52 protein-coding genes and 1 pseudogene (2 of these 53 running past the window's edge) are annotated in these 57,671 nt (G+C 62.1%); 27 read left to right on the top strand and 26 right to left on the bottom strand.

Annotated elements, in window-relative coordinates; genetic code table 11:
* The 3 genes from addB to trxA all read left to right on the top strand — a co-directional run.
* Positions 1-1,846, top strand: partial view of a double-strand break repair protein AddB gene (gene addB, locus FHS64_RS04325; protein ID WP_167176071.1) — the 3' portion only. Its footprint begins 1,238 nt before the window's first position; only the last 1,846 of its 3,084 coding nucleotides appear in the window; the start codon falls outside the window, past its left edge; its stop codon occupies positions 1,844-1,846.
* Between the two features lie 3 nt (positions 1,847-1,849).
* Entirely contained in the window at positions 1,850-5,350 is a 3,501-nt protein-coding gene (addA, locus tag FHS64_RS04320; protein WP_167176070.1) for a double-strand break repair helicase AddA, read from the top strand.
* A 100-nt stretch (positions 5,351-5,450) separates the two neighbouring features.
* A complete protein-coding gene (trxA, locus tag FHS64_RS04315; RefSeq protein WP_167176068.1) occupies positions 5,451-5,777 on the top strand; it encodes a thioredoxin in 327 nt (108 codons plus the stop codon).
* Positions 5,778-5,827: 50 nt separating this feature from the next.
* Here the strand turns inward: trxA and FHS64_RS04310 are convergent, their stop codons facing one another.
* From FHS64_RS04310 to FHS64_RS04270, 9 genes are all read right to left on the bottom strand, one after another.
* Positions 5,828-7,114, bottom strand: coding sequence for a bifunctional folylpolyglutamate synthase/dihydrofolate synthase (locus tag FHS64_RS04310; RefSeq protein ID WP_167176065.1), 1,287 nt, complete (start codon positions 7,112-7,114; stop codon positions 5,828-5,830).
* Positions 7,115-7,136: 22 nt separating this feature from the next.
* On the bottom strand, positions 7,137-8,027 hold the full coding sequence (locus FHS64_RS04305; protein ID WP_167176063.1) for an acetyl-CoA carboxylase carboxyltransferase subunit beta: 891 nt from the start codon (positions 8,025-8,027) through the stop codon (positions 7,137-7,139).
* Positions 8,028-8,061: 34 nt separating this feature from the next.
* The gene (gene trpA / locus FHS64_RS04300; RefSeq protein WP_167176061.1) at positions 8,062-8,880 is read right to left on the bottom strand and encodes a tryptophan synthase subunit alpha; all 819 of its coding nucleotides are present in this window, start codon (positions 8,878-8,880) and stop codon (positions 8,062-8,064) included.
* On the bottom strand, positions 8,877-9,314 hold the full coding sequence (locus FHS64_RS04295) for a hypothetical protein (protein WP_167176292.1): 438 nt from the start codon (positions 9,312-9,314) through the stop codon (positions 8,877-8,879). Before FHS64_RS04295 ends, trpA begins: the two co-directional genes overlap by 4 nt.
* 3 nt (positions 9,315-9,317) lie before the next feature.
* Entirely contained in the window at positions 9,318-10,535 is a 1,218-nt protein-coding gene (gene trpB, locus FHS64_RS04290; RefSeq protein WP_167176059.1) for a tryptophan synthase subunit beta, read from the bottom strand.
* Positions 10,536-10,576: 41 nt separating this feature from the next.
* Positions 10,577-11,221, bottom strand: coding sequence for a phosphoribosylanthranilate isomerase (locus tag FHS64_RS04285; protein WP_167176057.1), 645 nt, complete (start codon positions 11,219-11,221; stop codon positions 10,577-10,579).
* 66 nt (positions 11,222-11,287) lie between these two features.
* Positions 11,288-11,719, bottom strand: coding sequence for a hypothetical protein (locus FHS64_RS04280; protein WP_167176055.1), 432 nt, complete (start codon positions 11,717-11,719; stop codon positions 11,288-11,290).
* Positions 11,720-11,788: 69 nt separating this feature from the next.
* Positions 11,789-12,529: a pseudouridine synthase gene (locus FHS64_RS04275; protein WP_167176053.1), complete on the bottom strand. Its 741-nt coding sequence runs from the start codon at positions 12,527-12,529 to the stop codon at positions 11,789-11,791.
* A gap of 96 nt (positions 12,530-12,625) precedes the next feature.
* A complete protein-coding gene (locus FHS64_RS04270) occupies positions 12,626-13,525 on the bottom strand; it encodes a class I SAM-dependent methyltransferase (protein WP_167176051.1) in 900 nt (299 codons plus the stop codon).
* Positions 13,526-13,636: 111 nt separating this feature from the next.
* On the opposite strand from FHS64_RS04270, the gene recQ reads away from it, so the two are divergent.
* Complete coding sequence (gene recQ / locus FHS64_RS04265) at positions 13,637-15,514, top strand: DNA helicase RecQ (protein ID WP_167176049.1); 1,878 nt, start codon at positions 13,637-13,639, stop codon at positions 15,512-15,514.
* Here recQ and FHS64_RS04260 read toward each other — a convergent pair whose 3' ends face one another.
* Positions 15,515-16,459, bottom strand: a complete 945-nt coding sequence (locus FHS64_RS04260; protein ID WP_167176047.1) for an alpha/beta fold hydrolase — start codon at positions 16,457-16,459, stop codon at positions 15,515-15,517.
* 111 nt (positions 16,460-16,570) lie between these two features.
* Here FHS64_RS04260 and FHS64_RS04255 point away from each other — a divergent pair, with 111 nt between their 5' ends.
* The gene (locus FHS64_RS04255; protein ID WP_243862718.1) at positions 16,571-17,050 is read left to right on the top strand and encodes a hypothetical protein; all 480 of its coding nucleotides are present in this window, start codon (positions 16,571-16,573) and stop codon (positions 17,048-17,050) included.
* 55 nt (positions 17,051-17,105) lie between these two features.
* On the opposite strand, the gene hisN is transcribed toward FHS64_RS04255, so the two are convergent.
* Together hisN and FHS64_RS04245 are read right to left on the bottom strand one after the other, a co-directional pair.
* Positions 17,106-17,885: a histidinol-phosphatase gene (hisN, locus tag FHS64_RS04250; protein WP_167176045.1), complete on the bottom strand. Its 780-nt coding sequence runs from the start codon at positions 17,883-17,885 to the stop codon at positions 17,106-17,108.
* Positions 17,886-18,000: 115 nt separating this feature from the next.
* Positions 18,001-18,219: pseudogene (locus FHS64_RS04245) on the bottom strand (helix-turn-helix domain-containing protein); the annotation flags it as partial.
* Between the two features lie 184 nt (positions 18,220-18,403).
* On the opposite strand from FHS64_RS04245, the gene FHS64_RS04240 reads away from it, so the two are divergent.
* The gene (locus FHS64_RS04240; RefSeq protein ID WP_167176041.1) at positions 18,404-18,658 is read left to right on the top strand and encodes a GlsB/YeaQ/YmgE family stress response membrane protein; all 255 of its coding nucleotides are present in this window, start codon (positions 18,404-18,406) and stop codon (positions 18,656-18,658) included.
* 86 nt (positions 18,659-18,744) lie between these two features.
* Here FHS64_RS04240 and FHS64_RS04235 read toward each other — a convergent pair whose 3' ends face one another.
* Positions 18,745-19,185 (bottom strand): superoxide dismutase, encoded by a 441-nt coding sequence (locus tag FHS64_RS04235; protein WP_167176039.1) that lies wholly within the window; start codon positions 19,183-19,185, stop codon positions 18,745-18,747.
* 166 nt (positions 19,186-19,351) lie between these two features.
* Between FHS64_RS04235 and FHS64_RS04230 the strand changes: the two genes are divergently transcribed.
* Complete coding sequence (locus FHS64_RS04230) at positions 19,352-21,013, top strand: phosphatidylglycerol lysyltransferase domain-containing protein (RefSeq protein ID WP_167176037.1); 1,662 nt, start codon at positions 19,352-19,354, stop codon at positions 21,011-21,013.
* 222 nt (positions 21,014-21,235) lie between these two features.
* On the opposite strand, the gene typA is transcribed toward FHS64_RS04230, so the two are convergent.
* On the bottom strand, positions 21,236-23,065 hold the full coding sequence (gene typA, locus FHS64_RS04225; RefSeq protein ID WP_167176035.1) for a translational GTPase TypA: 1,830 nt from the start codon (positions 23,063-23,065) through the stop codon (positions 21,236-21,238).
* A 158-nt stretch (positions 23,066-23,223) separates the two neighbouring features.
* A complete protein-coding gene (locus FHS64_RS04220; RefSeq protein WP_243862717.1) occupies positions 23,224-24,234 on the bottom strand; it encodes a YeiH family protein in 1,011 nt (336 codons plus the stop codon).
* 134 nt (positions 24,235-24,368) lie between these two features.
* Between FHS64_RS04220 and FHS64_RS04215 the strand changes: the two genes are divergently transcribed.
* A complete protein-coding gene (locus FHS64_RS04215; RefSeq protein WP_167176033.1) occupies positions 24,369-25,241 on the top strand; it encodes a LysR substrate-binding domain-containing protein in 873 nt (290 codons plus the stop codon).
* Between the two features lie 3 nt (positions 25,242-25,244).
* Here the strand turns inward: FHS64_RS04215 and FHS64_RS04210 are convergent, their stop codons facing one another.
* Positions 25,245-27,308 carry an OPT family oligopeptide transporter gene (locus FHS64_RS04210; RefSeq protein ID WP_167176031.1) on the bottom strand — a complete coding sequence of 688 codons (2,064 nt, stop codon included), beginning with the start codon at positions 27,306-27,308 and terminating at the stop codon, positions 25,245-25,247.
* 132 nt (positions 27,309-27,440) lie between these two features.
* Here FHS64_RS04210 and mutM point away from each other — a divergent pair, with 132 nt between their 5' ends.
* From mutM to gyrB, 11 genes are all read left to right on the top strand, one after another.
* The gene (gene mutM / locus FHS64_RS04205; protein WP_167176029.1) at positions 27,441-28,304 is read left to right on the top strand and encodes a bifunctional DNA-formamidopyrimidine glycosylase/DNA-(apurinic or apyrimidinic site) lyase; all 864 of its coding nucleotides are present in this window, start codon (positions 27,441-27,443) and stop codon (positions 28,302-28,304) included.
* A gap of 116 nt (positions 28,305-28,420) precedes the next feature.
* Positions 28,421-28,909, top strand: a complete 489-nt coding sequence (locus FHS64_RS04200) for a hypothetical protein (protein WP_167176027.1) — start codon at positions 28,421-28,423, stop codon at positions 28,907-28,909.
* Positions 28,909-29,127 carry a helix-turn-helix transcriptional regulator gene (locus FHS64_RS04195; RefSeq protein WP_167176025.1) on the top strand — a complete coding sequence of 73 codons (219 nt, stop codon included), beginning with the start codon at positions 28,909-28,911 and terminating at the stop codon, positions 29,125-29,127. Before FHS64_RS04200 ends, FHS64_RS04195 begins: the two co-directional genes overlap by 1 nt.
* A 47-nt stretch (positions 29,128-29,174) precedes the next feature.
* Positions 29,175-29,960, top strand: coding sequence for an enoyl-CoA hydratase (locus FHS64_RS04190; protein WP_167176023.1), 786 nt, complete (start codon positions 29,175-29,177; stop codon positions 29,958-29,960).
* A gap of 178 nt (positions 29,961-30,138) precedes the next feature.
* Positions 30,139-30,408, top strand: a complete 270-nt coding sequence (gene rpsT / locus FHS64_RS04185; protein WP_167176021.1) for a 30S ribosomal protein S20 — start codon at positions 30,139-30,141, stop codon at positions 30,406-30,408.
* A gap of 512 nt (positions 30,409-30,920) precedes the next feature.
* A complete protein-coding gene (dnaA, locus tag FHS64_RS04180; protein ID WP_243862716.1) occupies positions 30,921-32,345 on the top strand; it encodes a chromosomal replication initiator protein DnaA in 1,425 nt (474 codons plus the stop codon).
* Between the two features lie 246 nt (positions 32,346-32,591).
* Entirely contained in the window at positions 32,592-33,710 is a 1,119-nt protein-coding gene (gene dnaN / locus FHS64_RS04175; protein ID WP_167176017.1) for a DNA polymerase III subunit beta, read from the top strand.
* Positions 33,711-33,804: 94 nt separating this feature from the next.
* Positions 33,805-34,266, top strand: a complete 462-nt coding sequence (locus FHS64_RS04170; RefSeq protein ID WP_167176015.1) for a hypothetical protein — start codon at positions 33,805-33,807, stop codon at positions 34,264-34,266.
* A gap of 79 nt (positions 34,267-34,345) precedes the next feature.
* Positions 34,346-34,819, top strand: coding sequence for a hypothetical protein (locus FHS64_RS04165; RefSeq protein ID WP_167176013.1), 474 nt, complete (start codon positions 34,346-34,348; stop codon positions 34,817-34,819).
* Between the two features lie 90 nt (positions 34,820-34,909).
* Positions 34,910-36,037: a DNA replication/repair protein RecF gene (gene recF / locus FHS64_RS04160; protein ID WP_167176011.1), complete on the top strand. Its 1,128-nt coding sequence runs from the start codon at positions 34,910-34,912 to the stop codon at positions 36,035-36,037.
* Between the two features lie 171 nt (positions 36,038-36,208).
* A complete protein-coding gene (gyrB, locus tag FHS64_RS04155; protein ID WP_167176009.1) occupies positions 36,209-38,638 on the top strand; it encodes a DNA topoisomerase (ATP-hydrolyzing) subunit B in 2,430 nt (809 codons plus the stop codon).
* Between the two features lie 144 nt (positions 38,639-38,782).
* Here the strand turns inward: gyrB and FHS64_RS04150 are convergent, their stop codons facing one another.
* From FHS64_RS04150 to FHS64_RS04135, 4 genes are all read right to left on the bottom strand, one after another.
* Positions 38,783-38,992, bottom strand: coding sequence for a cold-shock protein (locus tag FHS64_RS04150; RefSeq protein WP_167176007.1), 210 nt, complete (start codon positions 38,990-38,992; stop codon positions 38,783-38,785).
* A gap of 178 nt (positions 38,993-39,170) precedes the next feature.
* Positions 39,171-40,118, bottom strand: coding sequence for an alpha/beta fold hydrolase (locus FHS64_RS04145; protein ID WP_167176005.1), 948 nt, complete (start codon positions 40,116-40,118; stop codon positions 39,171-39,173).
* A gap of 35 nt (positions 40,119-40,153) precedes the next feature.
* Positions 40,154-41,059 (bottom strand): class I SAM-dependent methyltransferase, encoded by a 906-nt coding sequence (locus FHS64_RS04140; RefSeq protein WP_167176003.1) that lies wholly within the window; start codon positions 41,057-41,059, stop codon positions 40,154-40,156.
* Positions 41,060-41,144: 85 nt separating this feature from the next.
* Entirely contained in the window at positions 41,145-41,951 is an 807-nt protein-coding gene (locus FHS64_RS04135) for a class I SAM-dependent methyltransferase (protein WP_167176002.1), read from the bottom strand.
* A gap of 253 nt (positions 41,952-42,204) precedes the next feature.
* Between FHS64_RS04135 and FHS64_RS04130 the strand changes: the two genes are divergently transcribed.
* A complete protein-coding gene (locus FHS64_RS04130) occupies positions 42,205-42,663 on the top strand; it encodes an Hsp20 family protein (RefSeq protein ID WP_167176000.1) in 459 nt (152 codons plus the stop codon).
* 72 nt (positions 42,664-42,735) lie between these two features.
* Here FHS64_RS04130 and FHS64_RS04125 read toward each other — a convergent pair whose 3' ends face one another.
* From FHS64_RS04125 to gpmA, 3 genes are read right to left on the bottom strand one after another with little or no spacing between them, the layout of a single operon-like run.
* The gene (locus FHS64_RS04125) at positions 42,736-44,016 is read right to left on the bottom strand and encodes a pentapeptide repeat-containing protein (protein WP_167175998.1); all 1,281 of its coding nucleotides are present in this window, start codon (positions 44,014-44,016) and stop codon (positions 42,736-42,738) included.
* A gap of 45 nt (positions 44,017-44,061) precedes the next feature.
* Positions 44,062-44,697 carry a bifunctional diaminohydroxyphosphoribosylaminopyrimidine deaminase/5-amino-6-(5-phosphoribosylamino)uracil reductase RibD gene (locus FHS64_RS04120; RefSeq protein ID WP_167175996.1) on the bottom strand — a complete coding sequence of 212 codons (636 nt, stop codon included), beginning with the start codon at positions 44,695-44,697 and terminating at the stop codon, positions 44,062-44,064.
* Between the two features lie 15 nt (positions 44,698-44,712).
* Entirely contained in the window at positions 44,713-45,426 is a 714-nt protein-coding gene (gpmA, locus tag FHS64_RS04115) for a 2,3-diphosphoglycerate-dependent phosphoglycerate mutase (protein ID WP_167175994.1), read from the bottom strand.
* Between the two features lie 195 nt (positions 45,427-45,621).
* Between gpmA and FHS64_RS04110 the strand changes: the two genes are divergently transcribed.
* A complete protein-coding gene (locus FHS64_RS04110; protein ID WP_167175992.1) occupies positions 45,622-47,121 on the top strand; it encodes a phosphomannomutase/phosphoglucomutase in 1,500 nt (499 codons plus the stop codon).
* Positions 47,122-47,133: 12 nt separating this feature from the next.
* Positions 47,134-48,441 (top strand): FAD/NAD(P)-binding protein, encoded by a 1,308-nt coding sequence (locus FHS64_RS04105; RefSeq protein WP_167175991.1) that lies wholly within the window; start codon positions 47,134-47,136, stop codon positions 48,439-48,441.
* 34 nt (positions 48,442-48,475) lie between these two features.
* On the opposite strand, the gene glmM is transcribed toward FHS64_RS04105, so the two are convergent.
* Positions 48,476-49,822: a phosphoglucosamine mutase gene (gene glmM, locus FHS64_RS04100; RefSeq protein ID WP_167175989.1), complete on the bottom strand. Its 1,347-nt coding sequence runs from the start codon at positions 49,820-49,822 to the stop codon at positions 48,476-48,478.
* 179 nt (positions 49,823-50,001) lie between these two features.
* Here glmM and glmS point away from each other — a divergent pair, with 179 nt between their 5' ends.
* The 5 genes from glmS (at position 50,002) to FHS64_RS04075 (ending at position 55,394) form a co-directional block, all read left to right on the top strand.
* Entirely contained in the window at positions 50,002-51,816 is a 1,815-nt protein-coding gene (gene glmS / locus FHS64_RS04095) for a glutamine--fructose-6-phosphate transaminase (isomerizing) (RefSeq protein ID WP_167175988.1), read from the top strand.
* An 82-nt stretch (positions 51,817-51,898) separates the two neighbouring features.
* Entirely contained in the window at positions 51,899-52,777 is an 879-nt protein-coding gene (gene galU / locus FHS64_RS04090; protein ID WP_167175986.1) for a UTP--glucose-1-phosphate uridylyltransferase GalU, read from the top strand.
* Positions 52,778-52,857: 80 nt separating this feature from the next.
* Positions 52,858-53,220 carry a GNAT family N-acetyltransferase gene (locus FHS64_RS04085; RefSeq protein WP_167175985.1) on the top strand — a complete coding sequence of 121 codons (363 nt, stop codon included), beginning with the start codon at positions 52,858-52,860 and terminating at the stop codon, positions 53,218-53,220.
* A gap of 64 nt (positions 53,221-53,284) precedes the next feature.
* Positions 53,285-54,520: an NAD-dependent epimerase/dehydratase family protein gene (locus tag FHS64_RS04080; RefSeq protein WP_167175983.1), complete on the top strand. Its 1,236-nt coding sequence runs from the start codon at positions 53,285-53,287 to the stop codon at positions 54,518-54,520.
* Positions 54,521-54,524: 4 nt separating this feature from the next.
* On the top strand, positions 54,525-55,394 hold the full coding sequence (locus FHS64_RS04075) for a Rossmann-fold NAD(P)-binding domain-containing protein (protein ID WP_167175981.1): 870 nt from the start codon (positions 54,525-54,527) through the stop codon (positions 55,392-55,394).
* A 52-nt stretch (positions 55,395-55,446) separates the two neighbouring features.
* On the opposite strand, the gene FHS64_RS04070 is transcribed toward FHS64_RS04075, so the two are convergent.
* Together FHS64_RS04070 and pheT are read right to left on the bottom strand one after the other, a co-directional pair.
* Positions 55,447-56,070: a DUF1134 domain-containing protein gene (locus FHS64_RS04070; RefSeq protein WP_167175979.1), complete on the bottom strand. Its 624-nt coding sequence runs from the start codon at positions 56,068-56,070 to the stop codon at positions 55,447-55,449.
* Between the two features lie 189 nt (positions 56,071-56,259).
* Positions 56,260-57,671, bottom strand: partial view of a phenylalanine--tRNA ligase subunit beta gene (gene pheT / locus FHS64_RS04065; RefSeq protein ID WP_167175977.1) — the 3' portion only. Its footprint extends 979 nt past the window's final position; only the last 1,412 of its 2,391 coding nucleotides appear in the window; its start codon lies off the right edge, out of view — the gene reads right to left on this strand; its stop codon occupies positions 56,260-56,262.

Below are 57,671 nucleotides of genomic sequence, written 5' to 3'. Positions count from 1 at the left end.
CGCGGGTACGCTGGTCGAACTGGCCGCCCGCTGGATCGAGAAACCCGCCCATCCGCAGACCCTGTTGGGCCTGCTGAAACACCCGCTGGTGATGCTGGAAGGCGAAGACAGCGAGGCGCTGGTTCGCGCGCTTGAACGCTATGGCCTGCGGACCTCCGAACACCCCGATCTGGAACGGCTGAAAGCCCATCTGGCCAAACGCAAACCGCGCAGCGATGCCAGCGAAAGCGACAAAGACCAACAGAACACCCGCACGCAAAAACTGGTCGAGTTTGTCGAACGGCTGGAGGCGCTCAATGCCATTGGCCGTGCGCCATTTGCCGCCTCGGATACCCTTGGGCTGGATCAGGCCGCCCGCGCCCTGACGGCTCTGGTCGAGGCTCTGGCCGGACAGAATGCATGGGCCGGTCCCGATGGCGAACAGGCCGCCAGCCTGTTGTCCAACCTCATTCAGGGCGGCGCGGCCCTTGGTGCCGTCAGTGCTACCGATCTGAAGGAAATGGTGCAGGGCCTGCTGGCCGATACCGTGGTGAGAACGGGCGGGGCCACCCATCCGTCCTTGCGCATTCTGGGGGCCATCGAGGCGCGTCTGGTGCGGGCCGATGTGATGATCCTTGCCGGGCTTGAAGAAGGTGTCTGGCCGCAGGGCGCGCCGGTTGATCCCTTCCTGTCGCGCCCGATGCGAAACGCGCTGGGCCTGCCGCCACCCGAACGTCGCATCGGCCAGAGCGCACAGGATTTTGTGCAGGCTGCCTGTGCGCCCAATGCCATCCTTGTCCACTGTGAACGCCGCAGGGGGCAGCCCGCCGTGCGCTCGCGCTGGCTGTGGCGTCTGGACATGCTGACCCGCGGTGCCGACAGCGACGCCACCCCCGTCAAGCTGGCCACGCCCGACCATATTGCCGACTGGACGCGGGCCATCGACGCGCCTCTGCGCGATACGCCCGCCTATGCCAAGCGCCCCGCGCCGACCCCGCCGATCGAGCGCCGCCCGCGCGAACTGCCCGTCACCAGTGTCGAGCGCTGGGTGCGTGATCCCTATGCCATCTATGCCCAGCGTATTCTGGGCCTGAAAAAACTGGACCGTCCGGGCGAACCTGCCGAAGCGATGAAGCGCGGCACCGCCATCCACGCCGCCATCGAAAAGGCGACCGCCCTTTACCCCTATGAACTGCCCGACGATTTCGAGCAGCAACTGGCCCTCTTCATTCAGGAGGCCCTGCGTGACGAAGGTTTCGAGGATGCCGCCATGGCCCGCGAAGTGCCGCTGAGCCGTATCAGCGCCCGCTGGCTGACGGCCTTCGAGCGCGAACGTCGTGCACGCGGTATCGAGATACTGGTCGAACAGAGCGGGGCACTGACCTTTGACGGTCCTGCCGGTCCGTTCAAGGTCACCGCCAAGGCCGACCGTATCGAACTGGATGCCGAGGGTGGTGCCATTATCGACTTCAAAACCGGTGCGCCTTCCAGCCAGACGCAAGTCCTTCAGGGCTTTGCGCCGCAGCTTCCGCTGACGGGGGCCATTCTGGCGACAGGCGGGTTTGGCAATCCGGTCGATCCGACCCAGTTGATCTATGTGCGGGTCATCGGGCGCGGCGAAGGCGGAAAGCTGTCCGATGTCTCCCAGCCCAGCAAGTCCAACAGCGCCAGCGCCGCCCAGATCAGCGCGGGCGAGTTCGAACGACTGCAAGACGCCGTCGCCCTCTATGACGATCCGGCCCGCGCCTATGTGTCGTGGGAAGCGCCCCAGTTCATGGGCAATTATGGTGGCAATTACGATCACCTTGCCCGTGTCTGGGAATGGATGGTCGTCGGCGGGGCCGAAAATAATGACGAGGGGGAATAAGCCATGACCGAGACCCGCACCCCGACATCCGATCTGTCTCCGGTCGAGGCCGCCCGTGCCAGCCAGTCGACGGCAGCCAATCCCGACCTGTCCATCTTCGTCACCGCCAATGCCGGTTCGGGCAAGACCACCACACTGGTCAACCGCGTGGCGCGTCTGCTGCTGAAGCGCGTCGCACCGGGCGAGATATTGTGCGTGACCTATACCAAGGCCGCGGCCTCGGAGATGCAGTCGCGCCTGTTTGAAAAGCTGGGCGAATGGGCCGTGGCCGACGACCAGACTCTGGCCCGATCTTTGGCGGCGCTGGACGGTCGGAATCCCGATGATCTGGACCAAAGCGACCTGTCCGATGCGCGTCGTCTGTTTGCCCGCGCTCTGGAAACCCCCGGCGGTTTGAAAATCCAGACCATCCACGCCTTCTGCGAAAAACTGCTGCGCCGCTTCCCTCTCGAAGCAGGCGTCACCCCCGCCTTCAAGGTGCTGGAAGATCAGGCCGCTGTGCAGTTGTCCAAAGAGGCGCGCGATGAGCTGGCCCGCTATGCGCTGGAACATGCCGACGGTCCTGTGGGGCGGGCCTATGCCCATTTTGCCGTCGCTCTCGACTTTGCCAGTTTCAACGACCTGTTGGGCATGATCGAAGCCAAGCGCGAGAGCCTTGGCGCTTATATGGACCAGATCACCTCGGGCGCAGCACCGTCGCCGCGCGAAGTGACCGGTGCAGGCGACCAGCCCGCCGAAGAAATTGCCGCCGAGTTCATGCGCTATCTCTCCGTAGAGGAATGGCGCGATGCCGCCGCCGTCATGGAAACCGGCGGGGCCAATGACGGCAAGGTTGCCGCCGCCATGCGGGCCGCGCTACCCGTCTGGACGTTCGAGGCTCTTGAACCGGTGTTCCTGACCGCCACGGGCACGCCTCGCGCCAAGATGGCGACGGCAAAAATCCCGCCTGCCACAGTTGATTTCCTGATCACGCTTCAGGACAAGTTCGTCGCCACCCGCAACCGTCTATTTGCCATCAAGGTGGCCGAGGAAACCGAGCACCTGCTGGCGCTGGCCCGCGTCCACCGCGCGCTTTACGAAAGCCACAAGGCCGAGGCGGCGGCGCTGGACTTTACCGATCTGGTCGGACGCACCGCCGAACTGCTGACCCAGCGCACCGATGCAGCATGGGTATTGTACAAGCTGGATGGCGGCATCGAACATGTGCTGATCGACGAGGCGCAGGACACCGCCCCCGAACAGTGGGAGATTATGCGCGCCCTGACCGAGAGTTTTTATGCCGGTGACGGCACGGAGCGCGAGCGCAATATCGAGCGCACGGTCTTTGTCGTCGGTGACGAAAAACAGTCGATCTATTCGTTCCAGGGAGCCCGCCCCGAGCGCCTGCGCCAAGAGGCCAAACAGTATGAAACCCGCGCCCTCAATGTCGGGCGCAGCTTCCTGCCTGTGGACCTGAACACCTCCTTCCGATCCACCCGCGACGTGCTGGAGTATGTGGATGCGGTATTCGACCACCCCGAGCGCACCCGCGCCCTTGTCGGGGTCGAGGCTGATATTCCGCCCCACCTTCCCGCGCGCGACGGACAGGCCGGATGTGTCGAGCTATGGCCGCTGTTTACCGATCCTGAAAAGGTCGAAAAACAGGCATGGTCCGCCCCTGTCGATCAGGAAAGCGAGGCCAGCGGACGCAAGAAACTGGCCCGCGCCCTTGCCCGTGAAATCCGCGATCAGGTGGCCAATGGCTCGGGCATCTGGGATTTCGACAAGGCGCGCGGGGCCTATTATCGCCCTGCCCGCTATGGCGATTATCTGGTGCTGGTGCGCCGCCGCGATGCGACGTTCGAAGAGATTATCCGTGCCCTGAAGATGGAGGGCGTGCCCGTTGCGGGGGCCGACCGTCTGAAGCTGGACGAGCATATTGTTTTTGATGACCTGCTGGCCTTGGCGCGCTTTGCCCTGTTCCCGACCGATGACCTGTCGCTGGCGGAAATCCTGCGTAGCCCGTTCTGCGACGTGCCGGACTTTGGCGAACCGCACGATCTCTATCATCTGGCCGAGACCGGTACGCGCGGCAGACAAAGCCTGTGGGGCACCCTGCAAGCCCGCAAGGACACGCACCCGCAATGGCGCGAGGCCCACGACCTGTTGCAGCGTCTGGTAGCCGCCAGCCAAGGCGATCCCTTCACCTTCTTCTCGACGGCGCTGAACCATGTGTTCGACGACGGTCGCTCGGGTCGTGGTCGGATCGTGGACCGGATGGGCCGCGAGGCCGAAGAGGCCATCGACGAAACCCTCGCCCAGATTTTGAGCGCCGAGGAACGCGGCGGGCATGATCTGGAAACCTGTCTGCGGATGCTGGAACAGAGCGCCGTCGAGGTCAAACGCGAGATGGAGGGTGCGCGCAACGAGGTGCGTGTGATGACCGTCCACGGCTCCAAGGGGCTTGAGGCCCCCGTTGTCATCCTTCCCGACACCACTTCCAAGGCCAAGCCGCAGGGGCCGCGCCTGATGCCAACCCCCGCCGGTGATGCGGGCGAGGTCTGGCTGATGTGTCCACGCAAGGACGAGGATTGCGACGCCTCCAAGGCTGCCCGCGAACTGCGCGAGGCCCGCACCGACGAGGAGTCCTTGCGTCTTCTGTATGTGGCCCTGACCCGCGCCCGCGACCGTCTGGTCATTATGGGCCGCGGCCTCAAGAGCAAGACCGGCTATCAGGAAGGCTCGTGGTGGGACATTCTTCAGCAGACCTTCCTGAAAGCCGCAGAGGCCGGACACGTCTCGAGCGACGGTGATGGCCGCGCACGTATAGGTGCCTTGCCGCCCTTGATGGCCCCCGAGCAGCGTTTGTCGGCCAAGCCTGTGGCCCTGCCCTCATGGCTGGCCGACCCGGCCCCCGCCGATGCGACAGCGCGTTTTTCGGCCCCGTCGCAGATGGAGGGCAAGAAGCGCATTCCAGCCCCGTCACCGCTGGCCATGGCTCCCAGTGGTGGTGCGGCTCTGGGCCGTTTTCGTCGCGGCGATCTGGTCCACCGTTTGTTGGAACGCCTGCCCGATATAGCGCCCGCCACGCGCCGCGAGGCGGCCCAGCGTCTGCTGTCCAAGGAAATCGATCTGGACGATGACCAAAGGGCCGAGATGATCGAGGCGGCCTTCAGCGTGCTGGACGATGCCCGTTTCGCCCCCGTATTCGGGGCCGGATCGCGCGCCGAAGTGGCCCTGACCGGCACCGCGCCCGAACTGCCCCAAGGGGTCAAGATCAACGGCCAGATCGACCGTCTGGTCATCACGCCCGAGCGGGTTCTGGTGGTGGACTACAAGACCAACCGCCCCGCGCCTGACAGGCTGGAGGATGTCGATCCGGCCTATCTGACCCAGTTGGCCGTCTATGCGGCGGTCTTGCGCCAGCTTTATCCGGATCGTCCGGTCGAGGCGGCGCTGGTCTGGACCGACGGGCCCAAGCTGATGCCGGTCACAAACGATGTCCTGATGGCCTCGCTGGGCTGAGCGCCATTGATTAACGGATAAAACTGCCCCACATCACAGGGGAAGCGGCGCGGCCAAGGTCCATATCTTGCCCGCGCCCACACAGAAGAAAGAGACGATTATGGCCACGCTCAAGGTCACTGACGACAGCTTTGAAACCGACGTCCTGAAGGCTGAAAAGCCGGTCCTGTTGGACTTTTGGGCCGAATGGTGCGGCCCGTGCAAGCAGATCGGTCCGGCTCTGGAACAGCTGTCGGACGAGATCGGCGAGAAGGTGACCATCGCCAAGATGAACATCGATGACAGCCCGATGACCCCGTCCAAGCTGGGCGTCAAAGGCATCCCGACCCTGATGTTGTTCAAGGACGGCCAGATGACCTCGATGAAGGTCGGCCCCATGCCCAAGGGCAAGATCGTCGAATGGCTGACCGAAGCCGGCGTCGAATAAATACAAAAAAGGGCGGCTCTCACGGGCCGCCCTTTTTTAAGGCCTGATGCCTAGACCGGCCAGGTTTCGGGAGACGCCCCCAGAACCTCGCCCGCCAGATAAAGACTGCCGCAGATCACGATACGGCCCGCGCCCAGTGCCACGGCACGGTCCATAGCCTCGGCCATGGTGTTTGCCGTCATCGCCTCGAAACCACAGCCCTGCGCCGCAGCGGCAAGGCTTTGAGGTTCGGCACAGGCTCCGTCGAACGGCACGGCAATGACCTTGGCCTCGATGCCTTTGAGCGCCTCGAAAAAGCCGCCCGCATCCTTGTTGGACAACATGCCGACAATCAGCACACTTGGACGCGGCGAACGGCTTTGGCGATCGCCCAGCACACGCCCCAATGCACGCGCCGCATGCGGATTATGCCCGCCATCCAGCCACAGCTCGGCATCGACCGTCTTGGCCTGTTCGGCATAGGGACCGGCCGTCAGGCGCTGCATCCGTGCGGGCCAGAACACAGATTTCAGACCGGCGGCTATGGCGTCTTCGGACAGGTCCAGTTCCAGTGCGACGGCAATGGCCAGCCCCGCATTGTCGAACTGGTGATTGCCCGAAAGCGCAGGGGCCGGAAGATCAAGGAAACGGATCTGGTCCTGATAGGCCAGACCGCCCCGCTCGGCGAAACTGTCGAAATCCACACCCGCAACCGTCAGCGGCGAGCCGACCTCTTGGGCGCGGCGCTCGATCTCGGCCATGGCCGGTTCGGACTGGCGGGCGATAATGCCCCGCGCACCGGCCTTGATAATGCCCGCCTTCTCGCGGGCCACACCGGCCAGATCGGTGCCCAGAAACTCGGCATGGTCGAGGTCCACCGGCGTAATCACGCTCAGCAGCGGGCGCTCGATAATATTGGTGGCGTCCAGAATACCGCCCAGACCGACCTCGATAATGGCAAGGTCCGCAGGGGTTTCGGACATGGCGACAAAACCGGCAGCCGTCGTGCTTTCAAACACGGTCGCCTGCCCGCCTGTTGCCTCCATGGCCGCTTCGACACGGTCGAGGATTTCGTTCAGTTGTTCGTCGGAAATCAGCTTTCCGGCCAGACGGATACGCTCGTTAAAACGCACCAGATGCGGCGAGGTATAGGTATGGACCTTGAGCCCTGCCGCCTCGGCAATGGCGCGGATCAACGAAACCGTCGATCCCTTGCCATTGGTGCCCGCCACATGGATGACGGGCGGCAGGCGGTTCTGGGGATTGCCCAGCGCCGCGCACAGGGCCTGCATCCGGCCCAGCGACAGGTCTATGCGCTGGGGGTGGCGGGCCTTGAGACGTTCAGAAATAGAGTCCAAGGCCACGCCTTTCGTATCGGCCTTAAGCGGCCTTGCGCTTACCATCCATCAGGATGGACAGGATACGGCCCAGCGTTTCCGGCAGGTCGTGACGGGTCACAACCTTGTCGACCATGCCTTTTTCCTTGAGGTATTCTGCGCGCTGGAAGCCCGGCGGCAGTTTCTCGCGGATGGTGGTTTCGATCACGCGCGGACCGGCAAAGCCGATCAGGGCACCCGGCTCGGCCAGGTGCACATCGCCCAGCATGGCATAGGATGCTGTCACACCGCCCGTGGTCGGGTCGGTCAGCACCACAGCATAGGGAAGCTGGTTGGCTTTCAGGTCCTGAATGGCCAGCGTCGTGCGGGCCATCTGCATCAGCGACAGCGCGCCTTCCTGCATACGCGCACCACCGGCTGCGGTGAAGCAAACCAGCGGCACACCGCGTTTCACAGCTTCCTGTGCGGCGGTAATGAAGGCCTCGCCCGCTGCCATGCCCAGCGAACCACCCATAAAGGTGAAGTCCTGAACGATGACAACAGCCGGGGTGCCGTCCAGCGTGCCATAGCCGATAGCCATGGTGTCGGGACGACCGGCCGCCTTACGCGCCGCCGCCAGACGTTCCTTGTACGGCTTGCCGTCCGAGAAGTTCAGCGGATCTTCGGGCACGTCAGGCGTGGCAATGGCTTCGTATTTGCCACCGTCAAACGTCGCCTTCAGGCGCGTCGGGGCATTGATACGCATGTGACGGCCAGACGGCGTCACCCACAGCGCAGCCTCGAGGTCCGAGCGATAGATCATCTCGCCCGTATCGGGGTCTTTCACCCACAGATTGTCAGGCGTGTCCGTGGTTTTGACCACTTTGCGGACACCGGGGGAAAGGCGCGAAAGCCAGCCACCGCGGGCTTTGTTTTCGGAATTCTTATCGACCATGGGCGCTGTTTAAACGGTTTCCGTCACGGAAGCACTAGTTACGTGCATTACGAACTGCATCAGAAAGGGTGCGTACCTTGGCCAGCACGCGCGGCACGGCGGGCTCACCGGCTTCAAGGGCTGCGGCGACCTCGTCCACAAGGGCCGAGCCGACCACCACCGCATCCGATACGCGGGCAATTTCGGCGGCACGTTCCGGTGTCTTGATGCCGAAACCGACGGCCACCGGAAGGCCCGTGGCCTTGCGAACACGCGCAACCGCAGGGGCCACCGAGGCGGCTTGCGCCTCTTTGACGCCCGTCACACCGGCCACGGAAACATAATAGATAAAGCCCGACGTGCCGCGTGCGATCACTTCGAGGCGCGCATCGTCCGAGGTCGGCGTGGCCAGACGGATCAACGACAACTGTTCGGCATCCATCGCCGCGGCAAGGTCTGCAGCCTCTTCGGGGGGGCAGTCCACCGAGATCAGGCCATCAATGCCAGCCTCGGCCGCTTCCTTGGCAAAGCGGGCATAGCCATAGGATTCGACGGGGTTCAGATAGCCCATCAGGATCACCGGCGTGTCCTGATCGGTCTTACGGAACTCGGCCACAAGATCCATGGTGCCACGCAGGGTCATACCGGCTTTCAGGCCGCGCTGGGCGGCACGTTGCACGGGCGGGCCCTCGGCCATCGGATCGGAAAAGGCCAGACCCACCTCGATGATGTCGGCCCCCGCTTCGGGCAGGCCCTTGAGGATTTCCAGCGCTTCTTCGCGGCTGGGATCGCCCGTCATCACGAACGGCACGAAACCGGCGCGATTCTCGGCCTTCAGCTTGGCAAAACGGGCATCAATACGCGACGTCGTCACTGTGCGGTGCCTCCGCTCGGTGCGGCGCAGACATCGCCCGGAATGGTGGCAAAGCCGAGGAAGGCCGGAGCCTCTGCGGCCTGCGGTTTTTCAGTGTCGTAGAAGGCGACCATTTGCAGGCCGTCACAGCCACCGGCCTCGCGGCGCTTGACCAGAATGACGCGGTTGTCGTCACCGTCAGCGGCCAGCCAGCCCTGTTGTTCCAGATGCGCCAGATAGGCCTCGGCCACACCACCGGTCTGGTCCATGCGGGCGGTGACGCAGAAGGCCGCAGCCTTCAGCAGGCCACCGCAATCGGGCGACACAACAGCCGGTGCCAGCACCGGAAGGTCCGACGGGATCGCCACCGAGGCGTCCGCCAACGGCGGTGCCGTCGTGACGGGTGCGTCTTGTGCGGCCAGCATCAGGCTCGCAGTCATCAGGGAAACCAGCATCACTTAAAGCTCCACACCAAGATGTTTGGCGACGGTGAAGATGTCCTTGTCGCCACGGCCCGACAGGACCACGACAATGTCGCCGCCCTTGCCGACTTCGCGGGCGATCTCGCCCGCACGCGCCAGTGCGTGCGAGGGCTCCAGCGCCGGAATAATGCCTTCCAGCTTGGAGATCATCTGGAAGGCGTCCAGTGCCTCGTCATCGGTCGTCGAGCGATACTCGCCGCGCCCCAGATCATTCAGCCACGCATGTTCGGGGCCGATACCCGGATAGTCGAGGCCCGCCGAAATCGAGTGGCCTTCGAGGATTTGGCCATCGGCGTCTTGCAGAAGATAGGTGCGGTTGCCGTGCAGAACGCCGGGGCGACCACCCTTCAGCGAGGCGGCGTGGCCATTATCCACGTCCAGACCATGACCTGCGGCTTCGACACCGATCAGGCGCACGCTCTCGTCATTTACGAACGGGTGCATGGCACCGATGGCGTTGGAGCCGCCACCGATACAGGCGACTACGGCATTGGGCAGGTGCCCCATCTGAGCCAGCGACTGGGCCTTGATCTCCTTGCCGATCACCGACTGGAAATCGCGCACCATTTCGGGATACGGGGCCGGGCCGGCGGCTGTGCCGATGATGTAATAGGTGTCCTCGACATTGGTCACCCAGTCACGCATGGCCTCGTTCATGGCGTCTTTCAGGGTCGCAGCGCCCGCCGTCACGGCGCTCACCTCGGCCCCCAAAAGCTTCATGCGGAACACGTTCGGCTGCTGACGCTCCACGTCCACAGCGCCCATATAGACGGTGCAGGGCAGACCAAAACGCGCACAGACCGTGGCCGAGGCCACGCCGTGCTGGCCCGCGCCGGTCTCGGCAATGATGCGGGTCTTGCCCATGCGGCGAGCCAGCAAAATCTGGCCCATGCAGTTATTGATCTTGTGCGCGCCTGTGTGGTTCAGGTCTTCGCGCTTGAGCCATACACGCGCGCCCCCGAAATGCTCGGTCAGGCGTTCGGCGTGATACAGCGGGCTTTCGCGGCCCACATAGTACTTCAGATAGCCGTCCAGCTCTTCCTGAAAACTCGGGTCCGCCTTGGCGGCCTTATAGGCTGCATCCAGCTCGTGGATCAGCGGCATCAAGGTTTCGGGTACGAAACGACCACCATAGGGGCCGAAACGGCCCTGCTCATCGGGCCATGCGTAGGTGTTTTTCAAAGGTGCGTTCACGGCAGCAATCTACAGGGAGGAAGACGACGAAATCAGGGCGGTCAGGCCAGAGCTTGGCGGGCTGCATCCAGAAACTTCCGGATCAGGGGGATGTCCTTAACACCCGGTGCGCTTTCAACGCCAGAGGAGACATCCACCATAGATGCCCCCGTTATGCGCAAGGCTTCACCCAGATTGGTGCCATCCAGCCCGCCCGCGAGGAACCATCTTGCCGCAAGTGCGCGATTGGCCATCAAGGACCAGTCAAAACTGTGCCCCACACCACCGGGCAGTTCGCTGCCCTTGGGTGGCTTGGCATCGAACAGTAAAATATCGGCCGCCTTGGTCCATGCGGGAACAGCCGCAAAATCCGCGTCTTCGCGGATCGGCAGGGCCTTGATGATCTTGGCTCCGGTCAGAGCGCGCACCTCGGCGGCCCTTTGCGGTGTTTCATTGCCATGCAGTTGAATGAAGTCGGGCATCAAAGAGGTGGCGATACGGCCCAGCAGCGCATCGTCGGGATCAACCACCACGGCCACCACCGCTGCGCGACCCCGGGCCATCGCAAACAGCTCGGCGGCGGCTTCCGGCTCTATATGGCGCGGGCTCTTGGGAAAGATCACCGCCCCGACATAGGCCGCCCCCCCCACAAGGGCCGCTTCAAGCGTTTCGGGCGTCGTCAGCCCGCAGATCTTTACCTCGGTCATAGCCGAGGGGTGCGCGACCCTGACCGTAAGGTCAAGGCCGCACGGCGCACCCAAAGTCAGGGCCGCCTATTTTGACGCTGATTTTTTGGCAGCTGGCTTTTTAGCCGCCGCAGCCGCGCTCTTTTTGGCAGGTTTTTCGCCCGCTTTCGCATCGGCAGACTTCTTGGCGGTATCCTTGGGCGCAGCTTTCGGCTTGGCCGCAGGCATGCCCGCCCCACGGTTCGCATGGGTACGGGCGTCCAGCGCCGCGTGCACACGCTCGATGGCAGCGATCAGTTCTGCCTTCTTGTCATGCGCGCCTGTATCGGGGCTCAACGCGCCCTGCTTGCGGGCTTCGCGTTTACGGCCACGGATCATGCGCAAAATCCGCTCGCGGCGGCTGCGCAACTGGCGGGCCAGTTCGGTCAGTTCGCGATGGGTAAAGCCTTCCAGCGTCTTCGACTGATCGACCAGCTTCTTCTCGTTCTCATCAAGCGAGGTTTTTGCAGGTGCCTTCATATTCATCCGTCCTGTCATTTTCCCGTGACAAGACAGTGCATGACAGGGCCGGACGTTCCGGCCCTTTTGTCAGCTTGCGGAGAATATGGACGCGATCTCGTCTGCGTTCAGCAGCTTCCATTCGCCCGGAGCCAGATCATCCGGCAGGGTCAAACCGCCCAGACGCTCGCGGTGCAGGGCCTCGACATGGTTGCCGGTGGCCGCAAACATGCGGCGCACCTGATGGTAGCGCCCCTCGGTGACGGACAGCAGGGCCTCGGTCGGGGACACCACTTCCAGCTCTGCCGGTGACAGAGGTTTGTCCTCGCCTTCCAGCATCAGCTGGCCCGAGGCAAACAGATCACCCTCGGTCCCGTTCAACGGGCGGGCCAGCGTGGCGCGATAGACCTTTTTGACATGGCGTTTGGGGCTGATGACACGGTGCAGCAGGTCGCCGTCATCGGTCAGCAGCAACAGGCCCGAGGTCTGCTTATCCAGACGCCCGATGGTCGAGATGGCCGGATCACGACGCATCCAGCGTTCCGGCAGGACATCATAGACCAGCGCGCCATCTTCCTTATGCGAACAGGTCATGCCCAAGGGCTTGTTCAGCAGGATGACAAGACCCGGCACAGGGTCCAGAGGCGCGCCGTCAATCTCCATGCGCGAAGGCAGGTCGGGCGTGATCGGGATGCGTTTGGTCACATCGGTCAGATCGACGCCATCCAGCATGATGCCGCCCGCCTTGGCCATGCGCGCCATTTCTGTGCGCGAGCCATAGCCCATAGAAGAGAGGAGCTTATCGACGCGCGCAGTAGGAATTTTCGCCATCTTAGTTTTCCCTACCGTTCGCCGCACGGCGGCTCACTGCTTGAGGGATAGTTTCCCTACCCCTCGCCGCAAGGCGGCTCATTACTTGAGGGGAGATCACTTGACCGCCTCGAAGACTTTGAAGCCCTGCTGGTCGACCACCATGTTCACGCGCTTGAAGACCTCGTTGAGGTCCTGCTCATAGGGCAGATGACGGTTGGCCACGATCCATGCCACCCCACCCTTTTTCAAAAGCTCGGCAGACTTGCGGATAAATTTCTGGCCGAGGCGCTTGTCCTCGATCCCGCCATCGTGGAACGGCGGATTGGAGACGACAAAGTCCAGCGTACCCGCTGCGTCCAGCGTGCGGACATCATCCCATTCGAAACGGGCACGGGCGTCTTCGACATTCTTCTTGGCCGCCGACAGGGCGCGGCGGTCCAGATCGATCATCCGCAGCGAAGTCACAGCAGGTGCCCGCAGCACCACCGTCGCCAGCGCGCCATAGCCACAGCCCAGATCAATGCCATGGCCTTTCAGGGGCGGCAGAACCTGTGCCAGCAGCGCTGTGCCGGTATCAATCCGGTCCCATGCGAACACACCCGGTTGCGACCATGCTTCAAGGCCCGGAACGATACGCGGTGCGCCGTCGCGAATGGCCGCATCCAGACCCTCGACCGCTTCGGGGCGGGTCAGTTGCACACGGCGATGGTGGGCCTTGGCGTTTTCGGCAAATTCCAGCCCGAAACCTTTCAGCTCCTTGGCCAGACGCGAGCCGCCCTTGTCCTTGGCGGCCATGACATCCAGACGCCCGCCCGCTTTCAGGACGCGCAGGGCCTGCGCCAGCACATAGCGGCGCTCGACGGCACCGGGAGGCGCATAAAGGGTGATATCGTCTGCCGATCCATCCGCCATATCCTCTAGCGCGCTTGATCCGGGGATCAGGGGCGAGGTCTGGGTGGCGCTCATCGGTGGATCAAACACGGCCGGCGGGCGACCATAAATCAGGCTTGTCATAGGCGCCCCTATAATGGTTTCGCGCTCGATTTGCGACAGCCACCGCACCAGATGCGCTTTTGACCATCTGACAAGATGACACCCATGCCCGAATTGCGGCACAAGCCCCCTATGTTCGACCCCTCATACGATAGCTTTGACTATAGCGATCCGTCGCCGACACTGGATGATGCCCGTGTCCTGCTGAAGCGCGTCTGGGGTCATGCCGATTTTCGTGGCCTGCAAGCCGATGTGATTACCGAGATCATGGCCGGTCGCCATGTCATGGCCGTGCTGCCGACCGGCGGCGGCAAGAGCGTCTGTTATCAGATCCCCGCCATTCTGCGCCCCGGTGTCGGACTGGTGGTCTCGCCGCTGATCGCCCTGATGACCGATCAGGTCGAGGCGCTGAAACAACAGGGCGTGGCCGCCGCCCGCCTCGACAGCGGCATGACCGCCGACGAACGCAGCGCCGTGTGGCGCGATGCCCGCAATGGCGATCTCGATCTGCTCTATGTCTCGCCCGAGGGACTAGCCGCCGGCTCCATGCTGGAGCGACTGTCGGAACTCCAGATCAGCCTGATCGCCATCGACGAAGCCCACTGCGTTTCGCAATGGGGTCACGACTTCCGCCCCGATTATCGCACGCTGGGCAAGCTGGCCGAGGTGTTTCCGCGTGTGCCGCGCATTGCCGTCACCGCCACCGCCGATGCCCGAACCCGCGAAGACATTCTGGCCTCGCTGCATCTTCAGGATGCCAAGGTGTTCGTGGACAGCTTTGCCCGCCCGAACCTGCAACTAAATGCCGAGCGCAAGATCAATGGATCGCGTGCCCGCACCGATGCGCGTGTCGTGGAACTGGTGTGCGAGCGGCCCCGCCGATCCGGTGTGGTCTATTGCGGCAGCCGCGACGGCTGTGACCGGCTGGCGCAGGAACTGAGAAACAACGGCGTCAACGCCATCAGCTATCATGCCGGTTTCGACAACCGCGAGCGCGATGTGCGCCTTGACCGCTTCCTCAACGAGGAAGACGCCGTGATGGTCGCCACCATCGCCTTTGGCATGGGCGTGGACAAACCCGACGTCCGCTATGTCATCCATGCCGATCCCCCAGGCAGCCTCGAAGCCTATTGGCAGGAGGTTGGCCGTGCGGGCCGCGATGGCGAACCCGCCGAAGGGATCACGCTGTTTGGTCCGTCCGACATTGCATGGTCGTTGCGTCGCCTTGAGGGTCGCCCGATGGCCGAAGAGGTCAAACGGGTGCAAATCCGCAAGGTGCGCCAGTTGTTTGCCATGCTGGACGGTGCCACATGCCGCCCGCAGGCCGTGCGCCGCTATTTCGGCGAGGCCATCGCCGAACCGTGCGGCGGTTGCGATATCTGTGGCGATCCGCCCCAGACATTCGACGCACTGGTTCCCGCCCAGAAAGCACTGGCCGCTGTCCAGCGCCTAGGCGAGCGTTTCGGTCGCACCCGCGTGGTGGATCACCTGATCGGCAAGTCCAAGGACAATGCGGCGTGGGAAACCTCGCTCTCGACCTTTGGCATCGGCAAGGACCTGTCCATCCTCGGCTGGCGCGATGTGTTCGACCACCTGATGTTCGAGGGTCTGTTGGTCGAGGAAGCCACCGACGGCTATCCGATCATCAAGCTTGGCGAGCCTGACGCTGTGCGCGGCGTCTATCGCGGAGAGCGGGACGTGCGGGTCAAGCGTCCGCCCGCGCGCGAAGTCATCGAGAAACCGCGCAAGAATATTGGCCGCAACCTGCCCGCCGAGACGCTCGACACCGATGTGCGGGCCCGTTTCGATGCCCTGCGCAACTGGCGCCGCGACCGTGCCAAGGAACAGGGCGTTCCGCCCTATGTCATCTTCCAGGACAAGACACTGGTCGAGATTGCCGTGCAGGAACCGCGCGACTTCAACGACCTTGGCCGCATCAACGGCGTCGGTGCCGGAAAGCTGGAACGTTATGGTCAGGCCGTGCTGGACGCCCTGCGCCAGATCGCCTGATCAGTCGGCCAGAAAGCGCCTGACGGCCTGTTCCAACTGTTTGGGCGTGTCGATCATCACCATGTGTTCGGCCCCGTTCATGCGCTCGAAACGGGCGGGACGGCGCAGGTTCATATAGCCATAGCGGAAGGCACTATCGACCTGTGCGCGCGGGTTCTCGGCCTTGTCGCTCCAGCCATAGACCACGGTCACTGGCGCGGTAATATCGGGCAGGCGATAGCGCAGATCATTGGTCAGCACCTCATAGAGGCCCTGTGCCAGCACACGGCGGTCCCCGCCCTGCCAGCCCAGACTGTTGAACAGGTGATCGCCGCCCGCGCCCAGATCAATCCCCGACTGTGCCGCCGTTGAACGCAACATCTCGTCGCCCAGCATCATCACGCCTTGAAACACCAGACGCGCTAAGGGCTCGACATCGGCCTTGGTGGCCCCGCGATTGATGAGCGAAGGAAAAAAGGGCGATGAATCCATCACCATCACCTTGCTGATACCCTCGCCCTCGTCGGCGGCGACGCGCAGGGCCAGTTGCCCGCCCATAGAGTGCCCGATGATGGCGGGACGGTTCAGTCCGGCCTCGCGGATATAGCGTTTGATCTCGGCAGAAATCTCGGTGGTCAAATGCCCGCGCGCATTGCCCTGTGCCGGGTATTCGCCAAAGCCGCGCACATTGACCAGATGCAGCCGGTAACGCCCTTCCAGCGCCGGTACCAGCTTGGCCCAGACCGCCGAGGTCGAGGCCAGACCGGGGATCAGGATGATGTCGGGTCCACCCTCGCGCCCGACAACTTCGACGTGGATCCTGTCCGAGACAAAAACCTCATCCGACTGCTGCGCGGCATCGGGGACCGCTGAACGCGGGGCCTGCGCCATTGCCGGTAACGCTATGAGCGAAAGCCCCATAACAATACCGCAAACAAGACTGTGCCACGGACGGGTTCGGGTCATCGGATTACCCTGTTGCGCGAACACGGCAAAAGCTTGGCGGGGGCTTGTGGTTTCCCATTGCAAAAATGTAACCTTGGCTCAAAATAACCTCTCACACGGGGAGATGTGACTATGCTCGCACTATCCATTATCGCGCTTTTGACCACCGCGTCTGTACCGGCCCAAGCTCAGGAAGAGCTGCAGGCCGCCGCCCCAGTTTCACAAGCCCTCGGCCAGAGTTGGAACGTCCTGTCACGTAGTAGCACCACCGTCTATATGGTCGACGTCAATGCCATCAAACAGCAGGACGGCATCACCACCGTCTATGTGGCCCGCGTTCCGGCCCAAGGCGATGCCGCTGACAAGACCCACTCTCTGACAGAGCTTAATCTGCGTTGCAGTGCCAACCAGTCCAAGACGGGTACCGAAATCTATTTTGGTGCCAATGGCATTGAAGAAGAGCGCATTCCCAACGAGTACAGCTTTGAACGCATTACTGCGAACAGCCTGGATGCCTATGTGAAATCCATTGTTTGCGACAATGACCGTTCGACGGTGACCTATGACAGCATTGAAGCCTTCATCAATGCCGGTCGTCCCAACGCCAATTAAACACCGCGTTTGTCAGACGGCGGCCCGCTATGTGGGCCGCCCCTAAATCGTCATCCTAGACCTTCAAAAGCGCTAGGATCGGGTCGCGCAGGGCCGGATTACCTACGGCCAGGACGCGCCCGTCAGCCGCGGTCGGCATCTGGCCATCCCAGCCGGTAAAATCGCCGCCCGCTGCCTTGACCAGTGGCATGACTGCCGACCAGTCCCAGACCTTCAGCTCGCTTTCCAACACCACATCGATACGGCCCGCCGCCACCATGGCATAGGCGTAACCGTCACAGCCATATCGCGCCAAGCGCACGGCGGCCTTCAGGCGGTCCCAGCTCTGGCGATCCTCGCCGCAGAAAATATCGGGATCGGTCGTGGCAGCGACCACTTGCGAAACTTCGGCACATTTACGGGTACGGATCGCAGCCTTACCGTCACGCGTCACCAGCCAGGCCCCGCTGGGGCCACCGATGAAAACCTCGCCGATATAGGGCTGTCCCACCACGCCGATCACCGGCACGCCCTTGTGGCGCAGGCTGATCAGATTGGTCCATAAGGGCAGGCCCGAAATAAAAGCACGGGTGCCGTCGATCGGGTCCAGAATCCAGACATATTCGGCGTCGGGATTTTCCTCGCCATATTCCTCGCCGATAATGCCGTGATCGGGATAGCGGGCCTTGATGGCGGCACGCAGCGCACGTTCGGCGGCCTGATCGGCCTCGGTGACCGGATCAAAACTACCCGGTTCGGCCTTGTTGATCTCCGACACGTCAGTGCGAAAATGCGGCAGGCTGACATCGGCCGCGACGGTGGCCAGTTCGAGGGCAAAAGCTTCTAGATCGGTCATGCCCGTGCCTTACACGGCGTTCGCCGAAACTTCGAGGGTGATAAGAGACAAATGCCGTTCAGGCGGCGGCGCTCTTGGCTATTAGCGTCACATCGGCGCTTTCGCCCAGCGGGGCCTCTGCGTAACCGTCATAGAAATAGCCGATGCCGGTTTCCAGCGCATGGGCCAGATACCACAGCCGCGCGGCCGATATGCGATTGGCCCCGCACTCGTATTTTTGCACCTGCTGAAAACGGATGCCCAGACGCTCTCCAAGCTGCTGCTGCGTCAGGCCCAGCACACGGCGGCGGCGGCGCACCCTGCGGCCAATATGCAGATCGATCTCGCTCGCCAAATCACCCTCGCCTGTTTCAAAACGACACCGGAGGCGTCCATTTACAGTCAGTTACAACTGGCCAAGCAAGGTCGGTGCCGCCCGAAGCGACACAACTAAATACCTGCGTTATCGCAACTGTAAGGCGCATTACGCATTAGCCACGCGGGACCTTTTAAGTCTCCAGACCTATAAGGAGGGCATAATGAGCGGTTTTGGATTTATCGCGTGGATTGTCATCGGCCTTATCGCCGGTTGGCTGGCTGAAAAAATTATGAAGCGCGATCATGGTCTCTGGACCAATCTGATCGTGGGCGTCGTGGGCGCATTGCTGGGCGGGTTTCTGGTCAACCTGCTGGGTATGGATGCCTCGGGAAGCTGGATCGTCGGGATAGTTGTCGCCACCCTGGGGGCCGTCATCCTTCTGTTCCTGCTCGGTATGATTAAAAAACGTGCCTGATTGATAAGTGTTTTCCAGACAAGAAAAGGGCGACCCTCGCGGGTCGCCCTTTAAGCTTTCGCCTCGGTGTGGCCGTAGGGGCCGCCTTAGGCCTTCGGCTCGTCAGCCGGCGTATCGGCGGTCGTATCGGCGTCTGCGGCATCCGCAGGCACAGCGTCCGCTACCGGTTCCTGACCGGCAATCGGAGCCGCCGACTGGAAGTCGGACAGGCTGGCGCTCACGATAATGTCTGCGCCTTCCTGACGGATGCCGTTCAGCGCCACAGCGCGAACAATGCCGTCAGCACCGCGCACGGTCAGTTCCTGACCATTGGCACCGTTCTGTGCGCCCACCAGTTTTCCAAGTTCGCTGCCATCAGCGCTCTTGACGGTGGCACCCGGATTTAGAGTAAGGCTTTGCGGCGCAGCAGCCTCTTCGGTCGGTGCTGGCGGAGTGGCCATATCCTGCGGTTGTTCTTGAGCAAATGCAGGGGCGGCGATCATCATGGCACCGGTCATGCTATACAGCAGGGCAGCTTTGCGGATCATGTCTAACTCCTAGTTTAGCGAGACCTGACGCTCGCAAGATAGTGAACACCTCGTGTAAATATTTGTTTCCCCTGCCTTAAAATGACCTTGGACGAGCCACGGATGGCCCCAAAAAACGGCACGCCGTCTCATTTCCAATTCCTGCCCCTCTTGTCGCCCGCTTCGCATGACCCAAAAGAAAAGCCAGAACCTGCCCCGCATCGCACGCCGCCTCGGCGGGCTGGCCTATGAGCTGACGCCACAGCTTTTTGCCGTCGCCTCTTTCTTGCTGGGGGGCCTCATCCTGCTATCGGCTGTGACTCCGGAATTTAACGACCGGCTGCACGCGCTGGGTCGCTGGGCCGAGCCGGCCATTATCGATCTCAGCCATTTCGCCGCCAGCATTACCGGCTTCCTGCTTTTGTTCATCTCGGCAGGGCTGTGGCGACGCAGGCGCGGGGCCTATTATGCCGCCCTGCTGGCCCTGATCGGCGGCGCGATTTTTTCTGTCCTCAAGGGTTTGAATATTATTCAGGCCATTGAGCTGCTGATGGTGGCGGCCCTGCTATGGCCTTGCCGTCCGGCCTTTAACCGCCGCTCGCGACTGGGAGAGCCCTTGCGCCCCGGCTGGCTATTGATGCTGGTGGCGGCGGTGATTGCCATGATCTGGCTCGGCTTTTTCGCCTATCGCGAAATCCCCTATCAGGACGAGTTGTGGTGGTCCTTCCTAACGGACAGTCAGGCCTCGGGCTTCCTGCGGGCTGTCGTGGTGCTGTCCATTCTGACGCTGGTGGTGGCCTTCCGCTCGCTGTTATCGGCCCCCGGTGCGCGTAGCCACGGCCCTGCCAGCCCCGCCGAGGTCGAGAGCGCCCGTCAGGCCCTGATGTCCGCCGAGGTGGCCTCGCCCGAGGCCCGTCTGGCGCTATTGGGTGACAAGGCGCTGCTGTTTTCGCCGTCCCGACAGAGTTTTCTGGCTTATCGCGTGCGCGGACGCCGCTGGATCGCCATGGGCGAACCGGCGGGATTGATATCGGAGCGTTTGGAACTGTTGTGGTCGTTTGCCGAACTGGCCGACAGCTATGGCGGCTCGCCGGTCTTCTATTCGGTTAGTGAAACCCTGCTGGCCGATCTGGCCACTCTGGGTCTGGCCGTCCGCAAGGTCGGAGAGGCCGCCGTGGTGCCGACCCACTGTTTCTCGACCGAGGGCAAGGGCAAGCAGAACCTGAGAACCGCCGTCAACCGCGCCGAGCGCAGCGGCTCACAGTTCTCGGTGCTACAACCGGGTGAAAGCCACGCCATCGCCAAGGAACTTCGCGCCATATCCGATGCGTGGCTGGCGCATCATGAGGGCTCCGAAAAAGAGTTTTCGCTGGGCCGGTTCGACATCGATTATCTGAACGCATGTCCCGTCGCCATTGTGCGCGAGGAAGGCCGGCTGATCGCCTTTTCCAACCTGCTGATGGGGGCGGGCAACAAGGAAGCCATGATCGACCTGATGCGTTATACGCCCGACGGTCCGCACGGGGTGATGGACTATATGTTCACGCGCATCGCCCAGTGGTGCCGCGAAACGGGCATCGATCATCTGGATCTCGGCATGGCCCCGCTATCGGGTCTTGAGGACCGCCGCACCTCGCCGGTCTTTGCCCGCGTGGGTGCTCTCATCTTTGAAGAAGCCAACGCCATTTACGGCTTTCAGGGACTGCGGGCCTATAAAAGCAAGTTCGGCCCCAACTGGCGCCCGAAATTCATTGCCGCCAGCACCACCACGCCACTGCCTCTGGCCCTGCTGGACGTTGCCCTGCTCACCAGCAAGGGCTGGCTGGGCCTGCTGGGCCTAAAGAAGTAGGCAACCCCCACCTGCAACACAGCACCAAACACAGACACCCGCGCTCCCTTTCCTGCCCCTCAAGCAGCAAGCCCCTGCGGGGCGAGCGTTAGAGGCCAAACGTCCTTGGTAGCGAGCCGCAAAGCGGCACGCCTAAGGGACAAAGCAAAAAACCCGAGTAAGCTGACGCGCACGAAAAAGGGGCGGCTCTTTCGAGCCGCCCCTGACTTCGTAAGCTAAAGCTTACTCAGGCTTCTGGCGCTTCTTGCGGAACGACGGGTTCAGGATTTCCTTGCGAAGACGGATGTTCTTCGGGGTCACCTCGACCAGTTCGTCTTCTTCGATATAGGCGATGGCCTGTTCCAGCGACATCTTGCGCGGCGGGGTCAGGCGAACGGCTTCGTCCTTGCCCGAGGCGCGAACGTTGGTCAGTTGCTTGCCCTTGATCGGGTTGACGTCCAGGTCGTCCCAACGGCTGTTCTCGCCGATGATCATGCCCTGATAGGTCTTTTCACCAGCACCGACGAACATCACGCCGCGCTCTTCGAGGTTCCACAGAGCATAGGCTGCGGTGTCACCGTCCGAGTTCGAGACCAGAACGCCCTTCAGGCGGCCTTCGATCGAACCCTTGTGCGCTTCATAGTGCGAGAAGACGCGGTTCAGCACGCCCGAACCACGGGTATCGGTCAGGAACTCGCCCTGATAACCGATCAGCGAACGCGACGGGCATTTCAGCTGGATGCGGGTCTTACCTGCACCCGACGGGCCCATATCGGTCATTTCAGCCTTACGGGCCGACAGCTTTTCGATAACGATGCCCGAGAACTCTTCGTCCACGTCGATCATGACGTCTTCGATCGGCTCCATCAGCTGGCCGTTCTCGTCCTTCTGATAAACCACGCGCGGACGCGAGATCGACAGTTCGAAACCTTCGCGGCGCATGTTCTCGATCAGAACGCCCAGTTGCAGTTCGCCACGACCGGCGACTTCATAGGCGTCCGAGCCCTGGGTTTCGGTGATGCGGATCGCGACGTTGGCTTCGGCTTCCTTCATCAGGCGGTCACGAATGACGCGCGACTGGACCTTGTCGCCTTCACGGCCAGCCAGCGGGCTGTCGTTCACGCCCACAGTCATCGAGATGGTCGGCGGATCGATCGGCAGGGCCGGCAGGGCTTCGTTGACTTCCAGAGCGCACAGGGTGTCGGCCACGGTTGCCTTGGACATACCGGCGATGGCGACGATATCGCCCGCTTCGGCTTCGTCCACCGGCTGACGCTTCAGGCCACGGAAGGCCAGAACCTTGGTGATACGGCCTTGTTCGATCTGCTTGCCGTTGCGGTCCAGAGCCTTGATGGCCATGCCCGGAACAGCCTTACCCGAGTGGATACGGCCCGTCAGGATGCGGCCCAGGAACGGGTCGGACTCGATCAGAACGTTCAGGATCTGGAACGGCTCGTTGACGCGTTCTTGAGCCTTGGGTGCCGGAACGTGCTCTACGATCAGTTCGTACAGGTCGTGCAGGTTGTCCTTCGGATTGTTGAAGTCCATCGAGGCCCAGCCCGAACGGCCCGATGCGTAAATCACCGGGAAGTCGAGTTGCTCGTCGGTGGCACCCAGTGCAGCGAACAGGTCGAAGGTTTCGTTCAGAACGCGGTCCGGATCGGCGTGTGCGCGGTCAACCTTGTTGATGCACAGGATCGGACGCAGGCCCATACGCAGGGCCTTGGTCAGCACGAACTTGGTTTGCGGCATCACGCCTTCTTCGGCGTCAACCAGCAGGACGCAGCCGTCCACCATGCCGAGGATACGTTCAACCTCACCACCGAAGTCGGCGTGACCCGGGGTGTCGATGATGTTGATGCGGGTTTCGCCGGTCTTGCCGTTCCACTGGATGGACGTGCACTTGGCAAGAATGGTGATACCGCGCTCTTTTTCCTGATCGCCGGAGTCCATGGCGCGTTCCGTGGTCGCCTCATTGGCGCGGAAGATGCCGGACTGGGACAGAAGGGCGTCAACCATGGTCGTCTTGCCGTGGTCAACGTGTGCGATAATAGCGACGTTACGAAGGTTCATTTCGGGCTCGGGCGGACTGTGTTCGGTCACGGGAGGCCCGCGCCGCTGCAACAAGATGCAGATATGGGAAGGATTTCGGTGCGCCTATTACAGTGCCGGAAGCCAAAAGGCTAGAGCGGGGGTTAGATGGTCACAAAACGGTCTAATATGAGCGAAGCTTAGCCGAGGCCCAAAAGCGCAATTGTCGCCACGGCAAAGCCGCCAATCATCAAGGCCGAAATCGCAGCCACAGCGGCCACGCGCGGTCCCGCACGGGCGACAGAGCGCGGGTCAACCATCAGGCCCAGTCCGGCCATGGCGACCACGGTCATTACCGTGACCGCATGGTCCAGCGGCACCAGCACGACCTCTGGGATCACGCCCAAGGAGCGCAGCCCCATCAGCACCAGAAACACGACGATGAACCACGGCACGAGTTGGGACAGTTTGAGTTTCTTGCCGCTGGTGCGACCTTCGCGTCGGGCGTGGCCCGCATGCATCAGGCCCAGAACCAGTGTCACCGGCCCCAGCATCAGCACCCGCACCAGCTTGACCACGGCCCCCGTCTGGATGGCGACCGCTCCGGCGGGCGAGGCCGCGGCCAGAACCTGCGGCACAGCATAGACGGTCAGACCCGCCAGCACCCCGACCCCCGTGGCATTATAGCCCAAAAGGCTGCCCACCACCGGCACCAGCAATACCACGGCAATACCCAGAACCGCCGTAAAGCCGATGGCGGCGGCCACGTCCTCGCCCTCGGCCTCAATAGTCGGCGCAATGGCGGCAATGGCCGAGTTACCGCAGATGGCATTGCCACAAGCCACCAGCAGCGCCATCGCATGGGGCAGGCCAAAGGCACGACCAATGGCATAGCCCGCGACAATCGCCACCACGACCACGCCCATAATGGCCAGCAACAGCCAAGGGCCGAGGGCGGCAACCGCTGCTCCGGATACCGTTGCTCCCAAAAGTGCGACGGCTACTTCCAGCACGGTCTTAGCGCTGAAACGGATGCCTGACATCCAGCGGGCCGATGGCGACCAGAAGATGCGTATCGCCGCCCCCAGCAGGATGGCCAGCACCAAGGCTTCAACCCACGCAAAGCCCAGCACCGCCAGTTCCAGCTTCTGAAGGCCAAAGGCCACCAGCGCCACCAACGCGCTCAAGGCCACACCTGGCAGAAGGGCCATCAGTCGTGAACCGGAGGCGGAGGTAGGAGTCTGAACAGGGGCCGTATGGGTCATGCCCCTCTATCCCACCGGTTCAATCATCAATCTAACGCATAGTTGTTGATTTAATGATCGTTAAATTCGATTGATTACGCATGACCCTCGAACAGCTCCGTATCTTTGTCGCCGTCGCCGAGCGCCAGCATATGACGCGCGCCGCCGAGGCACTGAACCTGACCCAGTCCGCCGTCAGTGCCGCCATTACCGCGCTGGAGACCCGCCACGGCACGCGTCTATTTGATCGTGTGGGGCGCGGACTGGTGCTGAATACGGTCGGCGAAGCTTTTTTGCCCGAGGCACGCGCTGTGCTGAACCGCGCCGAGGCCGCCCAGAGCCTGCTGGATGATCTGGCGGGCCTGCGTCGGGGTTTGGTGCGCATCCATGCCAGCCAGACTATCGGAGCCTATTGGCTGCCCCAGCGCATGGCCGCCTTTCAGCAGGCCAACCCCGGTATCGACCTGCAATTGTCTATCGGCAACACCCACAGGGTGATCGAGGCGGTGACATCGGGAGAGGCCGAACTGGGCCTGATCGAAGGGGCCGAGGACGCGCCGCGTTTGTCGCGCCAGCAGGTCGGTGCCGACCGTCTGATTATCGCCGCCAGCCCCGACCACCCGCTGGCCCTACAGGACAACATCCTGACCGCCACAAGTCTTGCCGGTCTGAACTGGGCCTTGCGCGAAGAGGGCTCCGGCACGCGCAGCGAGTTCACCAATGCCCTGCCCCAAGGCATGAGCGCCGACCAGTTACAGGTTTCGATGGTTCTGCCGTCGAACGAAGCCATTCTGACGGCGGTGGCGGCCAGCACATTGGTGACCTGTATTTCGGAACTGGCCGCCCGACCTCTGATCGAGGCCGGACGGCTGGTCCGCTTGCCGCTGGAAATGCCCGAGCGGCCGTTTCATCTTTTGAAACACAAGGAACGCAGTCCCAGTCGGGCGGCCAGCGCTTTGGCGGCCGCCCTTTAGGCCCTACACCTTGGCAGAGCGGCTCATGGTCCAGCGATAAAGGCCAAACACCATCAGCGCGAACACCACCAGACCCGCCCACATGGCTGGCCATGCGCCACCTTCGCCGATCAGGGCGAACGGGGCTTCGTTGCGGGTGGAGACAATGACGGCAGCCGTAAAGACGCCGAACAGGCTTTCACCAACGATCAGACCCGAGGCCAGCAGCACGCCCATACGGCGTCCCACATCGGCAAAGCGGGTCGAGGCAATGGCCTTGTCATAGAACCAGCCCACCAGCGCACCGATCACCAGCATGGTGGTGACATAGGCGGGCAGATAGACACCGATACCCGCAGCAAGAGGCGGCAGCTTCATCCGGTCCTTGGTAGCACGGCGCAGGATGACATCCAGAATGATGATCCCCACACCGATGGCTCCGCCCACGCCGATCAGGTCCCAGCGCAGATCGCCGCTGATGACGCCCTTGGCCAGAGCCGAGATCAGGGTGGCCTGAGGTGCAGCCAGCGTTTGTGCGCCTTCGACGATGGCGGGCGGGCCGCCTTCAAAGCCAAAGGCCTGGTTCATCATGTCCAGTACGAACGGGATGACCAGCGAACCAGCGACCACACCGACTAGAAGCGCGGTCTGCTGGCGCCACGGCGTCGCCTCGACCAGTTGGCCGGTTTTCAGGTCTTGCAGGTTGTCATTGGAAATGACTGCCACGGCAAACACCACCGCCGTCACCACCAGCGCAAAGGCAATGACCGACGGATCGGCAGGCACATTGGCAATGGCCAGAACGCCCAGCATCAGCAGCGAGGCAATGACGATGGCCAGAATACCCACGCCCGAAACGGGGCTGTTGGACGAACCGATCAGACCGGCCATGTAGCCGCAGATGGCCGCAACCGCGAAACCGATCACCACCACATAGGCCAGACCGCCCACCACCAGCAGAGCCGTATGGTCGGCCAGCACAGTGCCTTGGGCAAACACGGCCAGCAGCACGGCAATACCCACCAGCGCCACCAGCGACAGCAGGCCGACCATCTTGATCGGAATGTCCTGCTCGGTCAGGTCCAGCGTCTCGCCATGGGCGCGCTTGTCCTGCGCCGCAAAGGCCGAGGCCAGACCCGCCACCAGCGGACCGGCCAGCTTGGCCAGCGTCCACAGAGCGGCCACACCGATCACGCCCGCACCGATAAAGCGCACTTCCTGCGACCAGACAGCCATGGCCAGTCCCTGCGCACCGGCATCGGCAGGCACGCCCGCGGCGACCGTCGACAATCCTTGCGCCGTGGACCAGTCAATATAGGCCCCCGAGGTCAGGATCGGCACAAAGATCAACCAGGCCAGAGCCAGACCGAACAACTGGGTCAGGCCCACAGCCAGACCGATCAGGTGACCTGCGCCCAGCAGGGCAAACTGCATGGAAAAACCGATACCGGTCGCCCCGCCACCCAATGCGGTCGGAAGCTTGAAGAAGGCCGCTGTCTGTTCGGCAAATACCTTGGCCGCGGCCAGATAACCGAATACCGACGAGGCCAACGCCCCGCCGACCACCACCCACAGGCCCGACCTGTTCTCGCGAACGGCGGACTCGCTCTGTTCTTCACCCGGCGAGCCGACTTTCAGAACCTCGGCTGCAGCAACGCCTTCGGGATAGGGCAGGTCGCCCTTGGTCACGAGGGTCCGGCGCAGAGGAATGGAGAAGGTCACCCCCAACACACCGCCCAGAACGCAGATGGCGACACTTTCCCAGAAGGGGAAGTTCATCCACCAGCCGATCATCACCAGACCGGGCAGGACAAAGATGATCGAGCTCATCGCGCCGCCCACCGAGGCGACGGTCTGGACCGTCATGTTTTCCCAGATGGTCGAGCCTTTAAAGGCCCGCAGCAGCGCCATCGAAATGACCGCTGCCGGAATGGCCGAGGCAAAGGTCAGGCCGACTTTCAGGCCCAGATAGGTATTGGCCGCGGTAAACACCGCCGCCAGCAAACAGCCTAGTATCAAGGCACGGATTGTCAGTTCGACCCGCTTGATCCCTGAAGGCTTGTGTTGCGATGCGCCACTTTCAGCCATCGACAATCCTCTTTCTTGCGCTCTGCGACGCACTATTTTCCGGTGGCCACGCTACGCCTGAAAGCCGGAAAATGACAACCGCCGATGAAAGCCCGCTTCACCTTGGCGGGCTGGCGTCCTAACTCTTGTCACATGCCCGAATTACCCGAAGTCGAAACCGTCCGCCGTGGCCTGACCCCCGTTGCCGAGGGGGCGCGTCTGTCGCGTGTGCTGATCCGCCGTCCCGATCTGCGCTTTCCCTTTCCCGAGCGCTTCACCGAGCGGCTGGAAGGTGCCACGGTCCTGCGCATCGACCGCAGGGCCAAATATCTGCTGATGCCGCTCTCGACCGGCGAGACATGGATCACCCATCTGGGCATGACCGGACGCTTTACGCTGGATGGCGATCCACTGGGCCGGTTCGAGGATGCCCCGCCCGTCACTGGCAAGCACGAGCATTTCGTCGCCTGTGCCGATATCAACGGCCAGTTGACCCGTCTTGCCTATGCCGATGCCCGACGCTTTGGCTTTATGGGCCTGATCCCAACCGGTCAGGTGGATGACCACCCGTGGTTCAAACAGTTGGGGCCAGAGCCTCTGGGCAACCATTTCTCGGGCGCGCATCTGGCCGAGGCCTTCAAGGGGCGCAAACAGAACATCAAGGTCAGCCTGCTGGACCAGTCGATCGTGTCGGGCCTTGGCAACATATATGTGTGCGAGGCCCTGTACCGTTCGGGCATCCATCCCGAGGTGCCAGCGGGCAAGGTCTCCGCGCAGAGACTGGAACGTCTGGCCGCCGAGGTCCGCCGCGTGCTGGAAGATGCCATCCTTGCCGGTGGCTCCACCCTCAAGGACTTTGCCAATGTCGAGGGCGGCCAAGGCTATTTCCAGCACAGCTTTGATGTCTACGGCCGCGAGAACCAGCCCTGTAGAACCACAAACTGCACCGGCACCATCGCCCGCATTGTTCAAGGTGGCCGCTCGACCTTCTTCTGCCCGACCTGCCAGAAAACCTGAGCTCAAACAAAGTTATGTCTGAAAAATACGACTAATAGTCAAAAATATTAGACATTATGTCGGATTGATGCGACATAACCTCATTATCTGCCAAGAGATCATGAGGCCTTGCCGCTATGACTTTTCGTGAAAAACACCTGCTGATCACCACGGTGACAACCGTACTGATCTGGAGCGTCTATTTCTGGCGCATGGGTCAGGCTATCCTGTCCGGTAGCCTGATGCAGCCGTCCTTTGCCGGCGAGATGGGCGTGATGTTTGCGGCGGCCGTGGCCGTGGTGGTGGTCATCGAGCTGGTGATGACCGTGATTGCCCATCTGACGACATCCAAGGCCGAACGCGAAGCAAGGGACGAGCGCGAAACTCTGGCAGGCCTGAAGGGCAGCCATATCGCCCTGATGTCGCTGCTGGCCATGGTCTTCACCCTTGCCGGTGTCGCCTATATTTTCGGGCTGGCCGATTTTGTCGCGCCCGGTAACGGCAAGACCCTGACCACCAATGCCAATGCGATGGTGGTGATCGCCAATCTTCTATGGGCCGCCTTCCTGATATCGGAGCTGATCCGCGCCAGCTTCACACTGGTCCTGCTACGTCGGGGGCACTGATGGTCAAGGCCCCGCCTCCGATCAAAAACCGCATCCGCGAGATGCGCTTTCATGCCAACGAGATGACGCAGGCCGATCTGGCCGCCCGCATCGGCATGACCCGTCAAACCATCGTCGCCATGGAACAGGGCAAATACTCCCCCAGCTTGGAAACCGCCTTCCGTATCGCCCAGGTTTTCGGCGTCGAGATCGGAGAAGTGTTCCAGTGGGAGGGCTGAGGCGCTAGAGCATCACACTATAGTCGTGATGATACAGGAGTGCCTCCATGGCCGACACCTATTCTACCCTGCTGATCGAACGCCATACCGATGGCTATGCCGTGGTGACCCTGAACCGCCCCGAGGCCCTGAATGCGCTGAACTCGCAGCTTCTGGGCGAACTGGGCGACTTCCTCGAAGCCGCAGAGCGCGATGACAGCATCCGTGCCGTTGTCCTGACCGGCTCGGCCAAGGCCTTTGCCGCCGGTGCCGACATCAAGGAGATGTCGGACAAGTCCTATGCGGACATGTATCTGGAAAACTTCTTTGCCCGCGCCCATGACCGCGTTGCCGCCTTCCGCAAGCCGATCATCGCGGCTGTGTCAGGCTATGCACTGGGCGGCGGTTGCGAGCTGGCCATGCTGTGCGACTTCATCATCGCCTCCGACACCGCCAAGTTCGGCCAGCCGGAAATCAATCTCGGCGTCGCCCCCGGCATTGGCGGCTCGCAGCGCCTGACCCGCGCCGTCGGCAAGGCCAAGGCCATGGATATGTGCCTGACCGCGCGCATGATGGATGCTGCCGAGGCCGAACGCTCCGGTCTGGTGTCCCGCGTTGTGGCTGTGGATGCCCTGCTGGACGAAGCCCGCAAGGTCGCCGCCAAGATCGCCGCCCAGTCGCCACTGGCCGTCATCGCCAATAAGGAACTGGTGAACGCCGCCTTCGACACCACCCTGTCGCAAGGTCTTCAGTTCGAGCGCCGCCTGTTCCACTCGCTGTTCGCATTCGACGATCAGAAGGAAGGCATGGCGGCTTTCGTCGAAAAACGTAAACCGGTCTTCACCAGCCGCTGATTTCGGTCCACTATAAGGATCAACGGGTCGGGACTACGGGGCTTGAATCCCCGCCCCGACTCAATTCCAGCCGGTTTGCGTTGACCCCCCCACGGGTTTCCGCTATAGCCGCGCGCTCTTGAGATTTTATCGCCGTGGCCTTCGGGCTTGTGGCGCACATCGTTCGAAGGTTTTTCAAATGGCTAACAACGCCGGCGCCCGCAAGGCGATCCGCAAGATCGAAGCGCGGACTGCAGTGAACAAAGCTCGCCGTACCCGCGTACGCTCCTATCTGCGCAAATTCCAAGAAGCCGTCACCGGCGGCGACGTGGAAGCTGCCAAGGCTGCTTTCATCACCGCTCAGTCGGAACTGATGCGCGCTGTATCCAAGGGCGTCGTTCACAAGAACACCGGCTCGCGTAAGGTCAGCCGTCTGTCGGCCCAGCTGAAGAAGCTGTCGGCCGCCTAAGAAAGTCCTTGAACGGATGAGCGCCACGGCCTCTCCGTTCAAACTTTTTTACTGACTACAAAAATACCCGCGATACGGGTGTTGCAAGAAAATCGAACGATTTCAAAGGCGAGGCGGCTACGGCTACCTCGCCTTCTTGCTGTCTAAAACCCAATTTCCCCGGCAGTTTTTGCAGCCCTCACTGGCAAAAAAAACCTTTTTCCTAGTCCCTACGGGGGTTTGCGCGAGTCAACTAATTTAAGTGCATTTCGCGACTCGAATCTGCGTTGATTCCCGCCGCGCGCCGAGTAAGTTGAAGGGGTAACGCACTTCTATCCCCAAGGATGAAGACGAGGGAAATCAAGCATTTCCCTCGGCGGAGTTGTCTGTCTGTGAGAACGGCCCCACGCGCTAAACCTCGGTTTGGCGCGACAGGAGAAGTCGTCCCTGATGTCCAACTTTGAAGCTGCGTTGCACGGTGGTTTGAAGAATTAATTCTGGCGGGTGACTCTTATATGATTGGGGGCGTTGCAATGGGGCAGATGACCGATCCGGACCGGATCTGGACAGAAGCAGCTGATCGCTTGAAAGCGGAAATCGGCGATGGGCCCTATAGTTCGTATATCGCGCCTTCAGCGGTACGCGTGGACGGACAGGGTAATCTTATTCTGGTAACCCCGACCGCCTATGCGCGGGACTGGGTTCGTCAAAATGCGCTGCGTCGCATGAACGAACTGTGGCTGGGCCTGGACGGCCTGTCGCGTCGTCTGGATGTGCGCTGCCGCGCCGAGGTGGGTTCGGTCCTGCCGTCGTCGGCACGCGAAGTGCCGCGTCTGAACTCCATCAGCACGGCTCCGGCACCTGCGCCGGTCGCGCCGACCTTTGCCGCCTCTGCCGACAGCGCCCGTGCTGTTCGCGCCGCTGGCCTGCAAGAGCGTCTGACCTTTGACACCTTCGTCGAAGGCCACGGTAACGCCTTTGCTCTGGCCATCGCCAAGCAGGTCGCCTCTTGGGCCGACGGTCACTTCAATCCGGTATTCTTCTGTGGCCCTTACGGCTACGGCAAGACCCACCTGTTGAACGCCATCGCCTGGGAAGCCCAGCGTCTGCGCCCCAATGCCAAGGTGGTCTATCTGACCGCCGAGCGCTTCTTGTCGACCTTTGTGCGCGCCATGCAGGACCGCTCCACCGCGGCCTTCAAGGAAAGCCTGCGCTCGGCCGACATGCTGCTGATCGACGACGTCCAGTTCGTGGGCGGCAAGGCTTCCACCCAGGAAGAGCTGCTGAACACCCTGACCTCGCTGATCGAGGACGGCAAACGTATCGTTCTGTCGGCTGACCGTGCACCGGTGGCCCTGACCGATATCGAACCGCGCCTGCGCAGCCATCTGGCTGCCGGCCTGACCTGCCCGGTCGAAGCGGCTGACCGCACCCTCAAGGTGGCTGTCGCCCAGAACCGTCTGCGCTCGCTGGCCAAGCTGGGTGTCGTGGCGGGCGAGGCTCGCCCCGAAGTGCTGGAACATCTGGTGGAACGTACCCCCGGTTCGATGCGTGAACTGGAAGGTGCCGTAAACACTCTGGCCGCCGTTGCCGGTGCGCGTCTGGCGACCCTGACGGTCGAAGACGTTCAATCGCTGCTGGGTACCGCCATGCGTGGCGGCCCCGAGCGTCGCATCACCGTGGACGAAATCCAGAAGACGGTGTCCGAGCATTTCAACCTGAAACAAGCCGATCTGCTGAGCGAGCGCCGCACCCGTGCGATTGCCCGCCCGCGCCAGATCGCCATGTATCTGTGCAAGCAACACACGACCCGTTCCTATCCGGACATCGGTCGCCGCTTTGGCGGGCGCGACCACACCACGGTCCTGCACGGTGTGCGCAAGATCGAAGAGCTGCTGACGCAGGACGAGCAAATCGCCCGTGACGTCGAGGCCCTGACGCGCAAACTGCGCGGTTAAACGAGGTATTGGCGCGCAAACTGCGCGGCCAAGACCCTCTCCAAGACAGATTTAGGCCGCGCCCCATCAGGGGTGCGGCCTTTTTCTTTGCCGAAATGAGGGACGTCTGTGGATTTCCTGCGCCGATTTTGGGGTAACCGCTAGCGGAACGCCCCTCAGGCGTTGCGGCGGACGCGCAATCCGCTAGTGTCACCCTCTATACATTCGATCAGGCGCGTCTTCCTGATCGCGACCGGGCGAGACCACATGCAGCTGACTATCGAACGTTCCGCGCTTCTTCGTGCCTTGGGCCACGTCCAAAGTGTGGTCGAGCGTCGCAACACTATTCCGATCCTGTCGAACGTGTTGCTGACCGCAGGCCGTGACCGCCTGTCGTTCGCGGCCACCGACCTCGACATGGAAATGGTCGACGAGGCCGAGGCACAGGTCAATGTCGAGGGCCAGATCACGGCTCCGGCCCACACCCTTTATGAAATCGTCCGCAAACTGCCGGACGGTGCCGAGGTCAGCCTGTCCTATTCCGGTGACGACCCCCGTCTGGTGGTCGCCGCCGGTCGTTCGCGCTTTAATCTGCCGGTGCTGCCGGCGGGCGACTTCCCCGTGATGTCGAACGAAGCCACGGGCGTGCGCTATACCCTGCCCAAGGAAGATCTGGCCCGCCTGATCGACAAGACCCGTTTTGCCGTCTCGACCGAAGAGACGCGCTATTATCTGAACGGCCTTTATCTGCACACCGTATCGGATGGCGGCATCCCGCTTCTGCGTACCGTTGCCACCGACGGCCACCGTCTGGCACTGGCCGAAACGCCCGCTCCAGAAGGCGCTGCGGGTGGTCCCGGCGTGATCGTACCGCGCAAGACCATCGATCAGGTCCGTCGCCTGCTGGACGATGGTGCCGGTTCCGTCGAGATTCAGGTCTCCGCCCAGAAGATCCGCTTCGAACTGGGTCAGGCCAGCCTGACCTCCAAGGTCATTGACGGTGCCTTCCCCGACTATCTGCGCGTCATCCCGCAGGGCAATGACAAACAAGCCGATATCGATAACAGCCTGTTCGCCAAGGCCGTTGACCGCGTGGCCACCATCTCGGCTGAAAAGAGCCGCTCGGTGAAGTTGGCCTTTGATAATGACCGCGTGAAACTGACTGTCCGCAATATGGAAGCCGGGCAAGCCGAGGAAGAGGTCGAAATCGGCTATTCGGACGAACCGTTCGAAATCGGCTTCAACGCCCGCTATCTTCTGGACGTCGCCGGTCAGATCACCGGTGAAATCGCTACCTTCAAATTCGCCGATCCGGCCAGCCCGACCCTGGTGCTCGATCCGGCTGATGTCGGCGTCCAATATGTGCTGATGCCGCTGCGCGTCTAAGCTTTTGCAACACACCGCATCTCAAAGCCCCATGGTTATGCCATGGGGCTTTTTGCTGTAGGCAACTGACTTAACGATCTCGGGGGAGATATTGATGCAACCTATCCAGTTTAGCTCTGACCGCCTCGCTTATGGCGCTCTGATCGTCTGTAGCTTTCTGACAAATGTCCTCCTTGTCAGCTTCTTTGGGCATTACATTCCCGCCAGCCTCATCGCCGTGATGCTATCATCGGCACTTTTCATCCTTGGTCTATACGGGCTTATGCGCCCACGCCTCGTTACTCTGGATGCCCAGAGCCTGACGCTGCGCCCAACCTTTGGTCGACAGCAACGCTGGACGCGCCAGCAGATCGTCAATGTAGAAGAAATTGCCTCGCCCCCGTTCGCCGCCCTTATTGCGCGTGTGAAGGACAACAGTGGCAAGCACCGCGCCATCACCCTCTCAAACAGGCTCACGCCGGCAGGGTTGGGCGTTCGTCATGAAGGGCGCGAGGTGGGGATCATGCCCTCCTCACGGCTTTCGCTGGTTCAGGCGTGGCTCAAAGACGCACTGTAATCCCGATCAGGCCGATTTGAGCCCCATCCTTCATGGGCTATAAGCCGCCCCTGTTCCTCGTGCGTGAAAGTTCTGCTGCGTGACCGCCCAAACATCTTCTCTGCGCGTCTTTCGGGCCAAACGTCCCAATATCATCCGCTCTGCCGTCAGCCTCTTGATGCTGGCGTTTGCGAGCATGATGTTTCTGGAAGCCGACAGCCTCATGCTACGCGGTTTGAGCTGGGCCAGCATTGTGTTTACACTGGTCGTGATTGTTCGTCTGACCATTCGCTTCATCGCCGCGCGCGATGTCACTGTGACCGAGAAAGGCTTCTGGCTCGGTCGTGGAAACTTCATTGGCTGGGACAAGGTGTTGCGCTTTGGAACCATCGATATGAAGCGTCAGTCGTTCGTAGTTTTTACTCTGGTCACGCCGCCGGAACGTAGCGGTATGGACCGTATGCGTCTTCGCGGCCTGCCGGCCGATATTGCCGGCTATCTCCCCGCGACGATCGATGCCTCCGTGTCCGAGCTTCTCGACTATATGAACCGCACAAAGCGCCATTACAGTTGAGCGCATCACGCTTGCAGATCGCGGGATCGGCTTGGCACCCATGACCGCTTCCTCTAACTGTCCCTCGACCCTACGGCACGAGCGCACAGATTGAGCCTGACCTCCCTCGCCATTACCGATTTCCGTTCTTACGGCGCATCCCGTCTGGATTTATCCGGCGGGCCTGTGGTGCTGTACGGGCCGAACGGTTCGGGCAAGACCAACCTGCTGGAGGCCATCAGCCTTTTGACGCCCGGCAAGGGTTTGCGCGGCGCGACGGCAGCCGAGATGGGCCGTCGGGAACCCGGCGAGGCCATGGGACGTCCGTGGGGGATTGCCGCCACCCTTGCCACCCCCGATGGCGAGATCAAGATCGGCACCGGCGTTCAGACCATGGGCGCTGCGGCCCGCCGGATTGTGCGTATTGATGGCGAAACGGCCCAGCCAGGCCGGATGCTGGAACATCTGCGTCCTGTCTGGGCCACGCCCGAACAAGACCGCCTGTTCTCCGATGCCCGCGCTGACCGCCTGAAGTTTTTCGACCGGCTGGTCTTTGCCGCCCATCCCGACCATGCGGCGGTCGTCTCCAATTACGAAAAAGCCCTGCGCGAACGTATCCGTCTGTTGTCGGACGAGGAACGCAGGCCCGATCCCGTCTGGCTGGATGCGCTGGAAGCCCGCCTGTCGGAAGCGGGGGCCAGAGCCGCCCTCAACCGCGTCACCGCTTTGAAGGCCCTGCAAGACGGCATCAATGCCCGTGCCGACCGGCCTTTTCCGCAGGCCGATCTCGGGCTTGAAGGTCCGGCCGAGCAGATGGCGCAGGACGGGGCCGACGAAGCCGACATCCTGTCCATGCTGGGCGAGGGTTTTGTGCGCGCCCGCGCCCGTGACGGGGCCGCTGGTCGTTCGCTGTTCGGGCCGCACCGCACCGACCTGACCGCCCTTCACCGCGAGAAGAACCGTCCCGCCGCCGAAGGGTCATCGGGAGAGCAAAAGGCGCTGGTTCTAAACCTGATCCTTGCCCAGACAGCCCGTTTGGCGCAAAGCACCGCCCAGCCGGTCCTGTTGCTGGATGAGGCCCCCGCACACCTTGACGAAGCCCGCCGCGCCGCCCTGTTCGACGAGATCGAAATGCTGGGTCTGCAGGCCTTTATGACCGGTACCGAGCGGGACCTGTTCGCTGCCCTCGAAGGCCGCGCACAGTTTGTCAGCGTCAGCCCGCTCGGCCTGACGCTCTAGACAATCGCGCCACCCGCGATTTCCCCGACCAAAAGCCTTCGAAGGATGGCTTTTTGCTAGGAAATTCCTATATATTGGATGTTTCGGGGTGCTCTGATTTGCGCCACGAATATGGCGGCCCAACCGCCGACTTTTTCCCGTCCGACCCACGGACCCTGAGCCGACTTTTTCATGACCGAACAGACCGCTCCCGCGCCAGAGTACGGCGCCGATTCCATCAAGGTTCTCAAAGGCCTGGATGCCGTGCGCAAGCGCCCTGGCATGTATATCGGTGACACGGATGACGGCTCGGGCCTGCACCACATGGTGTACGAGGTGGTGGATAATGCCATTGACGAGGCCCTGGCGGGTCACGCCGATCTGGTCACCGTCACCCTGAACGCCAACGGTTCGTGCACCGTGACCGATAACGGACGCGGCATTCCGGTGGGTATCCACGAGGAAGAAGGCGTCTCGGCCGCAGAGGTCATCATGACCCAACTGCACGCCGGCGGTAAGTTCGACCAGAACTCCTATAAGGTTTCCGGCGGTCTGCACGGCGTGGGCGTTTCGGTTGTGAACGCCCTGTCGGACTATCTGGAACTGGTCATCTATCGCGATGGCAAGAAGCACCATATCCGCTTCGAGCGCGGGGATACCGTCAAGCCGCTGGAAGTCGTCGGCGATGCGCCGATGCGCGAGGACGGCACCCGTCTTCTGACCGGCACCGAAGTGACCTTCTATCCTTCGGTCTCGACCTTCAGCTTTATCGATTTCGATTTCAAAACTCTGGAACACCGCCTGCGCGAGCTGGCCTTCCTGAACTCCGGTGTTCTGATCAAACTGCGCGACGACCGTCCTGTCGAGCCGGTTGAGTCCATCCTGCATTACGAAGGCGGCGTCGAAGCCTTTGTGCGCCACCTCGACAAGTCCAAGACCCCGATCCTGAAAGACGTCATCGTCATTCAGGGCAAGAAGGACGGCATCGAGATCGACCTCGCCCTGTGGTGGAACGACAGCTATCACGAGACGATGTTGTGCTTCACCAACAACATCCCGCAGCGTGACGGCGGCACCCACTTGTCGGCCTTCCGTGCGTCCCTGACGCGCGTGATGAGCAGCTATATCGAAAAAGCGGGCGCGGCTAAAAAAGAGAAGGTCAATCCCAGCGGCGAAGACGCCCGCGAGGGCCTGACCTGCGTCCTGTCGGTCAAGGTTCCCGATCCGAAATTCAGTTCGCAAACCAAGGACAAACTCGTTTCGTCCGAAGTGCGTCCCGCTGTTGAAGGCCTGTGCTCCGAAGGTCTGTCGGAGTGGTTCGAAGAACACCCCACCGAAGCCAAGCTGATCGTCTCCAAGATCATCGAAGCCGCTGCCGCCCGCGAAGCCGCGCGTAAGGCCCGTGACCTGACCCGCCGTAAATCGGTGCTGGAAATCAGCTCGCTGCCGGGCAAGCTGGCCGACTGTCAGGAACGCGATCCGGCCAAGTCCGAACTGTTCATCGTGGAGGGTGACTCCGCTGGTGGTTCGGCCAAACAGGCGCGTAACCGCGAAAACCAGGCCGTTCTGCCGCTGCGCGGTAAAATCCTGAACGTCGAACGCGCCCGCTTTGACCGTATGCTGTCATCCGACACCATCGGCACGCTGATCCTTGCGCTGGGCACCGGTATTGGCCGCGACGATTTCAACGCCGACAAGCTGCGCTATCACAAGATCATCCTGATGGCCGACGCCGACGTCGACGGCGCGCACATCCGTACCCTGCTGCTGACCTTCTTCTATCGCCAGATGCCGGAACTGATCGAGCGCGGCCACGTCTATATCGCCCAACCGCCGCTCTATAAGGTCTCCAAGGGCAAGCAGCACCGCTACATCAAGGACCAGCCGGAAATGGACGCCTACCTCATCGAGGAAGGCTGTTCGGATGCGTCGCTGGAAACCGGCTCGGGCGAGGTTCGCGCCAGCATGGACCTGCAAGAGCTTGTGCGAGAAGCCAAGACCTTCAAGGCCGGTGTTGACCGTTTGACGGCCCGCGCACCGGGCTTTGCGATCGAACAAGGCGCCCTTGCCGGTCTGTTCGATGAAAATGCCGGCGACCTGCTGGAACGCGCCCAACGCGCCGCCGAACGCCTGAACCTCTATAACGAAGAGGGTGATGGTCCTTGGTCGGCAGAGCTGGCCCAACAGGGCGGCGTTGTCTTTACCCGCGTGCGTCGTGCCGTGGCCGAAACCGTCGTGCTGGACGAGGTTCTGGGTCGCTCCATGGATGCCCGCCGTCTGGGCGAGCGCGCCGCCGCCTTTGACACCCTGTTCGACAAGCCCGCCATCTTCCGCCGCAAGGACAAGTCCACGACCATTCGTGGTCCGCTGGACCTGCTGAATGCGGTTCTGGATGCCGGCAAGAAGGGCATTGCCGTCCAACGCTATAAGGGTCTGGGCGAAATGAACCCCGACCAGCTATGGGAAACCACGCTGGACGCCAATGCCCGCACCCTGCTGCAAGTGAAGATCGAGCACGGTGACGATGCCGACGACCTGTTCGCCAAGCTGATGGGCGATGTGGTGGAACCCCGCCGCGAGTTCATTCAGGAAAACGCTCTAGACGCCGACGTCGACGCCTAAGCGCCGAACCTTTGACCCGATCACGATCAGCGCCGGAGCCTTCACAGGTTCCGGCGCTTTTCTTTTGCCCTTTGATGCGGACATAGAAAAAGGCCGCCACGGTTGCCCGCGACGGCCTTTTAAAAGACGGGTATCGTCTCGGGCTTAGTCGACTTGCAGTTGACCGGCCGAAACCTTGCCGCTGCGGCGGTCGGTTTCCAGCTCGTAGCTGACGTTCTGGCCGTCATTCAGCGTACGCAGGCCAGCGGCCTCAACAGCCGAGATGTGCACGAAGATGTCGTTGCCGCCATCTGCCGGAGCGATGAAACCATAACCCTTGGTCGGGTTGAACCATTTAACGGTGCCGTTAGCCATCTAAATGACCTCCAGTGAATTGGGCACCAAGACCAACTCTTGGTACCGTCGGTCTAGGGAACGGCAGATCTCAATGCGTCGCAAAGAAGAAAGAGCGCGTTACGCACAGATATCGACACGGAACGTGTGAAGGCTTTAATGGCCTCTCGTCAAGGCCTCTCGTCTCAAAGTTTCACGCTCATCCGGCCGGAGCCACATAATTCGCCATCTCGTCGAACTCTTCGAGGAAGGTGGCGCGATAGGCATCCACCTCCATGATGACCTCGTGTCTGGCCCCCGGCACCTCGACAAAGCGCCCGCGACCCAGTCGCCGTGCCGCCCAGCGGGCCGTCTGTTTCCAGACCAGTACGTCGTCGCTGGCCTGAACCACACAGACCGGCACCTTGACCGCTTTCAAAGCCTTGGCCTTGAGCGCGCGTTCACCAGCATCCAGTGCAAAGCCCAGCCAGCCCCAGGTCGGGCCACCAATGGCCAGATGCGGGCAGGCGAACAATTGCTGCTGCCACAGGCCATAGCGCCCGCTATCGGAGGTCAGGGCATTGTCCTGGAACGTATGCACGAACGGGTCGTCGGCATTGTCCAGCACATAGTCGCCGCCCTTGCCGTTACGAAGCGCCCAGCGCACGGCCAGCTTGACCGACCACATCGAACGCTTGCCTGTCTTGATGCGCAACATCGGGCTGCTGAGCAGGGCACCGGCAAAGCGGTCATCGCCGCTCTGGAGCGTCAGCAGATTAAGCACGCCGCCCATCGAGTGACCGACCATGATCCATGGCTTGGGGGCCTGTTCGACATAGGCATCGATCAGGCGCGCATAGTCGTCCAGAAACTCTTCGACCGCACGGGCATGGCCCTTGAGCCGGTCCGGCAACAGGCGGGCGGACAGGCCCTGACCACGCCAGTCATGCGCCAGAACGCAAAAACCGCGCGCGAGGAAATTGCCGATCAGTTCGTAATATTTCTCGATCGGCTCGCTGCGGCCCGGGCTGAGGATCACCGTGCCGCGCGGGGTGCGCGCCTGAAGCACGCTGGGACGCCACAGGGCCGCACGCAGTCGCAACCCCCCTGCACCACGGAACCAGTCGGCCTCGCCCCCCGGCGGGGGCATGGCACCTGGAACCCCCATCAGGGGCGCTTGGGCAGAATGGGGCGACGGACGTGTCACTCGGGCTTCCTGAATTTGAGGGTCATACGGTCGGATTCACCGATCGCATCATATTTGCTGTGATCGAACTCGAAATTCGGCGGCTCGCCAAGGGCCGACGAACGGCGCGTCGGCGGCAGGGTTTCCACGCCGAACGGGTGGTTCTTGGTGTCTTCGGGATTGGCGTTGATTTCCGAGGATTCGACAAAGACGAAACCGGCCTCTTCGGCCAACTGACGCAGGAAGGCCTCCTGCACATAGCCGTTGGCGGCTGCCGGATCCTGATCCTCGTCCGGCTCCAGACGGTGTTGCTCAATGCCCAGAATACCGCCCGGACGCAGCGCCGCAAAGGCATCGGTAAAGGCTTTTTCAGCCAGTCCCGCCGCCATCCACACATGCACATAGCGCATGAACAGAACCAGATCGGCGGTCCCAGGCGGCTCGATCACAGGACCGGAGCCAAGGCCGAAATAGGTAAACCCGACCTGACCATACAGCTTCTTGTCGGAGTCCAGACGCGCCTTCAGCGCATTATTGACCGCCACCTGCGCCGGATCAGCCCCTTCGCCCTCGACGAAACCGGCCACGAACAAATGACCACGGCCCTTGTTCAGATAGGGGGCGAGAATATCGGTGTACCAGCCACCACCCGGCCAGAACTCGACCACCGTCATCGACGGTTGCAGACCAAAGAAGCGCAGCGTCTCCATTGGGTGGCGCCACTGGTCGCGTGCCTTGTCTTCGGGCGAACGCCACGGGCCTTCTATCGCCCATTCCAGCGAACCTTCGGGCGGCCCCGCCTTGACCGGTTCGGCCGCCTTGGCCGGCTCGGCTTCCTTTTTGCGACCACAGGCCGACAGGCCCATCAGGCCGCTGACGGCAACACCTGCCAGAAAGAGGCGTCGGGATGCGAAATGGATCATAGGTTTTCTCCGGCCGAACCCGATAAAGGGGCCATGACAGTGATCACCGCCGCCACCCTCATTTTGTGGCACGGTGATACGGCCATCATTGGGCCGCCAGCGGTTTACGAAAACGAAGGGTCATGCGGTCGCTTTCGCCAATGGCATCCAGTGCCGCCCGCTCGTCCGTGGACAGGGTGCGCCCTTCCCCCTCGGAACGGCGCGTCGGCGGCAGGGACCATACACCGAAAGGATGGTTGCGGGTATCGGCGCTGTTGGCATTGATCTCGCTGCGGCCATCCAGCTCGAAACCGGCTTGTTTGGCCACATGGATCACCCAGCTTTCCGGCACATAGCCGGTGGAAGCCACCGAGGCGACATTCACGCCATCGATGCTGCGATGCTGCTCGACCACCAGAACGCCGCCAGGCTTCAGCGCCTTGAAGAAGGCTTGCAGATACGGCTCGACACGTCCATCGCTCGACCAGTTATGGAAGGCGCGGGCCACCACAACCATATCCGCAGTGCCATCGGCCACGCCCATACCCTCCAGCGGACGGTTGACCGGCACATAGGTGCCGCCCGTCGCCGTGGCATAGGGTTCCAGAATATTGCGCCACCATCCGGCACGGCCCGGTTCGATCTCGACCACGGTCAGGCCCGGTTGCAGGCCCCAGAAGGTCAGGGTTTCAAACGGGTGGCGCTGGCTGTCGCGCACGCGGTCCGCCTCGGGGCGGGTCGGCGAGGCAATGGCGGCCTGAAGCTGGGTATCTTCTCCGACAACCGGCATTTCCATGGCCAGACCCTGACGGTGCGGCAATTGCGCGGGGAACTCGGTTGGCGGGGTCTGGGCGACAGCCGCACCGGCGGTCAAAAGAGTGGCAGCAAGGCTGGCAAGGACGAGCGGTCGCATAGGATCTCCGTGTCGTCGAAAAAGGCTTGGCCCGAGTGTTAAAGCGCTTCGCGCCGACAGCAAGACGCAGAAAGCCGATTTCGCCCCTTGAACGGCAAAATCGGCTTCCTAACTGTTTATGCGAAGGTGCCGATACCGGGCCTTCCAGTCTTTTCGGGGCCGAGCACGGACCGACAGGGCTGAAACCCATAGCCCGCCGGGGGCAAAAATCGCCGGCTGGCCCAACCTTGCTGATCCATCAGGAGGATTGCCTATGCGTACCTATGATTTCACGCCTTTGATGCGTACCGCCGTCGGTTTTGACCGACTGGCCCGCCAGATCGAAACCGCTGCCCGTTCGGGTCAGGAAAACGGCTGGCCGCCCTATAATATCGAAAGCACCGGCGAGGACACCTATCGCATCGAGGTCGCTGTCGCGGGCTTTGCCCCCGAAGAGTTGGACATCGAAGCCAAGGAAAACCTGCTGACCGTGACCGGCAAAAAGGCCCCGCAGGACGAAACCGTCCAGCGCACCTTCCTGCATCGCGGTCTGGCCGAGCGCGATTTCGAGCGCCGCTTCCAGTTGGCCGACTATGTGGTGGTCAAGAATGCCGCCCTCAATAACGGTCTGCTGGTCATCGAACTGAAGCGCGAACTGCCCGAGGCCCTCAAGCCCCGTCGCATCGAGATCGCTGACGGTTCGGCGCTGATCGAGAATAAAAAAGCGGCCTAAGGCCTCTTAAACAAAACTCCCCTCCCTCCAGTAGGCGGTCCTTTTTCGAAAGGGCCGCCTTTCTGTTTGGGGTCAGCTTTCCGCCAGCGTCCGCACCGTGCGCGCATCCATACCGCGCAGACCCTCAAGCTGGGTGTCTGTCAGATTGGCCCCGCGAAGTTGCGCGCCATGCAGACTGCTGCGGGCCAGATCGGCGCGGGTCAGATTGGCGTGGCGTAGGTCGGCATTGGACATATCGGCCCCGCGCAGATTGGCCCCTGTCAGATCGGCGGGCAGCAAACGGTCGGCCGCCAGTAATAGCGGTCCCATCTGGGCTTCGCGCAGGTCCGATCCGTTCAAACGTGCATTGGCCAAACGCGCGCCGCGCAAGTCGGCACGGCGCAGATTGGCCGAGCGCAGGTCCGCGCCCTCCAGCTGTGCGCCCTGAAGCTGCACACCCTCCATGTCGAGACCGTAAAACACCGCCCCCTTGGCCGACAGCGCCGTCAGGTTCAGTCCGGCAATCGTAACGAGCGTGCGCAGGTCCACATTATCGAACACCGAGGGCTGGCCTTCACGGCCACCTGTCGCGCACCACTGGGCGTGGACCCGCAACATGTCCGCCGCCGGAAGCGCCGCGACCGGCTCGCCCGCCGAGCCCTTGTCGGTCAGTGCGCCTTCCATATTGGCCCCGTCGGTTCGCCACATGGTCGCCTTGACGCCCACCAGTATCGCCCCCGACAGGTCCGCGCCCGAAAGGTCGGCCCCGGACAGATCGGCACCGGCAAGGTCGGCCCCTTTAAAACTGGCTTGCTTGAGGTTGGCGCGTACCAGCTTGCAGTCCTTCATCACCGCATCGGTAAAATCGGCAGCGATGGCGACAATGCCGGTCAGGCGCGAGCGCTGGAGATTGGCCCCCGAAAGATTGGCACCGTGCGCCTGGGTATCGGAGCGTTTTTGCGCCTCGATGACCCGAAAACCCAGCTTGGCATCCGAGGCCGCAATCGTACCTTCGCGCAGATCGGCCTCGAACAGGTCCGCCCCCGAAAGGTCGGCCCCGCGCAGACAGGCCCCGCGCAGATCGGTGCGGCGCAGGCTGGCCTCCTGCAGGTCTACATCCTGCATATCCGCGCCAAAGAAGTTGGCATTATCGAGCTTGGCACCGGACAGATTGGCCCCGACCAGACAGGCCGCCGTAAAATCGGCATCGGTCAAATTGCGCCCGTGCAGATCCAGACCGCTGAGGTCCAGCCACGCAAAAACGGCCCGCGCACCACCGGGACGCGCCTGCCACAGACGGTCATGTCTGGCGCAGATGGCGTCTACCTCGGCCTGGGTCAGCTTGCGACGTTCTTGGGTAACATCCTCGGTCATCACCAGACCCTAGAGCCGATCAGATTAAGGAAGGTTTGCAGTGCCTTACTCGGTTAACAGGCCCGACGCACGCAAGGCCTCGGCCAATTGGCCTTCCGGCGTCCAGACACGGGTATAGCCCGCCTCGCCCAGACGGCTCAGTTCGGTCTTGAGGTCTGCATTGGGCGAAGAGGCAAAACGCGCATCAAAGCCCTGACCGTCCTCGGATACACGCACCATCGGACGCCCCGTTTCCAGACGGTGCAAAAAGCCTTCGCACAGGGCAATGGCTTCGGATTCCAGGACGCCCGAAGACACTTCAAGCCCTTCCTCACGCAGACGCTCGACACCGCGTCCCGAGGCGAAGGGCGACGGATCAAACGCCCCGATCACCACGCGGGCAATCCCTGACTCGGTCAGGAAATGGGCACAGGATTTGCGGCCCGAGGAGCGTGCGCCGCACGGCTCCAGCGTCACATAGGCCGTGGCACCCTTGGCCAGACCGCCCGCCGCAGGCACAGCCTGTTCCTCGGCATGAGGGCGACCGCCCGCCGCCGTGGCCGCCTCGGCCACCACAACGCCGTCCTTGACGATCACACACCCCACCGCCGGATTTGGCCAAGTCTGCCCCATGCGCGCATTGGCCAGTTCAATGGCGCGGCGCATGAAGACGATATCCTGTTCGTTTCCGGCAGTGGTCATGGTCTGACGTTGTCCTTAGGCGATTTGCGGCAGGGGTTTGGCGCGGCTGGCGTCCAGATAGCGGGCCGAAACCGGCTTCAGGTTGGCATCCAGTTCGACATCCAGCGGGTTGCTGGTCGGGATTTCCACGTCGATGATTTCTTCGTCCGACAGGCCGAACAGCAGCTTGACGATAGCACGCAGCGAGTTGCCATGGGCGGCAATCATCACATCCTCGCCCCCCTTCAAGCGCGGCTCGATCTCGGCATCCCAATAGGGCTGCACGCGGTCCAGCGTCGTTTTCAGGCTTTCGGTGTTCGGGATGTCCTTGCCGACATAGCGCGGGTCATTGGCAAAGCTGTATTCGCTGTCGGCATCCAGCGGCGGCGGCGGCACGTCATACGAACGGCGCCACACCTTGACCTGATCCTCGCCGTGCTTGGCCGCTGTCTCGGCCTTGTCCAGACCGGTCAGACCGCCATAGTGGCGCTCGTTCAAACGCCAGTCCTTGATGACCTCGACATCTTTGAGGCCCGCGCTTTCCAGCGCCATATCGCCCGTACGCATGGCCCGCGTCAGGACCGAAGTGAACAGCACCGACGGCTTGAAGCCGGCCTCGGCAATCAGTTCGCCGCCACGACGCGCCTGCGCCTCGCCTTCGGCGGTCAGATCGACATCGACCCAGCCCGTAAAGCGGTTTTCAAGGTTCCACTGGCTTTGGCCGTGGCGCAGCAGGATCAGTCGCGACATTGAACACTCCGGTATCTCGTAGTCGCATCGCTAGGAGGCGTCACCGTGCGGGTCAAGGCCGGAATGCCGCCAAAACACCGGTAAGGACCGCCTGTCATCATCTGATGGTTGCGTCCGCATGACTGCCAATGGTCTAAGGGCCCATCGAAACAGGCACTCCCACCCTGTCTTATTATAATGACCCACGGACTTTCCATGCGCGCACCCCGTCAGGACCTGAAGCCCAATACGGCGGCCTACGAGACACAGGCTCTCGTCAAGCCGACAGGTTTTCGTGAATATGATGCGCGCTGGATTCTGGAGAAGGAAATCAACCTTCTGGGCATTCAGGCACTGGGTCTGGGCCTTGCCACCTATGTGCACGAACAGAATATCGAGCCGAAAATCGTCATCGGTCACGATTTCCGCTCCTATTCCATCGCCGTCAAACAGGCCCTGACGATCGGCCTGCTGCAAGGCGGGATGCAGGTGCTGGATATCGGTCTGGCTTTGTCGCCGACCGCCTATTTCGCCCAATTCGCCCTTGATTGCCCCTGCGTGGCCATGGTCACCGCCAGCCACAACGAAAACGGCTGGACCGGCGTGAAGATGGGCGCGAACAAGCCCCTGACCTTTGGCCCCGATGAGATGGGCCGCCTGAAGGAAATCGTGCTGGGCGGTCTGGGTGTCGAGCGTGCCGGTGGCACCTTGACCCACATTGAAGACTTTGCCGAAACCTATATCGCCGATGTCGCCACCAAGGCGCAGATCAAGCGCCCGCTGCGGGTTGTGGCGGCCTGTGGCAATGGTACCGCCGGTGCCTTTGCGCCCGAGGCCCTGCGCCGTATGGGCGTGGAAGTCATCGAGATGGATACCGATCTCGACTGGACCTTCCCCAAATACAATCCGAACCCCGAAGACCACGCCATGCTGATGCAGATGGCGGCCAAGGTAAAAGAAACCGGTGCCGACCTCGCGCTTGGTTTTGACGGTGACGGCGACCGCTGCGGCGTGGTGGATGATACGGGCGAGGAAATCTTCGCCGACAAGATCGGCCTGATGCTGGCGCGTGACCTGTCGGCCGTCTATCCGAACTCGACCTTTGTGGTCGATGTGAAATCGACCGGCCTGTACAAGACCGACGAGGTCCTGAAAGCCAATGGTGCGACCACCGTCTATTGGAAGACCGGCCACTCCTATATCAAGCGCAAGACGGCCGAAATCGGTGCGCTGGCGGGCTTTGAAAAGTCGGGCCACTTCTTCATGGCCGGTGATCTGGGCCATGGCTATGACGACGGTATCGTTGCCGCTGCGGCTATTCTGGCCATGCTGGACCGTAACCCCGACAAGAAGCTGTCGGAGCTGAAACAGGCCCTGCCTGCGGCCTATACCAGCCTGACCATGTCGCCCCATTGCGCCGACGAGGAAAAATACGATGTGCTGGCCCGCATCGTGAAGGAATACGAGGAACTGGCAGCTGCAGGCGGCTCGATCCTTGGCCGCAAGATTGTCGAGGCCATCACCGTCAACGGCGTGCGCGTGCATCTGGAAGACGGCTCGTGGGTTCTGGTCCGCGCCTCCTCGAACAAGCCCGAACTGGTGGTCGTCGTTGAAAGCATGCGTTCCGAAGACGACATGCGCGACCTGTTCCACAAGGAAGTGAAGCCGCGTCTGGCCAACCATCCGGAGATCGGCGCGTTCAATCAGGAAATCTGATCGGACGCCTCGATGAGCACCCTTCCTGTCCTGATTATCGGCGGCGGTTTTTCCGGTGCCATGCTGGCGGCGCGGCTGGCCGAAAAAGGCCGCGCCAGCCTGATTGTCGAACAGGCAGGAAACGTGGGCTTGGGCGTCGCCTATGGCACCACCGACGACACCCATCGCCTGAATGTGCGCGCCGCCAATATGGGGGCGCTGGCCCATGATCCGGCCCATTTCCTGAAATGGCTGGAACAGCACCATCCCGATCTGGCCGATGGCGATGCCTTCATCAGTCGCCGTCTTTATGGTGCCTATCTGCTGGAACGCCTCAAAGCCGTCCGCGCAGCCCATCCCGACCTGATCGAAACGGTTCAGGGCAAGGCGGTCGCCGTTGAGGGCACCAAAATTGTGCTGGAAGACGGTCGCACCCTGTCAGGCTCGGCCATTGTCATCGCCACCGGCAATCCGGCCCCGCGGGCCGACAATGCGCCTGCCAGCACCCGCATCATCAATGATCCGTGGGCGGGCGAAGCCCTCAGCGCCATCCAGCCCGACGACAGCATCTTTATTCTGGGCACCAGCCTGACCATGGCCGACATGGTGTTGGGCCTGATCAGGCAAGGCTGGACCGGCAAGGCCGTGGCCCTGTCGCGTCGTGGTCTGATGCCCCGCCCGCATATCCACGGCCACCCGCCCGCCCCCCCCATGCCCGATGCGGCCCTCAGCGGCCCGCTGTCCAAGCGCCTGCACGCCGCTCGCCAAATGGCCACGCAAATGGAATGGCAGCGCGTCATGGACGGTTATCGTCCGGTGACGGGGCGTCTGTGGCTGGAGGTCTCACCGGCCGAACGGGCCCGCTTCCTGCGTCATTTGCGGCCATGGTGGGATGTGCACCGCCACCGCATCGCGCCCGATGTGTTTGAAACCCTCGGCCAGTTGCAAGCCGATGGTCGCCTTGTGGCCCATGCCGGCCGCCTTAACGACATCACGGCAGACGACAGCGGCCTTGATATCCGCTGGACGCCCGCACCGCGCAGCAGCGACGCCTCGGGCCTGACCCGCACCGACTGGTTCATCAACTGCACCGGCCCCGCCCATGATGCCGTCCACACACCCCTGACCGCCAGCCTGATCGCCGCTGGCCGCGCACGACTTGAGCCACTGGGGCAGGGACTGGACCTAGATAGTGACGGGCGGCTTTTGAACCGTGACGGACAGGCTGAAACCGCCCTGTTCGCCCTCGGCCCACCTTCGCGCGCGGCCTATTGGGAAAGCACCGCTGTGCCCGATATTCGCCAGCGCATCGAAGCTTTGAGCGATCTTCTAAATCCATAAGAAAAAGGCGGCCCCACCGGACCGCCTTTTTGTCTTACGCCTTGGCCACCGCGTCGGCGACCTCGTTGACGATGCGCGTCACCAGCGCCTCGTCATCACCCTCGGCCATGACACGGATCAGTTTTTCCGTGCCCGACTTACGGACCAGCAAACGGCCCGAGCCGTTCAGCGCATGTTCCGCCTCGGCCATCGCCGCCTTGACGGTGTCGGCCTCCAGAGGAGCCTCCGACGTATAGCGGACGTTTTTCAGTAGCTGCGGCACCGGCTCGAACTGGCGGGCCAGTTCGCTCATCGGCACGCCGGCCTCGACCAGAACCGCCAGCACCTGAAGCGCCGCCATCAGGCCGTCTCCGGTCGTGGCGTGGTCCTTCAAGATGATATGGCCCGACTGTTCACCACCGATATTGAAACCACCGGCACGCATCCGCTCCATGACATAGCGGTCGCCCACCTTGGTGCGCTCCAGCGTCAGGCCCTCGGACTTGAGGCGACGTTCCAGACCCAGATTGGACATGACCGTGGCCACCACACCGCCGCCATTCAGACGACCGCGCTTGGCCCAGTCCAGACCGATCAGGGCCATGATCTGGTCGCCATCGACCACATGGCCTTTTTCGTCACAAATAATGACGCGGTCGGCATCGCCATCCAGCGCGATACCGATATCGCAGCGATAGCGTTTGACCGCCTCGGACACCGCCTCGGGATGGGTGGAGCCGCACTCGGCATTGATGTTCAGACCATTCGGCTCGACCCCAACGGGGAATACCTCTGCGCCCAGTTCATAAAGCGTCGTCGGGGCCACGCGATAACCGGCACCATTGGCACAGTCGATGGCGATCCTCAGACCCTTCAGGCTGAGGCGCTTGGGGAAGGCCGATTTGGCAATCTCGATATAGCGCGGCGGGGCGTCGTCAATGCGTTTGACGCGGCCCAGCTTGTTGGACGGGGCCAGATCCATATCCAGCGCCGCATCCATCATGGCCTCGATCTTCAGCTCGATCTCGTCCGACAGCTTGTAACCATCGGGACCGAACAGCTTGATACCGTTATCGGCATAATCGTTGTGCGAGGCCGAGATCATTATGCCCAGATCGGCCCGCATCGAGCGGGTCATCATCGCCACACCCGGTGTCGGCAGCGGGCCAAAGGTGCGCACATCCATGCCCACCGAGGCCAGACCTGCCACCAGAGCCGGTTCGATCATATAACCCGACAGGCGCGTATCCTTGCCGATCACCACCAGATGGCGACGGTCATCATCCGTGCGAAACAGGCGCCCTGCGGCAAGACCCACGCGCAAGGCGACCTCGGCGGTCATAGGATGGGTATTGGCGCGGCCGCGAATGCCGTCAGTGCCGAAATATTTTCTCTCGCCCAAAGGCGTGATCCTTGAACTGGCGGGGTTTGGCCGGAAATCTTCCGAAACCCATTGTTTGATGCTCGAAGGCCGCACTATGCCTAGATGCGCCCTATATGTAAGGCTGAACCCTTTCGCTTACCTCAATTGCGGGTGCGGACGCAAAAAATGCGACCCCCGCCTTCGTTGGAGTTAATTCCATGTGCGGCATTATTGGCGTGACCGGTAACGGTCCTGTTGTTCCCCGCCTGATCGACAGCCTGAAGCGGCTGGAATACCGCGGCTACGATTCCGCCGGCATCGCCGTGCAGGACGAGACCGGCATCCGTCGCCGCCGCGCCAAGGGCAAGATCCGCAATCTGGAAGCTGTACTGCTTGAAGACCCCATCAAGGGCCATGTCGGGATCGGCCATACCCGCTGGGCCACCCACGGTGCCCCGACCCAGGCCAATGCCCACCCGCACAAGGCCGGTCGTGTCTGTCTGGTCCATAACGGCATCATCGAGAACTTCGCCGAGTTGAAGGCCGAGCTTGAAGCCGAGGGTCGCGTCTTCGAAAGCCAGACCGATACCGAGGTTGTCGCCCACCTGCTGGACCACAACCTGTCCGAGGGCATGGCTCCGCTGGACGCCTTCAAGGCCACTCTGGACCGCCTGACCGGTGCCTATGCACTGGCGGTGCTGATCGAAGGGGAACACGAACTGATTCTGGGTGCCCGTCGCGGCAGCCCGCTGGTGGTCGGCTGGGGCGAGGGCGAGATGTATCTCGGCTCGGACGCTCTGGCGGTCGGCCCCTTTACCCAGCATATCTCCTATCTGGAAGAAGGCGATTATGTCGCCATGACGCGCACCGATGCGCGTATCTTCAACGCCAAGGGCGAACCGGCCGACCGCGCCGTCGTCAAGGTCGCGGCCTCCAGCGCCCTCGTGGAAAAGGGCGAGTATCGCCACTTCATGGAGAAGGAAATCCATGAACAGCCCGATAGCGTGCAGCACACCCTGTCTGAATATCTCGATCTGGTCACCGCCAAGGCCAAACCGGCTGTGGTCGACTTTGCCGCCATCGAGCGCATCCAGATCATTGCCTGCGGCACCGCCTTCTATGCCGGCCAGATCGGCAAATATGCGTTTGAAAAATATGCGGGCCTGCCGTGCGATGTCGAAATCGCCTCGGAGTTCCGTTACCGTGATCCGGCCCTGAGCCAAGGCACGCTGGCCGTGGCTGTCAGCCAGTCCGGCGAAACCGCCGACACGCTGGCCGGCCTGAGCTGGTGCAAGGCCCAAGGCCTCAAGACCGCCGCGGTTGTGAACGTCCACACCTCGTCCATGGCGCGCGAGGCCGAGATTTTGTGGCCGACCCATGCAGGTCCCGAAATCGGTGTCGCCTCCACCAAGGCCTTTACCGCACAGGTCGCCGCCCTGCTGTCGCTGGCCATTGCCGCCGGTGTCGCCCGTGGCAAGATCGACGAGGCGCGCGAGGCCGAACTGGTCAAGGCCCTGTTCGAGGCCCCGCGCCTGATTTCCGAAGCCCTGCGTATGGACGCCCCGATCCGCAATCTGGTGCAGGATCTGGCCAAGGCGCGCGACGTACTGTTCCTCGGTCGCGGGCCCATGTATCCGCTGGCCATGGAAGGCGCGCTGAAGCTGAAAGAGATCAGCTATATCCACGCCGAGGGCTATGCCGCGGGCGAGCTGAAACACGGCCCGATCGCCCTGATCGACGAATACACCCCGACCATCGCCCTCGCACCGATGGACGACCTGTTCGAGAAAACGTCCTCGAACCTGCAGGAAGTCGCCGCGCGAGGCGGCCCGGTCATCATGATCGCACCTGAAAGCGCGCCTGATCCGCATGGTGCCGGTATCCGCCGCGTTCACGCACCGGATGCGCATCCGATTGCCGCCCCGCTGGTCTATGCCGTGCCGATGCAACTGGTGTCCTATTATACCGCCGTTCAAAAAGGCACAGACGTCGATCAGCCGCGCAACCTCGCAAAGTCTGTCACGGTCGAGTAACCAAGGCGTCAAACAACAGTCGTTGGACCTATCCGGAAATATGCCTATGACAGATCAATCATAGACTTTTTCCGGATACTCAATGTCCACGACCCCCGCGCGCCTTCGCAAGGCCGTTCTTCCTGTAGCCGGTCTTGGTACCCGCGTTCTGCCCGGTACCAAGACAACGCCAAAAGAACTGCTGAACGTTGTGGACAGACCCATCCTGTCCTACATCGTCGAAGAAGCGCGCGATGCCGGTATAGAGCACATCGTCTTTGTGACCGGCCGCGCCAAGGAAGCCATCGAGGACTATTTCGATCACCAGATCGAGCTTGAGGCCCAGCTTCTGGCCAAGGGCAAGACCGACATTCTCGACATCATGAATGCCGAACTGGCCCGCGCTGGTGAGATGAGCTTCACCCGCCAGATGAAGCCCAAGGGGCTCGGCCATGCTATCTGGTGCGCACGCGATATCATCGGCCACGAGCCGTTCGCTGTCATCCTGCCGGACGTAATCGTCGACAGCCAACCGGGTGCCCTTAAACAACTGGCCGAGGTCTATGCCGAGGTCGGTGGCAATGTCATCGGCGTCGAGCAGGTGCCGGACAGCGAAACCCACAAATACGGCATTATCGACCCTTCCAGCCATGAAGGGCGTCGCTATGCCATGAAGGGCATGGTCGAAAAACCGGCCCGTGGCACGGCCCCGTCGAACCTGTCCATTTCAGGCCGCTATATCCTGCAGCCAGAAATCTTCGACCTGCTGGAAACACAGGCCGCCGGTGCCGGTGGCGAAATCCAGCTGACCGACGCCATGGCCCGCCTGATGGGCCAGCAGAGCTTCACCGCCTATGAGTATGAAGGCATCACCCATGACTGCGGTGACAAGATCGGCCTGCTGAAAGCCAATGTGGCGCTGGCCCTGAAACGCCCCGACCTCGGTGCCCAGGCGCGCGCGGCCATCGAGGCGCTGCTTTGATCATCCGTCGCCTCGCCCCCGCCGACCGCGCACCCCTTTTGGGCGTATGGCGACGCGCGGTCGAGGCGACGCATCATTTTTTGTCCCCTTCAGAAATCGACCAGATAGAGCCCGAGGTTCGGGACTATCTGGCGTCCGCAATGCCGCTATGGACGCTGGATCATGAAGGCACCCCAACAGGATTTCTGGGCTTGGCCGAAAACGAGATCGCGGCTTTGTTCATCGATCCTGCTTTGCACGGGCAAGGTTTGGGACGACAGGCCATCGACTACGCCCTGCAAAACGGGGCACGAACGCTCAAGGTCAACGAAGGCAATCCGGCGGCTCTGGGGTTTTACGAGCATATGGGTTTTAGGCCGATCAAGCGGCAAGCTTGCGACGATGCCGGTCGCCCCTATCCTCTGATCATAATGGAGTGGCCGGACACAGCCGAGACAGAGTGACGCCTTGATCGTCATTCTTTCTCGGTTAGGCATGATCTAGGACGATGTTTATCAGGACGGTACCATGCGCGTAATGATCCTCGGCGGCGACGGTTTTTGTGGGTGGCCCACGGCCCTGCATTTGTCGGCAAAAGGTTGGGACGTGATGATCGTCGACAATCTCAGCCGCCGGAACATCGACAACGAATTGGGGGTACAGTCCCTCACCCCCATCACCTCGATCCACGACCGCATCAAGGCATGGAAAGAGGTATCTGGTCACGACATCGCCTTTGAAAATCTGACCGTCGGCAAAGATTTCGAGCGTCTGGTCAATCTGCTGAAAGACTGGAAACCGGACAGCATCGTCCATTTTGCCGAACAGCGCGCCGCGCCCTATTCGATGAAGTCGGCACGGCATAAGATCTACACCGTCGACAATAATCTGAACGCCACCAGCCACCTGCTGGCCGCCATGGTCGAAAGCGGGCGCGACATCCATCTGGCGCACCTCGGCACCATGGGCGTCTATGGCTATACGACGGCGGGGCTCAAGATTCCCGAGGGGTATCTAAAGGTCACGGTCGATACCGATTTTGGCCCGACCGAGCAGGAAATCCTGTTCCCGCCGAACCCCGGCAGCATCTATCACATGACCAAGACGCAAGATGCCCTGCTGTTCCAGTTCTACGCCAAGAACGACCAGCTTCGCATCACCGACCTGCACCAGGGCATTGTCTGGGGCGCACAGACCGAACAAACCAAGCTGGACGAGCGCCTGATCAACCGCTTTGACTATGACGGCGATTACGGCACGGTCCTGAACCGTTTCCTGATGCAGGCGGCAGTCGGCTATCCGCTGACGGTCCACGGATCAGGCGGCCAGACGCGGGCTTTTATCCATATTCAGGACACTGTGCGCTGTGTGGAACTGGCGTTAAACAACCCGCCGCAAAAGGGCGAGCGCGTCAAAATCCTCAACCAGATGACCGAGAGCCGACGTGTGCGCGATCTGGCCCAGATGATTGCCGATGTGACAGGTGCGCAAATCGCCAACCTGCCCAATCCACGCGCCGAGGCCGACGAGAACGAACTGGTGGTCGCCAATGACGGTTTCAAGGCACTGGGCCTAGAGCCCACCACGCTCAAAGCGGGCCTGATGGCCGATGTCACCGAAATCGCCCGTCGTTATGCCGAGCGTTGTGACCGTGCAAAAATTCCGTGCATTTCCGCTTGGAACAATAGCCGCGCCCATGCTCTGCTTACGGATAATACCTCTGTACTCCCAAACCCTGCTCCTCTTTCGAAAGTGACGCCCTAAAGCCATGACACCCTCTTCCTCCCTGCTGGTTTTTGGTGGTGGTTATCTGGGTCAGGCTGTCGCACAGGCCGCCACAGACAAGGGGTGGGATGTGGCTGTCAGCTCGCGCCAGGCCGAGCGCAGGGCCGATTTTGAAAAACGGGGCTGGCAGGCGGTCGATCCCGATAATGCCGACGCCCTGGCCAGAGCAGGCATGAACGCAACGGCTATTCTGGTCACCGCGCCGCCCGATGCCCATGGCTGTCCGGCCATGCGGGCCCTGTCGGCCCTGCCTGCGGGCGAAGCCTGGCCCGACTGGATCGGCTATATTTCCTCGACCAGCGTCTATGGCGACCGCGCCGGTGGCTGGGCTTTTGAAGGCGACGCCCTGAATGCCGCCACCCTTGAAGGGGCACGACGGGCCAAGGCCGAGCGCGACTGGCTGGATGCAGGGCGCGGCATGGGCCTGACCGTGCAAATCTTCCGCCTGCCTGCCTTCTATGGGCCGGAGCAGAACATCTTCCAGAGGTTGCGGGCCGGTACTGTGCCTCTGGTCCGTAAACCCGAACAGGTATTCAACCGCATCCATATCGACGATGTGATTTCGGGCCTGTTTGCCTCGATGGCGCGACCGCATCCGGGCGGCATCTATAATCTGTGCGACGACACCCCCACTCCGGCCGAGGACGTCACCCTCTGGGCCGCCGAACGGATCGGTATGGCACCACCTGCCGAGGTATCGCTGGACGACCCGTCGGTCAGCGACGGCATGCGGCGCTTCTATCGAGACAACAAACGCATTTCCAATGCCCGCGCCAAGGCCGAGCTGGGCTGGCGACCGCGCTATCCCAGCTATCGCGAAGGGCTGGAAAGCCTGATCACAAGCCAGACATAGAAAAAGGCCGGAGCATCTGCTCCGGCCTTTGATCTTTTCGCGTCACCGCCGCTTAGAACGGGAAGATGTTGCGCTGGCGGCTATAGCTCATCGTGCCAACATTGGCCCCCAGACGCAGGCCTACACCCGTGCGTACCGGTGCCAGAACGATACCGTCTGCACGTTGATAGTTCACACCCAGACCGGCAATCGCATAGGCCGAGCCTTCAACGCCCGGATAGCGGCGGTAAAGCATGTCGGGATGATAGAGGCCGTAGACCAGCGTGAACACGCGGCTGGCATTGCCACCCCAGTCCCAGCCAATGGATGCGCCCTGCCAGAAGACTTCTTGCGAGGCCGACAGGTCCTTCATGTGAAGGGCACCACGGCCATAACGCAGACCGGCCACAACCGCACCGGCGGCTTCCTCGCCAGCAATATAGGCCGTCGGCGCGCCGCCCTGATCGGCAAAGATACGTTCGATGGCACCACCGATAGCCTCGGAGGCAATGCCCATTTCACGCGAACCGGCAGCGACCAATTCGTCAAACGTATAGGTCTGGGCGGTCTGGTCCGCAGCAATCGGATAGTTCGGATTGGCCGGTTGGCCACGCGTGGCACAGGCGCCCAGGCCCACCGGAAGGGCGCTGGCGGCAGCAAGGCCCAGGCTGGTACGGATCAGTTGGCGGCGGTGCATGGTAAACTCCCATCGGCATGGCGGTTGCCCGACGTCCCGGGCGAGAAATATACCGTCACGGCCTTTTGCGGCAGACTTGGGGCTTTAGGGTTAACCAATCATTGCCATCGCAAAAAACCGGACCAAAACACAAAGAAAAAGGGGCCGGAAGCCTGCGCCCCCGACCCCTTCTTATTGTTGGCTTTGCGCCTAGCTGCGCAACACCGCGCCCGCCTTGGTGGCGGCGGCAACGACCTTGGCCATCAGGGCCTCGATCTCGGCATCGGTCAGTGTGGCTTCACGCGGCTGGATCTCGACCTCGATAGCGATCGATTTCTGGCCTTCCGGCACGCCCTTGCCGCGATAGACGTCAAAGACGCGCACATCGGTGATCAGGGCCTTGTCGGCACCCGAGACGGCCTTGACCAGATCGCCCACGGCCTTGGCCTCGTCCAGAACGAAAGCAAAGTCGCGCGACAGAGGCATCAGGTTCGGCAGGTTGGCCGCACCGCGCGCCTTACCACCTTTACCCTTGGGTTCCGGCACATTGTCGAGAATGATCTCGAAGGCCAGCATCGGGCCATCGGCATCCAGCGTCTTCAGGATCGACGGGTGCAGGGCACCGAACTCGACGATGATGTTCTTGGGGCCCAGTTGCAGGCGGGCCGAACGACCCGGATGCCACCATTCGCGGTTTTGCCCCTGCACCAGTTGCAGCGAACCCACCGGCGCACCGATCAGCTCCAACAACTCGACCAGATCAGCCTTGAGGGCGAACAACGCATCATCGCCCGCACCCTGCCAGTGACGGTCCGCATGCGGAGCCACCAGACCGGTAATCGTGGTGCGCTGGTCTTTGGGACCATCACCCAGATAGATCGGGCCGATTTCGAACAGGGCCGCATCGGCATGACCGCGTGCGGCATTGCGGGCCGCCGCCTCGATCAGGTTCGGCAGAGCCGACGGACGCATGCAGTCAAGGTCCGAGGCAATCGGGTTTTCCAGCACCAGCCTGTCATCACCGCCACCGAACAGAACCGCCTTGGACTGTTTGGTGAACGACCACGTCACGGCCTCGGCATAGCCCATCGAGGCCAGTGCGCGACGTGCCGTGCGCACGCGCGACTGGCGTACGCTGAGGATGCCACCGGCAGGCGGAGCCACAGCCGGAAGCGGCGTTGACGGCAGCGAGGCAAAGCCTTCGATGCGGGCCACTTCCTCGACCAGATCGGCCGGGCCATGGGCATCACGACGCGCGGTCGGCGGCGTCACCGTCCACGACGCGCCACGCTCGACCTTGAAGTCCAGCGCCGTCAGGATGTCGGCAATGCGGTCTTCCGACAGGTCCATACCCGTCAGGCGCTTCACAAAGGCCGGATCAAAGGCAAAGCCTGCGGGGGCGGCTGGTGCTTCGCCAGCGACCACAATCTCGGAAGCCTCGCCACCGCACAGCTCGAGGATCAGCTTGGTAGCCAGTTCCAGACCCGGAACGACCGAATGCGTATCGACGCCACGGGCGAAACGATATTGCGCGTCCGAATGGATACCCAGCGCGCGGCCCGTCTGGGCGATCACAATCGGGGTAAACCAGGCGCTTTCGAGGAAGACATCGACCGTCTCCA

Source organism: Brevundimonas terrae (genome assembly GCF_011761985.1).
GTDB lineage: Bacteria > Pseudomonadota > Alphaproteobacteria > Caulobacterales > Caulobacteraceae > Brevundimonas > Brevundimonas terrae.
The sequence above is the reverse complement of the archived record's forward strand: the minus strand, read 5'-3'. Positions and strand labels throughout refer to the sequence as shown.

What these genes read in the sequence shown, in the direction of transcription:
- FHS64_RS04110 (WP_167175992.1), top strand. Translation starts at nt 45,622, where the DNA reads ATGCGCGCACCCCGTCAGGACCTGAAGCCCAATACGGCGGCCTACGAG.
- FHS64_RS04235 (WP_167176039.1), bottom strand. Translation starts at nt 19,185, where the DNA reads ATGATCCGCAAAGCTGCCCTGCTGTATAGCATGACCGGTGCCATGATG.
- hisN (WP_167176045.1), bottom strand. Translation starts at nt 17,885, where the DNA reads ATGACCGATCTAGAAGCTTTTGCCCTCGAACTGGCCACCGTCGCGGCC.
- FHS64_RS04120 (WP_167175996.1), bottom strand. Translation starts at nt 44,697, where the DNA reads ATGACCACTGCCGGAAACGAACAGGATATCGTCTTCATGCGCCGCGCC.
- FHS64_RS04145 (WP_167176005.1), bottom strand. Translation starts at nt 40,118, where the DNA reads ATGGGGGTTCCAGGTGCCATGCCCCCGCCGGGGGGCGAGGCCGACTGG.
- gpmA (WP_167175994.1), bottom strand. Translation starts at nt 45,426, where the DNA reads ATGTCGCGACTGATCCTGCTGCGCCACGGCCAAAGCCAGTGGAACCTT.
- FHS64_RS04240 (WP_167176041.1), top strand. Translation starts at nt 18,404, where the DNA reads ATGAGCGGTTTTGGATTTATCGCGTGGATTGTCATCGGCCTTATCGCC.
- FHS64_RS04170 (WP_167176015.1), top strand. Translation starts at nt 33,805, where the DNA reads ATGCAACCTATCCAGTTTAGCTCTGACCGCCTCGCTTATGGCGCTCTG.
- FHS64_RS04295 (WP_167176292.1), bottom strand. Translation starts at nt 9,314, where the DNA reads ATGCTGGTTTCCCTGATGACTGCGAGCCTGATGCTGGCCGCACAAGAC.
- dnaA (WP_243862716.1), top strand. Translation starts at nt 30,921, where the DNA reads ATGGGGCAGATGACCGATCCGGACCGGATCTGGACAGAAGCAGCTGAT.
- FHS64_RS04105 (WP_167175991.1), top strand. Translation starts at nt 47,134, where the DNA reads ATGAGCACCCTTCCTGTCCTGATTATCGGCGGCGGTTTTTCCGGTGCC.
- FHS64_RS04130 (WP_167176000.1), top strand. Translation starts at nt 42,205, where the DNA reads ATGCGTACCTATGATTTCACGCCTTTGATGCGTACCGCCGTCGGTTTT.
- FHS64_RS04305 (WP_167176063.1), bottom strand. Translation starts at nt 8,027, where the DNA reads ATGGTCGATAAGAATTCCGAAAACAAAGCCCGCGGTGGCTGGCTTTCG.
- galU (WP_167175986.1), top strand. Translation starts at nt 51,899, where the DNA reads ATGTCCACGACCCCCGCGCGCCTTCGCAAGGCCGTTCTTCCTGTAGCC.
- mutM (WP_167176029.1), top strand. Translation starts at nt 27,441, where the DNA reads ATGCCCGAATTACCCGAAGTCGAAACCGTCCGCCGTGGCCTGACCCCC.
- FHS64_RS04220 (WP_243862717.1), bottom strand. Translation starts at nt 24,234, where the DNA reads ATGGCCCTTCTGCCAGGTGTGGCCTTGAGCGCGTTGGTGGCGCTGGTG.
- FHS64_RS04200 (WP_167176027.1), top strand. Translation starts at nt 28,421, where the DNA reads ATGACTTTTCGTGAAAAACACCTGCTGATCACCACGGTGACAACCGTA.
- FHS64_RS04255 (WP_243862718.1), top strand. Translation starts at nt 16,571, where the DNA reads ATGCTCGCACTATCCATTATCGCGCTTTTGACCACCGCGTCTGTACCG.
- FHS64_RS04275 (WP_167176053.1), bottom strand. Translation starts at nt 12,529, where the DNA reads ATGGCGAAAATTCCTACTGCGCGCGTCGATAAGCTCCTCTCTTCTATG.
- FHS64_RS04140 (WP_167176003.1), bottom strand. Translation starts at nt 41,059, where the DNA reads ATGATCCATTTCGCATCCCGACGCCTCTTTCTGGCAGGTGTTGCCGTC.
- FHS64_RS04260 (WP_167176047.1), bottom strand. Translation starts at nt 16,459, where the DNA reads ATGACCCGAACCCGTCCGTGGCACAGTCTTGTTTGCGGTATTGTTATG.
- FHS64_RS04270 (WP_167176051.1), bottom strand. Translation starts at nt 13,525, where the DNA reads ATGACAAGCCTGATTTATGGTCGCCCGCCGGCCGTGTTTGATCCACCG.
- FHS64_RS04125 (WP_167175998.1), bottom strand. Translation starts at nt 44,016, where the DNA reads ATGACCGAGGATGTTACCCAAGAACGTCGCAAGCTGACCCAGGCCGAG.
- glmS (WP_167175988.1), top strand. Translation starts at nt 50,002, where the DNA reads ATGTGCGGCATTATTGGCGTGACCGGTAACGGTCCTGTTGTTCCCCGC.
- FHS64_RS04150 (WP_167176007.1), bottom strand. Translation starts at nt 38,992, where the DNA reads ATGGCTAACGGCACCGTTAAATGGTTCAACCCGACCAAGGGTTATGGT.
- typA (WP_167176035.1), bottom strand. Translation starts at nt 23,065, where the DNA reads ATGAACCTTCGTAACGTCGCTATTATCGCACACGTTGACCACGGCAAG.
- gyrB (WP_167176009.1), top strand. Translation starts at nt 36,209, where the DNA reads ATGACCGAACAGACCGCTCCCGCGCCAGAGTACGGCGCCGATTCCATC.
- FHS64_RS04070 (WP_167175979.1), bottom strand. Translation starts at nt 56,070, where the DNA reads ATGCACCGCCGCCAACTGATCCGTACCAGCCTGGGCCTTGCTGCCGCC.
- FHS64_RS04190 (WP_167176023.1), top strand. Translation starts at nt 29,175, where the DNA reads ATGGCCGACACCTATTCTACCCTGCTGATCGAACGCCATACCGATGGC.
- FHS64_RS04080 (WP_167175983.1), top strand. Translation starts at nt 53,285, where the DNA reads ATGCGCGTAATGATCCTCGGCGGCGACGGTTTTTGTGGGTGGCCCACG.
- FHS64_RS04135 (WP_167176002.1), bottom strand. Translation starts at nt 41,951, where the DNA reads ATGCGACCGCTCGTCCTTGCCAGCCTTGCTGCCACTCTTTTGACCGCC.
- rpsT (WP_167176021.1), top strand. Translation starts at nt 30,139, where the DNA reads ATGGCTAACAACGCCGGCGCCCGCAAGGCGATCCGCAAGATCGAAGCG.
- dnaN (WP_167176017.1), top strand. Translation starts at nt 32,592, where the DNA reads ATGCAGCTGACTATCGAACGTTCCGCGCTTCTTCGTGCCTTGGGCCAC.
- FHS64_RS04280 (WP_167176055.1), bottom strand. Translation starts at nt 11,719, where the DNA reads ATGAAGGCACCTGCAAAAACCTCGCTTGATGAGAACGAGAAGAAGCTG.
- FHS64_RS04285 (WP_167176057.1), bottom strand. Translation starts at nt 11,221, where the DNA reads ATGACCGAGGTAAAGATCTGCGGGCTGACGACGCCCGAAACGCTTGAA.
- FHS64_RS04195 (WP_167176025.1), top strand. Translation starts at nt 28,909, where the DNA reads ATGGTCAAGGCCCCGCCTCCGATCAAAAACCGCATCCGCGAGATGCGC.
- FHS64_RS04075 (WP_167175981.1), top strand. Translation starts at nt 54,525, where the DNA reads ATGACACCCTCTTCCTCCCTGCTGGTTTTTGGTGGTGGTTATCTGGGT.
- addA (WP_167176070.1), top strand. Translation starts at nt 1,850, where the DNA reads ATGACCGAGACCCGCACCCCGACATCCGATCTGTCTCCGGTCGAGGCC.
- FHS64_RS04210 (WP_167176031.1), bottom strand. Translation starts at nt 27,308, where the DNA reads ATGGCTGAAAGTGGCGCATCGCAACACAAGCCTTCAGGGATCAAGCGG.
- trxA (WP_167176068.1), top strand. Translation starts at nt 5,451, where the DNA reads ATGGCCACGCTCAAGGTCACTGACGACAGCTTTGAAACCGACGTCCTG.
- FHS64_RS04230 (WP_167176037.1), top strand. Translation starts at nt 19,352, where the DNA reads ATGACCCAAAAGAAAAGCCAGAACCTGCCCCGCATCGCACGCCGCCTC.
- FHS64_RS04215 (WP_167176033.1), top strand. Translation starts at nt 24,369, where the DNA reads ATGACCCTCGAACAGCTCCGTATCTTTGTCGCCGTCGCCGAGCGCCAG.
- recQ (WP_167176049.1), top strand. Translation starts at nt 13,637, where the DNA reads ATGTTCGACCCCTCATACGATAGCTTTGACTATAGCGATCCGTCGCCG.